The 54,604-nt window shown below is 63.3% G+C and carries 60 protein-coding genes, 2 tRNA genes, 1 pseudogene and 2 riboswitches (2 of these 65 cut by a window edge); of the genes and pseudogenes, 36 read left to right on the top strand and 27 right to left on the bottom strand.

Annotated features, from left to right (window positions below):
• The 5 genes from dnaG to X907_RS05670 form a co-directional block, all read left to right on the top strand.
• Positions 1–687: the 3' portion of a DNA primase gene (dnaG, locus tag X907_RS05650; RefSeq protein WP_127566081.1), read on the top strand. Its footprint begins 1,137 nt before the window's first position; 687 of the gene's 1,824 nt are visible here — the last part of the coding sequence; its start codon lies beyond the left edge, outside the window; the stop codon is at positions 685–687.
• Positions 688–753: 66 nt separating this feature from the next.
• Positions 754–2,790, top strand: coding sequence for an RNA polymerase sigma factor RpoD (gene rpoD / locus X907_RS05655; RefSeq protein ID WP_127566083.1), 2,037 nt, complete (start codon positions 754–756; stop codon positions 2,788–2,790).
• Positions 2,791–2,852: 62 nt separating this feature from the next.
• Positions 2,853–3,044, top strand: a complete 192-nt coding sequence (locus X907_RS05660; protein ID WP_127566085.1) for a hypothetical protein — start codon at positions 2,853–2,855, stop codon at positions 3,042–3,044.
• Positions 3,045–3,055: 11 nt separating this feature from the next.
• Complete coding sequence (locus X907_RS05665) at positions 3,056–3,625, top strand: Fic/DOC family protein (protein ID WP_127566087.1); 570 nt, start codon at positions 3,056–3,058, stop codon at positions 3,623–3,625.
• Between the two features lie 221 nt (positions 3,626–3,846).
• On the top strand, positions 3,847–4,326 hold the full coding sequence (locus X907_RS05670; protein ID WP_127566089.1) for a hypothetical protein: 480 nt from the start codon (positions 3,847–3,849) through the stop codon (positions 4,324–4,326).
• Positions 4,327–4,422: 96 nt separating this feature from the next.
• Here X907_RS05670 and purL read toward each other — a convergent pair whose 3' ends face one another.
• From purL to X907_RS05700, 6 genes are all read right to left on the bottom strand, one after another.
• The gene (purL, locus tag X907_RS05675) at positions 4,423–6,657 is read right to left on the bottom strand and encodes a phosphoribosylformylglycinamidine synthase subunit PurL (RefSeq protein WP_127566091.1); all 2,235 of its coding nucleotides are present in this window, start codon (positions 6,655–6,657) and stop codon (positions 4,423–4,425) included.
• Entirely contained in the window at positions 6,654–6,962 is a 309-nt protein-coding gene (locus X907_RS05680) for a type II toxin-antitoxin system HicB family antitoxin (protein WP_127566093.1), read from the bottom strand. Before X907_RS05680 ends, purL begins: the two co-directional genes overlap by 4 nt.
• A 5-nt stretch (positions 6,963–6,967) precedes the next feature.
• Positions 6,968–7,165, bottom strand: a complete 198-nt coding sequence (locus tag X907_RS05685) for a type II toxin-antitoxin system HicA family toxin (protein ID WP_127566095.1) — start codon at positions 7,163–7,165, stop codon at positions 6,968–6,970.
• Complete coding sequence (gene purQ / locus X907_RS05690) at positions 7,165–7,827, bottom strand: phosphoribosylformylglycinamidine synthase subunit PurQ (RefSeq protein WP_127566097.1); 663 nt, start codon at positions 7,825–7,827, stop codon at positions 7,165–7,167. The genes X907_RS05685 and purQ overlap by 1 nt, the downstream gene beginning before the upstream one ends.
• A gap of 91 nt (positions 7,828–7,918) precedes the next feature.
• Positions 7,919–8,209: a type II toxin-antitoxin system RelE/ParE family toxin gene (locus X907_RS05695; RefSeq protein ID WP_170175475.1), complete on the bottom strand. Its 291-nt coding sequence runs from the start codon at positions 8,207–8,209 to the stop codon at positions 7,919–7,921.
• Positions 8,199–8,453 (bottom strand): type II toxin-antitoxin system ParD family antitoxin, encoded by a 255-nt coding sequence (locus X907_RS05700; protein WP_127566101.1) that lies wholly within the window; start codon positions 8,451–8,453, stop codon positions 8,199–8,201. Before X907_RS05700 ends, X907_RS05695 begins: the two co-directional genes overlap by 11 nt.
• A 160-nt stretch (positions 8,454–8,613) precedes the next feature.
• On the opposite strand from X907_RS05700, the gene X907_RS05705 reads away from it, so the two are divergent.
• On the top strand, positions 8,614–8,967 hold the full coding sequence (locus X907_RS05705; protein WP_127566103.1) for a VOC family protein: 354 nt from the start codon (positions 8,614–8,616) through the stop codon (positions 8,965–8,967).
• A gap of 165 nt (positions 8,968–9,132) precedes the next feature.
• Here X907_RS05705 and purS read toward each other — a convergent pair whose 3' ends face one another.
• Both purS and purC read right to left on the bottom strand, forming a co-directional pair.
• A complete protein-coding gene (gene purS / locus X907_RS05710; RefSeq protein WP_127566105.1) occupies positions 9,133–9,375 on the bottom strand; it encodes a phosphoribosylformylglycinamidine synthase subunit PurS in 243 nt (80 codons plus the stop codon).
• A gap of 13 nt (positions 9,376–9,388) precedes the next feature.
• Positions 9,389–10,162 carry a phosphoribosylaminoimidazolesuccinocarboxamide synthase gene (purC, locus tag X907_RS05715; protein ID WP_233352542.1) on the bottom strand — a complete coding sequence of 258 codons (774 nt, stop codon included), beginning with the start codon at positions 10,160–10,162 and terminating at the stop codon, positions 9,389–9,391.
• A 271-nt stretch (positions 10,163–10,433) separates the two neighbouring features.
• Here purC and X907_RS05720 point away from each other — a divergent pair, with 271 nt between their 5' ends.
• Positions 10,434–10,754 (top strand): DUF1476 domain-containing protein, encoded by a 321-nt coding sequence (locus X907_RS05720; protein ID WP_127566109.1) that lies wholly within the window; start codon positions 10,434–10,436, stop codon positions 10,752–10,754.
• Between the two features lie 2 nt (positions 10,755–10,756).
• On the opposite strand, the gene purB is transcribed toward X907_RS05720, so the two are convergent.
• The 4 genes from purB to ispH form a co-directional block, all read right to left on the bottom strand.
• On the bottom strand, positions 10,757–12,055 hold the full coding sequence (purB, locus tag X907_RS05725; RefSeq protein WP_127566111.1) for an adenylosuccinate lyase: 1,299 nt from the start codon (positions 12,053–12,055) through the stop codon (positions 10,757–10,759).
• Between the two features lie 62 nt (positions 12,056–12,117).
• Positions 12,118–12,579, bottom strand: coding sequence for a ribonuclease HI (gene rnhA / locus X907_RS05730; protein WP_127566113.1), 462 nt, complete (start codon positions 12,577–12,579; stop codon positions 12,118–12,120).
• Positions 12,576–13,004, bottom strand: coding sequence for a DUF1801 domain-containing protein (locus tag X907_RS05735; RefSeq protein WP_127566115.1), 429 nt, complete (start codon positions 13,002–13,004; stop codon positions 12,576–12,578). The genes rnhA and X907_RS05735 overlap by 4 nt, the downstream gene beginning before the upstream one ends.
• Positions 13,004–13,948, bottom strand: coding sequence for a 4-hydroxy-3-methylbut-2-enyl diphosphate reductase (ispH, locus tag X907_RS05740; protein WP_127566117.1), 945 nt, complete (start codon positions 13,946–13,948; stop codon positions 13,004–13,006). The genes X907_RS05735 and ispH overlap by 1 nt, the downstream gene beginning before the upstream one ends.
• Positions 13,949–14,096: 148 nt before the next feature.
• Here ispH and X907_RS05745 point away from each other — a divergent pair, with 148 nt between their 5' ends.
• The 9 genes from X907_RS05745 to gcvPB all read left to right on the top strand — a co-directional run bounded on the left by X907_RS05745 (position 14,097) and on the right by gcvPB (position 25,836).
• Positions 14,097–14,660: a hypothetical protein gene (locus tag X907_RS05745; protein WP_127566119.1), complete on the top strand. Its 564-nt coding sequence runs from the start codon at positions 14,097–14,099 to the stop codon at positions 14,658–14,660.
• Between the two features lie 12 nt (positions 14,661–14,672).
• Positions 14,673–16,436, top strand: coding sequence for an arginine--tRNA ligase (gene argS, locus X907_RS05750; RefSeq protein ID WP_127566121.1), 1,764 nt, complete (start codon positions 14,673–14,675; stop codon positions 16,434–16,436).
• Between the two features lie 162 nt (positions 16,437–16,598).
• The gene (locus X907_RS05755) at positions 16,599–19,022 is read left to right on the top strand and encodes a TonB-dependent receptor plug domain-containing protein (RefSeq protein WP_127566123.1); all 2,424 of its coding nucleotides are present in this window, start codon (positions 16,599–16,601) and stop codon (positions 19,020–19,022) included.
• A gap of 75 nt (positions 19,023–19,097) precedes the next feature.
• Positions 19,098–20,384 (top strand): aminotransferase class V-fold PLP-dependent enzyme, encoded by a 1,287-nt coding sequence (locus X907_RS05760; RefSeq protein ID WP_127566125.1) that lies wholly within the window; start codon positions 19,098–19,100, stop codon positions 20,382–20,384.
• Between the two features lie 85 nt (positions 20,385–20,469).
• Positions 20,470–20,560, top strand: a riboswitch (glycine riboswitch).
• Positions 20,561–20,676: riboswitch (glycine riboswitch) on the top strand.
• Positions 20,677–20,741: 65 nt separating this feature from the next.
• The gene (gene gcvT, locus X907_RS05765; protein WP_127566127.1) at positions 20,742–21,851 is read left to right on the top strand and encodes a glycine cleavage system aminomethyltransferase GcvT; all 1,110 of its coding nucleotides are present in this window, start codon (positions 20,742–20,744) and stop codon (positions 21,849–21,851) included.
• A 29-nt stretch (positions 21,852–21,880) separates the two neighbouring features.
• A complete protein-coding gene (gene gcvH / locus X907_RS05770; RefSeq protein ID WP_127566129.1) occupies positions 21,881–22,246 on the top strand; it encodes a glycine cleavage system protein GcvH in 366 nt (121 codons plus the stop codon).
• Between the two features lie 16 nt (positions 22,247–22,262).
• Entirely contained in the window at positions 22,263–22,907 is a 645-nt protein-coding gene (locus tag X907_RS05775) for an FMN-binding negative transcriptional regulator (RefSeq protein WP_127566131.1), read from the top strand.
• Positions 22,907–24,253: an aminomethyl-transferring glycine dehydrogenase subunit GcvPA gene (gene gcvPA / locus X907_RS05780; RefSeq protein ID WP_127566133.1), complete on the top strand. Its 1,347-nt coding sequence runs from the start codon at positions 22,907–22,909 to the stop codon at positions 24,251–24,253. The genes X907_RS05775 and gcvPA overlap by 1 nt, the downstream gene beginning before the upstream one ends.
• Before the next feature lie 2 nt (positions 24,254–24,255).
• Positions 24,256–25,836 (top strand): aminomethyl-transferring glycine dehydrogenase subunit GcvPB, encoded by a 1,581-nt coding sequence (gene gcvPB, locus X907_RS05785; RefSeq protein ID WP_127566135.1) that lies wholly within the window; start codon positions 24,256–24,258, stop codon positions 25,834–25,836.
• Positions 25,837–25,838: 2 nt separating this feature from the next.
• Here gcvPB and X907_RS05790 read toward each other — a convergent pair whose 3' ends face one another.
• Complete coding sequence (locus tag X907_RS05790; RefSeq protein WP_170175477.1) at positions 25,839–26,969, bottom strand: acyltransferase family protein; 1,131 nt, start codon at positions 26,967–26,969, stop codon at positions 25,839–25,841.
• Between the two features lie 340 nt (positions 26,970–27,309).
• Between X907_RS05790 and X907_RS05795 the strand changes: the two genes are divergently transcribed.
• Entirely contained in the window at positions 27,310–27,585 is a 276-nt protein-coding gene (locus tag X907_RS05795; protein WP_127566139.1) for a hypothetical protein, read from the top strand.
• Positions 27,586–27,654: 69 nt separating this feature from the next.
• Here X907_RS05795 and X907_RS05800 read toward each other — a convergent pair whose 3' ends face one another.
• The 7 genes from X907_RS05800 to X907_RS05830 all read right to left on the bottom strand — a co-directional run bounded on the left by X907_RS05800 (position 27,655) and on the right by X907_RS05830 (position 34,653).
• Positions 27,655–28,149: a F0F1 ATP synthase subunit B family protein gene (locus X907_RS05800; RefSeq protein WP_127566141.1), complete on the bottom strand. Its 495-nt coding sequence runs from the start codon at positions 28,147–28,149 to the stop codon at positions 27,655–27,657.
• Positions 28,146–28,679, bottom strand: coding sequence for a F0F1 ATP synthase subunit B family protein (locus X907_RS05805; RefSeq protein WP_233352543.1), 534 nt, complete (start codon positions 28,677–28,679; stop codon positions 28,146–28,148). Before X907_RS05805 ends, X907_RS05800 begins: the two co-directional genes overlap by 4 nt.
• 139 nt (positions 28,680–28,818) lie before the next feature.
• A complete protein-coding gene (locus X907_RS05810) occupies positions 28,819–29,046 on the bottom strand; it encodes a F0F1 ATP synthase subunit C (RefSeq protein WP_127566146.1) in 228 nt (75 codons plus the stop codon).
• A gap of 62 nt (positions 29,047–29,108) precedes the next feature.
• Positions 29,109–29,885: a F0F1 ATP synthase subunit A gene (locus X907_RS05815; RefSeq protein ID WP_127566148.1), complete on the bottom strand. Its 777-nt coding sequence runs from the start codon at positions 29,883–29,885 to the stop codon at positions 29,109–29,111.
• Positions 29,886–29,980: 95 nt separating this feature from the next.
• Entirely contained in the window at positions 29,981–30,283 is a 303-nt protein-coding gene (locus X907_RS05820) for an AtpZ/AtpI family protein (protein WP_127566150.1), read from the bottom strand.
• Between the two features lie 121 nt (positions 30,284–30,404).
• Positions 30,405–33,842: a chromosome segregation protein SMC gene (smc, locus tag X907_RS05825; RefSeq protein ID WP_127566152.1), complete on the bottom strand. Its 3,438-nt coding sequence runs from the start codon at positions 33,840–33,842 to the stop codon at positions 30,405–30,407.
• Positions 33,843–33,921: 79 nt separating this feature from the next.
• The gene (locus tag X907_RS05830; RefSeq protein WP_127566154.1) at positions 33,922–34,653 is read right to left on the bottom strand and encodes a DsbA family protein; all 732 of its coding nucleotides are present in this window, start codon (positions 34,651–34,653) and stop codon (positions 33,922–33,924) included.
• Between the two features lie 158 nt (positions 34,654–34,811).
• On the opposite strand from X907_RS05830, the gene gatC reads away from it, so the two are divergent.
• The 10 genes from gatC (at position 34,812) to X907_RS05875 (ending at position 43,515) form a co-directional block, all read left to right on the top strand.
• The gene (gene gatC, locus X907_RS05835; RefSeq protein ID WP_127566156.1) at positions 34,812–35,099 is read left to right on the top strand and encodes an Asp-tRNA(Asn)/Glu-tRNA(Gln) amidotransferase subunit GatC; all 288 of its coding nucleotides are present in this window, start codon (positions 34,812–34,814) and stop codon (positions 35,097–35,099) included.
• 6 nt (positions 35,100–35,105) lie between these two features.
• Complete coding sequence (gene gatA, locus X907_RS05840) at positions 35,106–36,584, top strand: Asp-tRNA(Asn)/Glu-tRNA(Gln) amidotransferase subunit GatA (RefSeq protein WP_127566158.1); 1,479 nt, start codon at positions 35,106–35,108, stop codon at positions 36,582–36,584.
• A 2-nt stretch (positions 36,585–36,586) separates the two neighbouring features.
• Positions 36,587–36,784, top strand: a complete 198-nt coding sequence (locus X907_RS05845) for a hypothetical protein (protein ID WP_127566160.1) — start codon at positions 36,587–36,589, stop codon at positions 36,782–36,784.
• Positions 36,777–36,920: a hypothetical protein gene (locus tag X907_RS14425; RefSeq protein ID WP_170175478.1), complete on the top strand. Its 144-nt coding sequence runs from the start codon at positions 36,777–36,779 to the stop codon at positions 36,918–36,920. The genes X907_RS05845 and X907_RS14425 overlap by 8 nt, the downstream gene beginning before the upstream one ends.
• Positions 36,921–36,950: 30 nt before the next feature.
• On the top strand, positions 36,951–37,178 hold the full coding sequence (locus X907_RS05850; RefSeq protein WP_127566162.1) for a hypothetical protein: 228 nt from the start codon (positions 36,951–36,953) through the stop codon (positions 37,176–37,178).
• A complete protein-coding gene (locus tag X907_RS05855) occupies positions 37,175–38,167 on the top strand; it encodes an NADPH:quinone reductase (RefSeq protein WP_127566164.1) in 993 nt (330 codons plus the stop codon). The genes X907_RS05850 and X907_RS05855 overlap by 4 nt, the downstream gene beginning before the upstream one ends.
• A gap of 252 nt (positions 38,168–38,419) precedes the next feature.
• Entirely contained in the window at positions 38,420–39,925 is a 1,506-nt protein-coding gene (gatB, locus tag X907_RS05860) for an Asp-tRNA(Asn)/Glu-tRNA(Gln) amidotransferase subunit GatB (protein ID WP_127566166.1), read from the top strand.
• A gap of 166 nt (positions 39,926–40,091) precedes the next feature.
• Positions 40,092–41,054, top strand: a complete 963-nt coding sequence (locus tag X907_RS05865; protein ID WP_127566168.1) for a LysM peptidoglycan-binding domain-containing protein — start codon at positions 40,092–40,094, stop codon at positions 41,052–41,054.
• Between the two features lie 61 nt (positions 41,055–41,115).
• Positions 41,116–42,987, top strand: coding sequence for an ABCB family ABC transporter ATP-binding protein/permease (locus tag X907_RS05870; protein ID WP_127566170.1), 1,872 nt, complete (start codon positions 41,116–41,118; stop codon positions 42,985–42,987).
• Positions 42,988–43,077: 90 nt separating this feature from the next.
• Positions 43,078–43,515: a hypothetical protein gene (locus X907_RS05875; protein ID WP_127566172.1), complete on the top strand. Its 438-nt coding sequence runs from the start codon at positions 43,078–43,080 to the stop codon at positions 43,513–43,515.
• A 3-nt stretch (positions 43,516–43,518) separates the two neighbouring features.
• On the opposite strand, the gene X907_RS14560 is transcribed toward X907_RS05875, so the two are convergent.
• From X907_RS14560 to X907_RS05890, 3 genes and pseudogenes are all read right to left on the bottom strand, one after another.
• A complete protein-coding gene (locus X907_RS14560) occupies positions 43,519–43,998 on the bottom strand; it encodes a metallophosphoesterase family protein (RefSeq protein WP_233352544.1) in 480 nt (159 codons plus the stop codon).
• A gap of 104 nt (positions 43,999–44,102) precedes the next feature.
• A pseudogene (locus tag X907_RS14735) lies at positions 44,103–44,309 on the bottom strand (metallophosphoesterase family protein); the annotation flags it as partial.
• On the bottom strand, positions 44,306–45,199 hold the full coding sequence (locus tag X907_RS05890; protein ID WP_170175479.1) for a diacylglycerol/lipid kinase family protein: 894 nt from the start codon (positions 45,197–45,199) through the stop codon (positions 44,306–44,308). The pseudogene X907_RS14735 and the gene X907_RS05890, both read right to left, overlap by 4 nt.
• A 98-nt stretch (positions 45,200–45,297) precedes the next feature.
• On the opposite strand from X907_RS05890, the gene X907_RS05895 reads away from it, so the two are divergent.
• Entirely contained in the window at positions 45,298–46,395 is a 1,098-nt protein-coding gene (locus X907_RS05895; RefSeq protein ID WP_127566180.1) for a hypothetical protein, read from the top strand.
• A gap of 22 nt (positions 46,396–46,417) precedes the next feature.
• On the opposite strand, the gene X907_RS05900 is transcribed toward X907_RS05895, so the two are convergent.
• A tRNA-Asn gene (locus X907_RS05900) sits at positions 46,418–46,493 on the bottom strand.
• A gap of 337 nt (positions 46,494–46,830) precedes the next feature.
• On the opposite strand from X907_RS05900, the gene X907_RS05905 reads away from it, so the two are divergent.
• Positions 46,831–47,217, top strand: a complete 387-nt coding sequence (locus X907_RS05905; protein WP_233352546.1) for an Mpo1-like protein — start codon at positions 46,831–46,833, stop codon at positions 47,215–47,217.
• 26 nt (positions 47,218–47,243) lie between these two features.
• Here X907_RS05905 and X907_RS05910 read toward each other — a convergent pair.
• Positions 47,244–47,317 (bottom strand) — tRNA-Cys (locus tag X907_RS05910).
• Positions 47,318–47,482: 165 nt separating this feature from the next.
• Between X907_RS05910 and X907_RS05915 the strand changes: the two genes are divergently transcribed.
• From X907_RS05915 to X907_RS05945, 7 genes are all read left to right on the top strand, one after another.
• Positions 47,483–48,136 carry a protein-L-isoaspartate O-methyltransferase family protein gene (locus X907_RS05915; RefSeq protein WP_127566182.1) on the top strand — a complete coding sequence of 218 codons (654 nt, stop codon included), beginning with the start codon at positions 47,483–47,485 and terminating at the stop codon, positions 48,134–48,136.
• A gap of 112 nt (positions 48,137–48,248) precedes the next feature.
• Positions 48,249–49,601, top strand: a complete 1,353-nt coding sequence (locus X907_RS05920) for a TolC family outer membrane protein (RefSeq protein WP_127566184.1) — start codon at positions 48,249–48,251, stop codon at positions 49,599–49,601.
• Between the two features lie 103 nt (positions 49,602–49,704).
• Positions 49,705–50,343 carry a DUF2497 domain-containing protein gene (locus X907_RS05925; protein ID WP_127566186.1) on the top strand — a complete coding sequence of 213 codons (639 nt, stop codon included), beginning with the start codon at positions 49,705–49,707 and terminating at the stop codon, positions 50,341–50,343.
• A 91-nt stretch (positions 50,344–50,434) separates the two neighbouring features.
• Complete coding sequence (locus X907_RS05930; protein ID WP_127566188.1) at positions 50,435–51,400, top strand: DUF3137 domain-containing protein; 966 nt, start codon at positions 50,435–50,437, stop codon at positions 51,398–51,400.
• 153 nt (positions 51,401–51,553) lie between these two features.
• On the top strand, positions 51,554–52,438 hold the full coding sequence (locus X907_RS05935) for an alpha/beta fold hydrolase (protein ID WP_127566190.1): 885 nt from the start codon (positions 51,554–51,556) through the stop codon (positions 52,436–52,438).
• A 19-nt stretch (positions 52,439–52,457) separates the two neighbouring features.
• Positions 52,458–52,862 carry a hypothetical protein gene (locus X907_RS05940; protein ID WP_127566192.1) on the top strand — a complete coding sequence of 135 codons (405 nt, stop codon included), beginning with the start codon at positions 52,458–52,460 and terminating at the stop codon, positions 52,860–52,862.
• Between the two features lie 13 nt (positions 52,863–52,875).
• Positions 52,876–53,070, top strand: a complete 195-nt coding sequence (locus X907_RS05945) for a helix-turn-helix transcriptional regulator (RefSeq protein WP_127566194.1) — start codon at positions 52,876–52,878, stop codon at positions 53,068–53,070.
• A 6-nt stretch (positions 53,071–53,076) separates the two neighbouring features.
• Here the strand turns inward: X907_RS05945 and phhA are convergent, their stop codons facing one another.
• Entirely contained in the window at positions 53,077–53,961 is an 885-nt protein-coding gene (gene phhA / locus X907_RS05950; RefSeq protein ID WP_127566196.1) for a phenylalanine 4-monooxygenase, read from the bottom strand.
• 96 nt (positions 53,962–54,057) lie between these two features.
• Positions 54,058–54,604: the 3' portion of a beta/gamma crystallin-related protein gene (locus X907_RS05955; protein ID WP_127566198.1), read on the bottom strand. It continues 404 nt past the right edge of the window; the window shows 547 of its 951 coding nt (coding positions 405–951); the start codon falls outside the window, past its right edge; it ends in the stop codon at positions 54,058–54,060.

Below are 54,604 nucleotides of genomic sequence, written 5' to 3' on the forward strand. Positions count from 1 at the left end.
GCCGCAGAGCCGCTGGCCGACCCGGACCGCCGGGCAGGTTTCCGCCGGCGCCTGCGCGCGCTGACTTCAAAGATCGCCGATCCGGATGTGCGCGAGGAATACAAGGCCGAGTTTGACAGGCGCCTTGCCTCGGCGTTTGGCCGCAAGCCGGCGCGCGCGCCCTGGCGCGGGCGTCAGGATGCGAGTGGCATATCCGATGGTCCGCCGGTGGCCGAAACGCGCAAGCTCGCGCAAGCACGCCGGGCGCCGCCTGCAGTCCGCCATCTTCTGCTGGCTGCCATTGAGTGGCCCGAACTGGCCGTCAGCGAAGCCGAAACGCTTGCCGAGCTGGACTGCGGTCCGCTTGACAGCCTGCGTGACGCTATTCTAGACGCATGCTCCACTGGTCAGATTGCGGATCATGAGATGCTCAGAAACTCTCTGGTCCGGCAGGGGCATCATCCGGTCCTTCGCAAGCTGGAAGCTGAACGGGCACCGATGCGGGCATCCATGGGGGGAGAGGACGCGGACCCTTCCAGCAGGTTGAACGCTTGGCGAAAAGCGGCGGCTTCCTATATGGAAAGGGTTGAAGAGGAACGCATCCGGGGTGAAGCGCGTCTTCTTGAAAGCGAGGCGCTGGCGCGCGGCGATGCCGCTGAAGTGCACCAGCTTATCGCAGGGTATAAGGCCAGCCGCCGTCGCAGATAGCGCGCGGGCGGTCGATTTTGTTTGTGGCAGCTGGTATTCCGGCGGCCAAGGGAGTTCAAGTCAGGCATGACCAAAGCAGCGACCGAGACGGCTGAAGCAGCCCCGGAAAATCAGGACGGCCCGCTTCTCGATCTCAATGACCTGTCGGTCAAGGCGATGGTGAAAACCGCCAAGAAGCGCGGTTATGTCACCCATGACGAGCTCAACAAGGTTCTCCCGTCAGAAGAATTTTCATCCGAGCAGATTGAAGACGTGCTCTCCCAGCTGTCGGAGATGGGTATTACCGTCGTTGATTCCGAGGACGAGGTGGAAGAGAACGACGCGGCTGCAGGCGATGATGAGGAAGAAGATGATGGCCGCTCCCGCGCGGTAGCCGCCAAGTCGAAAACCGCTGTCGCCGGGCAGAACACCACCTCCGCGCAGGACCGTACCGACGACCCCGTGCGCATGTATCTGCGCGAGATGGGCTCTGTGGAGCTGCTTTCGCGCGAAGGCGAAATCGCCATCGCCAAGCGGATCGAGGCCGGACGCAACGCCATGATCCGCGGGCTTTGCGAAAGCCCGCTGACGTTTGAAGCCATCATGGTCTGGCGCGAAGAGCTGCAGTCCGGCCAGGTGCTGCTGCGCGATATTATCGATCTGGACGCCACTTATGGCGGCGTACGTGAGGATCACTCCGAAACCGGCGCGCCCGACGCCGGACGCGGCCCTGCCGCCAATATCCGCGCCCAGGTGCGTTCGCGCGCCGAGGAGAGCGAGGAAAAGACCGGCGAAGAGGGCGAGGAAGGCGAAAACGCAGCCTCGACCGATGACGAGGAAGATGACGAGGATGGTGCAAACCTGTCCCTCGCGGCCATGGAAGCCGAGCTGCGCGAAGGCGTCATGGAGACGCTGGACGCGGTAGCGGGTGATTTCAACACCTTCCGCAAGCTTCAGGACAAGCTGGTCGGCCTGCGCATGGAGGGCAAGGACCTCTCCAAAAAGGATCGCGAGACCTATGAGGGCGTGCGCGAATCCATCGTCGCCAATCTCAACTCGCTGAACCTCAACAATGCGCGTATCGAGGCGCTGGTCGAACAGCTGGACGCCATCAACAAGCGTCTTGTGGTGCTGGAGGGCAAGCTCTTGCGCTCTGCCGAGGCACACGGCGTGCCGCGTCATGAGTTCATGCAGGCCTATCAGGGCCATGAGCTGGACCCGAACTGGCTGGACGACTGGAAGGCCAAATCGGCTGCGTGGAAGAAGTTCGCCGAGCGCGAGGAAAAGGAAGCCGCCCAGATTCGCGAGCACATCGCCGAGCTGGCGCAGGAATCCGGCGTGCCGATCGACGATTTCCGCCGCATCGTCGCGACCGTCCAGAAGGGCGCGCGGGAAGCTCGCATTGCCAAGAAGGAAATGGTCGAAGCCAATCTGCGCCTCGTCATCTCCATCGCCAAGAAATACACCAATCGCGGCCTGCAATTCCTGGATCTGATCCAGGAAGGCAATATCGGCCTGATGAAGGCGGTCGATAAGTTCGAATACCGCCGCGGCTACAAATTCTCCACCTACGCGACCTGGTGGATCCGTCAGGCCATTACCCGCTCCATCGCGGACCAGGCCCGCACGATCCGCATCCCGGTTCACATGATCGAGACGATCAACAAGATCGTGCGCACCAGCCGCCAGATGCTCCACGAGATCGGCCGTGAGCCGACGCCTGAGGAGCTCGCTGAAAAGCTCTCCATGCCGCTGGAAAAAGTGCGCAAGGTGATGAAGATCGCCAAGGAGCCGATCTCCCTTGAAACGCCGATTGGCGATGAGGAAGATTCACATCTCGGCGATTTCATCGAGGACAAGAATGCGGTCCTGCCCATCGATGCGGCGATCCATTCCAACCTGCGCGAGACCACGACGCTGGTGCTCGCCAGCCTCACCCCGCGTGAGGAGCGCGTGCTGCGCATGCGCTTCGGGATCGGCATGAACACCGATCACACGCTGGAGGAAGTCGGCCAGCAATTCTCGGTGACGCGTGAGCGTATCCGCCAGATCGAGGCGAAGGCCCTGCGCAAGCTGAAACACCCCAGCCGCAGCCGCAAACTGCGCAGCTTCCTGGATAGCTAGGGGCGGAAGCTGTTCAGGCGAAAATGCCTGCACAGCCGCGCGAGCTGTGCTATACTGGAAGCATGAGCAATCGTGTGAAATCCACGCCCAAACCGGCAGGCTTTGTCCTCGGGCGGCAGGCATTTGCCCGTATCAGCGCGGTGGAGGGGCTTGCCCTGACGGCCGGCATGCAGGCGGATTTCGCCGAGCTGGACAAAGCGCAGGCGAAGCCCGCGACGCGCCGCCAGCAACTGCGCAAGCGGTATGCAGGATAGTATCAACGGGCATGTATGCCGTTGAACCCGACCCGTATTGCTATCCAGACAGTGAAGTTCTGATCAATCTGCCTGGGTTACGCTCGGCTGAGCGGCTAGCGGCCTTTGAACTGGTGGCAACTACCCAGAGAGCTGACGAGCCTTTGCCAGCTGGCCGTCTTGGCGCGCGCCACTATTGCCGTGTCCATCATCACCTGTTTCAGGACGTCTATTCATGGGCGGGCGAGTTTCGCACGGTGCGTCTTGCCAAGGCTGGCAGCATGTTTTGCTACCCGGAACATATCCCGGACCAGATGGCGCGCCTGTTCGGGTTCTTGCGTGGGGAGCACTTTCTGGCCGGACTTGAGCGCGATTTGTTCATACAGGGCCTTACTCGATTCCTATCAGAACTGAACGCCATCCATCCGTTCCGGGAAGGCAATGGGCGCTCACAACTGACATTTGCGGCGCTGCTGGCCTACCGTGCGGGATGGGAGATGGACCTCGCCCGGCTTAATCCGGACGCGATTCTTCTCGCCATGATCGAAAGCTTCCACGGAAACGAAATGCCGTTACGTAATGAGCTGGCACGATTGGTCTGACGACGCTCACGCACTCGCAGCACGCGACGTATCTGATTAAAAGCAATCACATGGATTGATATGCAGTCGCGAGCTGGACAGGCGCGCTGTTGCATTGCAACATCTTTTTCTCAAAAAAATGAACAATGTTCACTTTTCAAACGCTCGTCATAGCCCTATCTTTCCGGTGCGAGTTCAACGCAACGCCCGGTCAACAGGGCGCCCATCTTTCGGAGACTGACATGCCCTTCAAATTCTCCTCCCCGATCCTGATGACCGCTGCTGCTGCCATGATGGCTGCAGGCCTGTCTGTCGCCAGCGTATCCTCCGCCGAAGCGCAGGTGTGCGAGCCGGCTTTCGTCGCTCAGAGCACCGCGCACCGCTCGGTGCGTGCCTCGGTCCAGCGCTTCGAGCGTGGCCAGTGGCGCGAAGCGGCCCACTTCGCCAATGAGGCCCTGTCGCGCCGCAATGCGGCCCCGACCATGGCCGCCGCCCGCACCAATCTGTGCGGCGCGCTCGCCAATCTCGGTGATGCCGGTGCAGCCGAAGCCTGTGATGCGGCCGTAGAGGCCAATGAAGGCGGCTGGGAAGCACTTAACAATCGCGGTGCAGCCTATGCGCTGGCGGGCAATACGGCTGCCGCCTCGGCGGACTTTGCCGCTGCTGCCGCCATTGAAGGCGCTGGCCCGGAAGCTGCTGCCAACGCTGCAGCCTGCCGCTAGAGCGATAAGGAATTCCGCTGGCCGGGCAAATCCCCCGCCCGGTCAGCGATGTTGAGCCGGACACCCCTTCAGATGGAGTCCGGCTCTTTTTTTTGCCTATTCGGCTGCGCGTACGGTCTCTGCGGTCATGAGGGACGGCAACCAGGTCTCATGAGCCTGTTTCAGGCGAATCAGGTCCAGCGCATGGCCGCCATTGATCGAGATGGCCCGTCCACCCGCGATTCCGGCCACGCTGACCGGAACATCGGCGGCGATGGCGTTCTGGCGGATGGTTTCTGCCGTCGCTGCGTCAGCGGCGATCAGATAACGGGCCTGATCCTCGCCGAACATCCAGGCATAGGCGGGCAGGGGGCCGTTATAGGCGAGCTTCACGCCTATGCCTGAGGCCATCGCCATGTCGGCAACCGCGCTCGCTAGCCCGCCATCGGAAATGTCATGAACCACGCGGGCGCGCCCGGCGCGGATTTCGGCGCGGACAAAGTCGCCATTGCGCTTCTCGGCAGCCAGATCAACATGGGGCGGCGCGCCGTCTTCTTTCTCCTCGACATGGCGCATATAGAGCGAGGCACCCAGCTCTCCGCGTGTCTCGCCGATGAGGAGTACGACATCGCCCTCTTTCATGCCGCCAAACCCGGCGCGCTTGGAAAGATCGGGCAGAAGGCCGACACCGCCGACCGCGGGCGTGGGGGGGATCGCCTTGCCATCGGTCTCGTTATAGAGCGAGACATTGCCCGACACGACGGGGAAGGAAAGCTGGCGGCAGGCTTCGGCCATGCCTTCCACGCAGCCGACGAACTGGCCCATGATTTCCGGGCGCTCGGGGTTGCCGAAATTGAGGCAATCAGTGATGGCGATGGGGTCTGCGCCCACGGCAGTCAGATTGCGCCAGGTCTCGGCCACGGCCTGCTTGCCGCCCTCGAACGGGTCGGCATAGCAATAGCGCGGCGTGCAGTCGGTCGTGATGGCGAGTGCCTTGTTCGTGCCGTGTACGCGCACGATGGCGGCGTCCGCCGGGTCCTCGGAGCTTGCCATGGTGTCGGCCATGACGTGGCGGTCATACTGTCCCCAGATCCAGCGCTTGGAGGCCATGTCGGGGCTGGCCATGATGGTCAGCAGCGCTTCGCTCAAGTGCTCCGGACCCTTCATGGAGCGCGGATCAATGCTGGCGCGCGCTTCGGGCTCGAACCAGGGGCGGGTATAGGCCGGAGCCTCCTCGCCGATGGGATCAAGCGGCAGGTCGCAGACCACTTCGCCCTTGTGTTTGAGGACCATGCGGCCGGTATCGGTTGTCTTGCCGATGGTGGCGACGTCGAGGTCCCATTTCCTGAAAATGCGCTCGGCGATGGGCTCTGCGCCGGGCTTCAGGATCATCAGCATACGTTCCTGGGATTCTGACAGCATCATCTCATAGGCCGTCATGCCGGTTTCGCGCTGGGGCACGTTATCGAGCTCCAGCTCGATGCCAAGCCCGCCGCGCGAGGCCATCTCCACGGAAGAGGAGGTGAGGCCGGCTGCGCCCATGTCCTGGATGGAGCTGATCGCGTCCTCTGCCATCAGCTCAAGGCACGCTTCGATCAGCTTTTTCTCGGTGAAGGGATCGCCGACCTGCACGGTCGGGCGCTTCTCTTCCGAGCCCTCGCCAAACTCGGCTGAGGCCATGGTCGCGCCGTGAATGCCGTCCCGGCCGGTCTTTGCGCCTACGTAAAGAACCGGGAAGCCGGCTTCCTTGGCAGCAGCGGTGAAGATGCCCTCGCGCTTGGCAAGGCCAACCGCCATCGCGTTGACGAGGATATTGCCGTTATAGCCCTTGTCGAAATTGGTCTCGCCGCCAACGGTCGGCACGCCGACGCAATTACCATAGCCGCCAATGCCCGCGACAACGCCGGAGACAAGCTGGCGGGTCTTGGGGTGGTCGGGCGCACCAAAGCGCAGCGCATTCATCAACGCCACGGGCCGCGCGCCCATGGTGAAGACGTCCCGCAAAATGCCACCCACGCCCGTGGCCGCGCCCTGATAGGGCTCGATATAGGAGGGGTGGTTGTGGCTCTCCATCTTGAAGACGGCGACATCGCCATCGCCAATATCGACCACGCCCGCATTCTCGCCGGGGCCGTAAACGACACGCTCGCCGGTCACCGGGAATTTCTTCAGATGCACCCGGCTCGACTTGTAGGAGCAGTGCTCGGACCACATGACCGAGAAAATGCCGAGCTCGACCATGTTCGGCGCACGGCCCAGCACGCGCAGGATTGTCTCGTACTCGTCTGCCGTGACGTGCTCAAGCGCGATCTGTTCGGTAATGCCGGGGGCGTATTTGGGTTCAACACTCATTCGGCATGCGTCCGTTGCGGCTGGTGGAGCGGGGAGGGATCAGGCAGATAGGCAGTGACCAGAAGCCGGGCGGCCTCCGGCGCGCCGGGTTCAGGCCGGATCGCGGAAAGGTCAGACGGGGCAGGAACGGGCAGGCCTTCGCCCATCAGCCCTTCGAGATGCAAGGCGAGGGCTTCCTGCGCGTTGAGCGCAGCTTCGCTGGCGCTGTCGCCAGCTGACACGCAGCCGTTGAGATCGGGGAAGTAGACGCTGAACCCGGATTCAGCATCGCCTTCGAGAATGGCGGGATAGACATGCAGTGTCATCGCACTCAGTCCTTGATCAGTTGCACGCCGCTCGCGCGCTCGATGGAGCGCAGTGTACCACGCTTCAGGTCCTTTTTAGGATGGGGCACCGTTACGATTGCTGCCACCCCGTCTTTCTTCATCTGCACATGGCTGCCGCGTTGACGGATCTTGCGCCAGCCGGCTTTTTCCAGCCTGGCTATGACCTCCCGGCTGGTGAGCATCACCCCCGCCCCAGAAGGCTTTCAAACACGCCAAGTCCGTCCGTACCGCCATGCACCGGATCAACCGCGCGTTCGGGGTGGGGCATCATGCCGAGCACATTGCCCGCCGCATTGGTGATACCGGCGATGTCGCGGATCGAGCCATTGGGATTGTTGAGATAGCGGAAGGCCACCTGGCCTTCGCCCTCCAGCCGGTCCAGCGTCTCGGTGTCAGCGAAATAATTGCCGTCATGGTGCGCGACGGGGATGGTCACCTCGCGCGTCTCGCCATAGGCGCGGGTGAAGCGCGAATTGGTGTTCTCGATCTGCAGCGGGGTGCGCTCGCAGACAAACAGCAGGCCGGCATTGCGCATCAGCGCACCGGGCAGAAGCCCCGTCTCGATGAGGATCTGGAAGCCATTGCACACGCCCAGTACCGGCAGGCCGTCCTCAGCGCGCTTTACCAGGTCCTGCGTGATCGGCGAGCGGGCGGCAATCGCGCCGGAGCGCAGATAGTCGCCATAGGAGAACCCGCCAGGCACCATGACGAGATCAAGCCCGTCCGGCAGGCTGGTTTCCTGATGCCAGATCATCGCGGGGGCAGCCCCCGTGACAAGGCGCAAAGCCTCGGCCGCATCGCGGTCGCAATTGGAGCCGGGGAATACAATGACAGCGGTCTTCATGGCGCAGCGTTTAGCAGGGGATTCACGCCAAGGCGAGAGGCCGGTGCGGCTGCGGCAATCGCGTTGCATCTTTGCCGCATTTTGCTGAGCGTTACGCCAGCTCGGGCGGAAGCTGGCGGGCGTGGAGGATGCGGATTATGAGCGGCACACTGCCGTCGCGGATCCGGTATAGGATGCGGTGTGATTTCACGCTGTAAGCCCGAAGAGTTGGATCAGTGGAATTGCCTGCGGTTCCAGCATAGGGAAACTCTCCGATCAGCCTAAGTGAATCTTCCAGCGTTGCCAGATAGTTTTCCGCTTGGAGGATGCCGAAATCTTCTGCGCCTTGCAGGTATAGATTGCGCAGATCGGCGGCAGCTCTCGTGCTGAGTTCAATCCGCATAGCCGCGCCGTTTGGCTTCGGCGCGGGCATCCGCCATCACCTCGTCGAATGATTTTTCGCTGACGCCGCTATCGATGCCTTCCTGGATGAGCCGCTCGAACTCGGCGCGCTTGCGGCGGTTCTCTTCATCACGCCGGATCAGGTCGCGTACATAGTCGCTGGCGCTGGCGTACTGGCCGGACCCTACCTGAGAATCGACCACCGATTTCAGGGCGTCGGGCAGGGAGATATTCATCGTGGCCATGGCGGGGTGCTCCTTCGTGAGACCAGCAGAGTTGCCAATTATTGCCAAATTTTGCGCAAAAAAGCAAAAGTCTCGCCCTTCGGCTGCGCCGCTGATAGCCTGCTTTACGGTTCAGCCGGGGAGGCAGGCATGAGCGTTCTGGGCCGTAGGCGGGGTATTCGTGAAGTCGAAGGACCCCGAGGCCAGCAAGGCCTGGTATCGCGACGTGCTGGGCATGGAGTTGGACGAGCATGGCGGCTTCACCTTCCGCCATGGTGATGCAGCAGCGCGCTATGGCGATGGCGCACGTACGATCTTCGCGCGCTTCAAGGCCGATACAGAATATTTCCAGCCCTCTGCCCAGCCCTTCATGATCAACCTGCTGGTGGATGATCTCGATGGCCTGCTGGAGCGCATCAAGGCGCACGGCGTGGCACTGATCGGCGAGCCGGAGTCTTACGATTATGGGCGCTTCGCCTGGATCATGGACCCGGACGGGGTGAAGATCGAACTGTGGGAGTCGGTGGAGCTTTAGGCCCAGTCCGCAGGGGCAATCCACGATCAGGGCCGGTTGATGGTGTCTCCCCCGTAAACGGGGGAGGACAGGCATCAGCCTCCGCGGGCATGACGAGACGAAAGAGCTTTTATTGTCAGAGGCATGGATCACCCGCATGCGCGGGTGATGACAGTGCAACGAGGCTTACGCACTCAGCTCAATGTCGTAGTTTTCGATCACCGGATTGGTCAGCAGCTTGTCGCACATGGCCTTCACGCGTTCGCTGGCCTCTTCGGCGTCAACGCTGGAGAGATCGAGCTCGATCAGCTTGCCCTGGCGCGCGCCGGTCACTTCCTCAAAGCCGAGCGTACGAAGCGAATTGGCGACGGCGGTCCCTTGCGGGTCCAGCACGCCGGGTTTCAGATAGACGTGGATTTTCGCTTTCATCGTCTCTTTGATCCTATTCGCTCTCTTCAGACTCAGGGGCCGCGCCATTGGCGCTGTCCATCTCGCGCATGATGCCGAGGCGGCGTGCCACTTCGGCATAGGCCTCGGTGACATTGCCCAGATCGCGGCGGAAGCGGTCCTTGTCCATCTTCTCGTTGGTCGTCATGTCCCACAGGCGGCAGCAATCGGGGCTGATCTCGTCAGCCAGCACCACGCGCGGCATGTCGTTCTGGTCGTACAGGCGTCCAAATTCCAGCTTGAAGTCGACCAGACGGATACCCGCACCGGCAAACAGGCCGGAGACGAAATCGTTCACGCGCAGTGCCAGAGCGATGATTTCGTCCAGCTCCTGCGGGCTGGCCCAGTTGAACGCCGTCACATGCTCTTCGGAGACGAGCGGATCGCCCAGCGCATCGTCCTTGAAGTAAAACTCCACGATGGCGCGCGGCAGTGGCTCGCCCTCAGGGATATTGAAGCGCGTGGAGATGGAGCCGGCGGCGACATTGCGCACCACGACTTCCAGCGGAATGATCTCCACCTCGCGTACCAGCTGCTCGCGCATGTTCAGGCGGCGGATGAAGTGCGTCGGCACGCCAATCCGGTTCAGGTGTTCCATGATGAACTCGCTGATCCGGTTATTGAGCACGCCCTTGCCCTCCAGCGTCGCGCGCTTCTGGGCGTTGAAGGCGGTCGCATCATCCTTGAAGTGCTGGATGATCGTACCCGGCTCCGGGCCCTCATAGAGGATCTTGGCTTTACCTTCGTAGAGTTTCTTGCGGCGTGACATGGGGGTCATCGCTCTCCGCTGGGCGTTGGAAAATCGTATCGCTGCGCCATGAGGCCCTTCATGCGCGCGAGTCTTGGGTGCGGGTCAATCGGTGTCGTGTCAAACGCGAAGCGGCCCGTCAATACGGGCCGCCTTTGATCATCAGGATACGCGCTTGGCCGGGCGCCCGCAATACCGGCCTGCAATGCGCTTCAGACGATTGATAAAGCGGCTCTGGCGCGATACCCATGGATCAAACACTCCCCGTTCCATCTATTACAGGAAACACCTCATGTCCGGCTTTGATGATCGCGAAAAGGCTCACGAAAACCGTTATGCGCGCGAGCAGGAGCTGGAGTTCAAGGCCGGTGCGCGCCGCAACAAGCTGCTGGGCCTGTGGGCGGCAGAGAAGCTCGGCCTGTCCGGTGATGAGGCCGATGCCTATGCCAAAGAGGTGATCGCGGCCGACTTTGAGGAAGTGGGCGACGAAGATGTGTTCCGCAAGGTGCGCAAGGATTTCGATGCCAAGGGCGTGGCGGTCTCCGACATCGAACTGCGCCACGAGATGACGCGTCTCCTCGATATTGCCCGCGCGCAGGTGCAGGCGGGATAAACCTACCCGAAAACCCGCGCGAAGATCGTGTCGACATGCTTGAGGTGATAGGCCTCGTCAAAGCAGCCATCGATCTGGGCCGGTGAGAGCAGGGCGGTGACTTCCGCGTCGGCTTTGAGATGATCGGCGAGCCTGCCGCCCTCATCCCAGGTTTTCATGCCATTGCGCTGGACGAGGCGGTAGGAGTCCTCGCGGCTCGCCCCGGCCTGGGTCAGCGCCAGCAGCACGCGCTGGGAATTATGGATGCCGCCATGGGCTTCCAGATTCTCCCGGCAGCGGTCGGCATGCACGATCAGGCCCTCAATCATTGAGGCGGTGCGGTGCAGGGCGAAATCCAGATGCACTGTGGCATCAGGCCCGATGCCACGCTCGACTGAGGAGTGTGAAATATCGCGCTCATGCCACAGGGCGACGTTCTCCATCGCAGGGGTCACGGCGGAGCGGACAAGGCGCGCAAGGCCGGTCAGGTTTTCAGTCAGGATCGGATTGCGCTTGTGCGGCATGGCCGAGGAGCCTTTCTGCCCCGGCGAGAAATATTCCTGCGCCTCGCGCACTTCGGAGCGCTGCAGATGGCGCACCTCAACCGCGATGTTCTCGATAGCCGACGCGATCAGGCCCAGCACGGCAAAGAAATTGGCGTGCCGGTCGCGCGGGATCACCTGCGTGGAGATGGGTTCGACGGTAAGCCTGAGCTTTTCGGCGACATGGGCTTCCACCGCCGGGTCGACATTGGCAAACGTGCCGATAGCGCCTGAGATGGCGCAGGTGGCCACTTCCTCGCGCGCCCGCACCAGCCGCTCCCGGTTACGGGCGAACTCGGCATAAAAGCGCGCAAATTTCAGCCCCATCGTGGTCGGCTCTGCATGGATGCCGTGGCTGCGCCCGATGCACACCGTCATCTTGTGCTCCAGCGCGCGCTTTTTCAGCGCGGCCAGCACCCGGTCCATGCCCTCCAGCAGGAGATCACTGGCGCGGGTCAGCTGCACGGCAAGGCAGGTATCCAGCACGTCAGAGCTGGTCAGCCCCTGATGGACGAAGCGGGCTTCTTCGCCGACAAGTTCGGAGAGATGCGTCAGGAAAGCGATGACATCGTGCTTCACCTCACGCTCGATCTCGTCGATCCGCGCGACGTCAAACTCCATGTCCTTTGCTTTCCACACCGCCTTGGCGGCAGAGGCGGGGACGACGCCCAGCTCTGCCAGCTTGTCGGTGGCGTGCGCCTCGATCTCGAACCAGATGCGGTAGCGGGTCTGCGGGCTCCAGATCGCTTCCATTTCAGGCCGGGTATAGCGGGGGATCATGGGCGCGCCTCTTCATCCGTATGGGGGAGTAGCGCGCTCTCTCGCCCCTGAGGGCGTGAAGGTCAAGAGGCGGGGGTGTCCGCCTCGCCTTTCAGGGCTGCGATTCCCGCCCGCGCCAGCGCGTCGGCGCGCTCATTGCCGGGATCGCCATTATGGCCCTTCACCCACACCCATTCGATCGTGTGGCGCTTGGTGGCCTCGTCGAGAGCCTGCCACAGCTCGGCATTCTTCACCGGCTTCTTGCCGGCTGTTTTCCAGCCATTGCGCTTCCAGCCGTGAATCCATTTGGTCACGCCGTCGCGCACATAGACACTGTCCGTAACGAGGCGGACTTTTGAAGGGCGTTTGAGCGCATTCAGCGCCTCGATGGCCGCGCGCAGCTCCATGCGGTTATTGGTGGTGTCGGGCTCGCCGCCAAAGAGCTCTTTTTCATGGCCCTTCCATTCCAGAAGCGCGCCCCAGCCGCCGGGGCCGGGATTGCCCGAACACGCCCCGTCGGTGTGAATGGTGATAAGCGTGCTCACGCCGGATGCACCGTCCACTGCGCATCAAGGTCTTTGAGGCCAGCTGCGATCAGCTCGCCCAGCACGTCCATATCGATGTCGGCGAGGCGCTTCACATTCAGGCAGGCCTGCCCCTTCTTGTGCTTGCCGAGGCGGTCCAGGATATCGCCGAATTCGGCATAGCCGGGCATGATGTAGATTGAATGCTGCGCCTTTCGCGGTGAAAAGCCCGTCGCAAGGGAGCTGCCCTCACGTCCGCTTTCATAGCGGTAGTGATAGCGTCCATAGCCCACCATGGAGGAGCCCCACATTACCGGCTCAAAGCCGGTCACCTTGCGGAACAGCGCGTCCAGCTGGCGGGCTTCCTCGCGCTTTGCTTCCGGTTCGATGGCAGCAAGGAACGCCTCCACAGGGGTATTCCCGGCCTTGGTCTGGTTTTCACTCATCACGCTACCTCGCGCGGCAATTTGAACACCACATCTTCGCTGGCGACACGTACCTCTTCGATGCTCAGCTTGCGGAAACCCGCGATCTGGGTGAGCACGTCCTCTACCAGTTCTTCAGGGGCGGACGCACCGGCGCTCACGCCCAGCGTCTGCACGGAGCCAAACCAGCTGCGGTCAAGGTCTGCAGCGCTCTGTACCAGGCGTGCATCGGGCGCGCCCGCCCGCTTGGCGACCTCTACCAGCCGCACCGAATTGGACGAGTTCGGCGCGCCTACCACCAGCACCAGATCGCAGCGCGGGGCGAGGGCCTTTACCGCTTCCTGCCGGTTGGTGGTGGCGTAGCAAATATCTTCCTTGTGCGGTGCGGCCATGGCGGGAAAGCGCGTCTGCAGCACGCCCACAATGGCCGCCGTGTCATCAACCGACAGCGTGGTCTGCGTCACATAGGCGAGCTTTTGCGGGTCGCGCGGCGTGAAGCTCTGCGCGTCCTCTACCGTCTCGATCAGATGGATCGCGTCTTCGGGAAGCTGGCCCATCGTGCCGATCACTTCGGGATGCCCCGCATGGCCGATCAGCACGATTTCAAGGCCATTCCTGTGATGGCGGCTTGCCTCGACATGCACTTTCGAGACGAGAGGGCAGGTGGCGTCCACATAGAGCATGTTGCGCCGCGCAGCCGCTTCGGGAACCCGCTTGGGCACGCCATGGGCGGAGAACACCACGGGGCGGTCATCCGGGCATTCGTCCAGCTCCTTGACGAACACCGCGCCCATGGCTTTCAGCCGGTTCACCACGTGCTTGTTGTGGACGATCTCGTGGCGCACATAGACCGGCGCTCCATAGCGCTCCAGCGCCTTCTCCACGATCTGGATGGCACGGTCCACGCCGGCGCAGAAGCCGCGTGGCGCGGCAAGCAGAATGTGGAGAGGGGGCAACGCGCTCACGGTTTTCCTCAGTGGCAGGGGCGCGACAGCGTTGCTCTCGCGCGGTGCAGGGCTTAGACACATTGGGTGTAGCAGAGTCCGGCGCGCCCGTAACCCGTACTGCCCCGTGTCTGCAACATAGTGACGAACTGGTTCTTCGGGAGACCCCATGCGCTCAATCGCCGCTGTATTTGCCGCCGCCCTTGTCCTGTCCGGGTGCCAGAGTGTGCGCGACCGCTTCGACGGACCGCAGCCCAATCCGGGTCCGTGCCCCAATGCGTTGTCCCTGTATGACGCGCACCGTCTGGTGGAGTTCAGGGGCGAGGAACGTGTTCTGCGCAATGTCGGCTTTACCGGCGAAATCCTGAATGTGAGGGGTGCCTGCACCTACACCGATACGCGGGTCTCGCCCATCGACATGCAGATGGCTGTCCGCTTTGCCTTTGGCCGCGGCGCAGCTGCCGAGAGCAGCGAGAAAACCTATTATTACTTCGTGGCCGTCACACGCACGGACAGCGTTGTTATCGCCCGCGAGGTATTCCCGATCACTGTCCGCTTCCAGCCGGGTGAAGACCGGGTCGAGCTGACCGAGGAAATCGGCTCGATCGTGATTCCGCGTGCCGAGGCGACAACCTCCGGCGCCAATTTCGAGGTGATTGTCGGCTTTGAGATGACGCCGGAACAGGTTGAGTTCAACCGCTCCGGCCTGCGTTTCCGCGTCCCTGTCGAGTAAATCTGGACCGTCATGACCCGTCTTGCCGATCAGCTCAGCGCCCTGCTGGGCGATGCCTTTGCCGCTATGGAACTCGACCCGGCGCTTGGACGTGTTTCCGAAAGCGACCGCCCCGATCTGGCGCCCTATCAGTGCAATGGTGCGCTGGCGGCTGCCAAGCAGGCGGGCAAACCGCCACGCGCGATTGCCGATGGCGTCAAGGCGCATCTGGCTGCCACCGCGCCCGATCTCGACATTGAGATTGCCGGGCCGGGCTTTTTGAACATCACACCGTCGCAACAGCTTTATTCCGCACGGGCACGCGTCATTAGCGCCGATGAGCGCACGGGCGCTGGCCAGGTGGAGACACCGCTCAAGGTGATGATCGATTTTGGCGGTCCGAACGTCGCCAAGCCCATGCATGTCGGACATTTGCGCTCCTCGGTCATTGGCGACAGCCTGCAGCGCCTGATGCGCTTCCTTGGCCATGAGGTGACGAGCGACATCCATCTGGGTGACTGGGGGCTGCAGATGGGCCAGCTCATCACAGAGCTGGAAGACGAGCAGCCAGACTTGCCCTATTTCGACGAGGCCTTCACCGGGCCGTACCCGGCTGATGCGCCCGTCACGATCGAAGACCTTGCCCGGCTCTACCCGCAGGCCAGCGCCAAGGGCAAGGAAGACCCCGCCCGTCAGGAGCGCTCGCGCAAGGCGACGGCTGAACTGCAGGCGGGACGTGCAGGCTATCGCGCTCTGCTGAAGCACTTCATCAATGTCTCGATTGCGGCGCTGAAGGAGGATTTCTCGGCACTGGGCGTGCATTTCGACCTCTGGAAGGGCGAAAGCGACGTCAACGATCTGATCCCCGGCCTCGTCGAGGATTTCAAGGCGCGCGGCGTGGCGGAACTTTCTGACGGCGCGTGGATTGTCCGGGTGGCGCGCGAGGACGACAAGAAGGAGCTAGCGCCCCTCATCCTCGTCAGCTCGCAAGGCTCCGCCCTCTACGCGACGACGGATCTCGCGACCATTCAGGACCGGCGTGACACGATCAATCCCGGCCTGATCCTCTATGTGGTCGATCTGGGTCAGTCAGACCATTTCGAGCAGGTCTTCCGCGCCGCCGTGAAGGCGGGCCTCGCGAGCGAAGGCGGGCTGGAGCATGTGAAGTTCGGCACGGTCAACGGCCCGGACGGCAAGCGCCTGCGCACGCGGTCCGGCGGCACGTTCCGGCTGGCCGATCTGATCGAGGAAGCACGTGAGCGCGCCCGTGCGCGTCTGGCTGAAGCCGGTCTTGGCGAGACGCTCGACGCTGATGCGCTCGAAGATGTGGCCCGCAAGGTCGCCAATGCCGCGATAAAGTTCGCTGACCTGCAGAATTACCGCACCACGAATTACATTTTCGAGATGGACCGGTTTGTGTCCTTCGAGGGCAAGACCGGGCCTTACCTGCTCTATCAGGCCGTGCGTATCAAATCGCTGCTGCGCAAAGCCGCTGGCGAGGGGCTGGAGCCGGGCGAGATCAGCGTCTCTGCGCCGGAGGAGGCTGCTCTGGTGCGCCGTCTCGACGGCTTCCACGGGGCGCTGATGCGCGCCCATGATGACCGCGCGCCGAACCATATCTGCGAGCACGTCTACGGTCTCTCGCAGGCCTTTTCCAGCTTCTACGCGGCCTGTCCGATCCTGCCGGAGAAAGACGAGGCCGTACGCCGCTCACGCCTGGCGCTGGCCGCGCTGACGCTCAAACAGCTTGAGCTGGGCCTCTCCCTGATCGGTGTTGAAGCGCCCGAGCAGATGTAGGCCTCGCGCAGCGTTTTTCCCCGGCGTTGATCGAGGCGGTCTCCTAACTGTCGCTTCTTATTTGCCAAACCGACATCATCCGGTTGTCGGGATGTCATGGAGACCCCCTATTCGTCCGGCTTTGGCAGCGCGCGGGGCGCGCCGATCCGAAGGGGACATACCATGAAACACCTGCTCACCACGGCGTCGCTGGCCGTGCTGGCGTCCAGTCTTACAGGCTTTGACGCAAGCGCCCATGCCCAGAGCGATGGCGCACAAGCCCAGACAGACCGCGATACGATCATTGTAACCGGTACGCGTGCCGCCAACCGCACTGCGTTCGATACGCTGGCACCGGTTGATGTGCTGACCGGAGAAGCCATCGGTCAGACCGTATCGCCTGAGCTGATCGATTCGCTGGCCCAGCTCGTTCCGTCTTTCAATGTGCAGCGTCTGCCTCTCGGCGATGGCCAGATATTCGTGCGCCCTGCCCGGCTGCGGTCGCTGTCGCCTGATCAGACCCTGGTGCTGATCAACGGCAAGCGCCGTCACCGCTCGGCCTTCCTGGGCAATCGCGGCGCCCAGGCCGTCGACATGGCCCAGATTCCCAGCTCCGCCATTTCACGTATCGAAGTCCTGCGCGACGGCGCCTCGGCTCAATACGGGTCTGACGCGATCGCGGGCGTGATCAACATCATCCTCGACAGCCAGCCCGGCTTTTCCAGCTTTGGACAGTACTCTCAGTACTATGAGGGTGATGGCGAGCTCTACCAGCTTGGTGCTCAGGCCGGGTTCGATCTGGACGGGCGCGGCTTTCTGGTCTTGTCGGCAGAGTATTCGGACGCCAGCGCCACCTCGCGCTCGCGCCAGCGGCCCGACGCCATCGAGTTCCAGGCGGCGAACCCGCAACTCAACGTCCCCGATCCCGTGCAACGCTGGGGCAAGCCGGACCGGGAAGCCTTCCGGCTGGCGCTCAACTCGGCCTTTGCTTTCAACACCGCCGTTGAAGGCTATGTGTTCGGCACACTTGGCTGGGGCAGCGGCGTCAATGATTTCAACTGGCGTAACCCGGCGAGCACCAGCGCCTACAACACCACCCCGCTCGACCCGAACTATAATCTGGCTGCCATCTTCCCGGCCGGTTTCACACCGCGCTTCGGTCAGGATGACACCGACCGCGCGCTGACCGCCGGTATCCGCGGCGAGCTGAACCCCGCTTTCAGCTGGGATCTCTCGGCCAGCTATGGGCGCAATGAGATCGACTATTTCATCAATGAGACGATCAACGCCTCGCTCGGTTCGGCCAGCCCGACCGAGTTTCGTGCTGGCATATTGCGTCAGCGCGATTTCAACCTGAATGCCGACTTTGTCTACCTGCTCGACACCGGGCTGGCCGAACCGGTCAATATCGCGTTCGGGCTCGAGCGGCGCGACGAACGTTTCGAGATCGAGGCGGGCGACCTGGCCTCCTATCAGGTCGGGCCGCTGGCCGCCGTTGGGCTCCCGTCCGGCTCCAACGGCTTTCCGGGCTATAGCGATCTCCAGGCCGGCACCTTCGATCAGGAAAGCTATGCGGGCTATCTCGATGTCGAGGCGGCACTTACCGAGCAGCTGACCGTCGGCGGCGCCATCCGCTATGAAGACTATTCCGATTTCGGCTCTACTACCGATTACAAGCTGTCAGGCCGCTTTGCGTTTACCGGCAATCTGGCGGTGCGGGGCACATGGTCGACGGGCTTTCGTGCGCCCACGCCGGGCCAGCTGGAGTCTGAACGGACCAGCCAGGGCCTGAACTCGGTGACCCTCAACCTCGTCACCAATGGGCGTTTCAACCCGACCGGTCCGGTGGCCGACATCATCAATGCACGCCCCGGCGGCCAGGTTATCCTGCCGCTCACGCCGGAAACCTCGGAAAACCGCTCGGTGGGCGTCGTCTTCCGCAACGATCTGGGGTTCACCGCGACGCTTGATCTCTACCAGATCGACGTGGAGGACCGCTTCTCGACGCGCGGCGGCTTCCAGCTGACCGACGCAGAGCGCGCCCAGCTGGTCGCACTCGGCATTCCGGGCGGCGAAAGCGTCAGCAACGCCTCCTTCTTCCAGAACGTGTTTGATACCCGCACGCGCGGCGTCGATTTCGTCCTGAACTGGGCCGGTCAGGCGCTGGCGGGCGATCTCAACCTGACGCTGGCCTATAACTGGAACGAAACCACGGTGACGCGCGAAGCGATTGCCGGCGTGTTCAACGATGTATCCCGCCGCCTGTTCGAGGAAGGCCTGCCCCAGCACAATGCCGTGTTCACGGCAGACTATACCCGCGGACGCTGGGGCGTGGTGGCGCGGGCACGTCACTACGGACAATGGACCGACATTGATGACAGCGCGGACGTTCTGTTCCAGGACTTCAGCCCGATAACGCTGGTCGATGTCGCGGCATCATTCCAGCTGACCGACAATGTGCGCATCCGCGCGGGTGCCGAAAACGTGTTCGACACCTACCCGGACGAATCGCGCAATCAGGCCAATCGCGGTCTGATATACTCGCGCAATGCGCCCTACGACACCGATGGCGGGAAGTGGTATTTCCGTGTTTCTGCGGCCTTCTAGGCCATTTCAGACGGATGTATGCGCGGGGGCGGCACATGCGTGCCGCCCTTCGCTGTCCTCAAAGGAGCCCGTGTCATGGACGTTTTTACCCGCCGGTCCATTCTTGGCGCCATCCCCATGCTGAGCGCAGCCCCTTCCCTCGCACGCTCGCTGAACGACCTGCCCGCCACCGCGCCAGATCCGGCAGAGGCTGCCCGCGATGAGAGCTTCTGGCAGGCAGTGCGCGGGCTTTATGACGTCACCAGCGAGATGATTCATCTCGAACACGGCAATTGGGGCATGATGGCCCGGCCCGTTCTGGACGCCCACAAGGCGGCGCTGGAAGAGGTCAATGCGCGCACGGCCATCTATGCGCGCACCCGGTTTGGCGCGGACGCACGGGCCGTCCTGCAGCAGACGGCGGCGGCGCTGGGCGCTGGCGAGGACGAAATCGTTTTCACCCGCAACGCCACCGAGGCCATGCAGGCACTGATCTCGGGATATAACCGCCTGCGCGATGGCGACGGTGTATTGTTTGCCGATCTGGACTATCCCTCCATGCAGACCGCCATGGGCTGGCTGTCGCGGCGGCGCGGCGCGCGGGTGCATACGATCACGCTGCCCGAACCGGCCAGCCGCCAATCCGTTCTGGATGCCTATGCTGCGGCTCTGGAAGCGAACCCGCATATCCGGCTGGTGCTTGTCACCCATGTCAGCCACCGGACCGGGCTTCTCCTGCCGGTGCGTGAGCTGGTTGAACTGGCACGCGATCATGGCGCGGATGTGCTCGTGGATTCCGCCCATGCCTTCGGTCAGGTGGATTTCGATGTGAACACGCTGGGTGCCGATTTCATCGGTCTCAACCTGCACAAATGGATCGGCGCCCCGCTGGGTGTCGGTGCCATCTATATCCGCCGGGAGCGCATTGGCGATATCGATCCCTATATGAATGCCGCCGACCCGGCACCGCAGGGTATACGCGCGCGTGTCCATACCGGCACGGTCAATCTCGCCGCCCTGCTTGCCGTACCCCATGCACTGGCCATCCATGACCGGCTGGGGCCGGCGCGCAAGGCAGCCCGCCTGCGCCATCTGCGCAGTGCCTGGGCCGAAGCGCTGCGCGATCATCCCGCAATTGATGTGCTCACGCCGGCTGACCCCGCCCTCCACGCAGGGATCACCTCTTTCCGGCTGCGCGGACAAACGAGCGTCGAAGACAATGCGGCGCTGGCCGCGCGTCTGGCCGAAGAGTTCGGCATCTTCACCGTCATGCGCGACGGCCTTGCCAGCGGCGCCTGCGTGCGGGTGACACCGGCTGTCTTCACGCAAGACCATGAAATCGGCGCGCTGGTAGCGGCGCTGCGCAGGATCGTACATTCGTGACCCGTTGGCCTGACGTTTCTCCCGATTGACTCACGCGCGCGCCGGACTAGTTTGCGCGTCGAGCGGGGAGACCTGTTCGACATAAGGCACCCAAGCGGGAGAGACCGGCCGAAGATGCCGGCGCCGAAGGCGCAACCGCCCCGGAAACGCTCAGGCCGCAGGACCGCTGGGACCGCCGACGCTGGAAAGAGGATTTTGCCTTCGGGCAGGATCCCACCGAAGGAGCAAGCGGCACGTGGGGTCAGCCCCGTTGCCGCGGGAATCTCTCAGGTCACGAGACAGCGGGGGCAGGGCTGCCACGCGAGGCAATTCGCGTACGGCAGTGATTGCAAACCCGCGTTCAGGATTTCGTGACCCATGGCCGACACAGCAGACCTCTTGAAAACCCCGCTTTACGATTTGCATGTCGAGCTTGGCGCTCGCATGGTCGAGTTCGCTGGCTACGCCATGCCGGTGCAATACCCGGCAGGCATCATGGCCGAGCATCTGCACACGCGCGAACTGGCTGGCCTGTTTGACGTCTCCCACATGGGTCAGGCGCACATCACCGGCGACGAAGCCGCGCTGGAAGCGCTGATTACGGCAGACCTCTCGGTGCTCGGCGCTGGCGAGCAGAAATACACCCTCCTCCTGAACGCCGAGGGCGGGATCATGGACGACCTTATGGTCTCGCGGCCCTTCGGCGCGGATGGCGGCATTTTCGCTGTCGTCAATGCTGGCACAAAGGGCAAGGATTTCGCCCATATGCGCGCTGGCTTTGCCGGGCGGGCGACCCTTGCCGAACTGTCGGATCGCGCTCTGCTGGCCCTTCAGGGCCCCGCAGCGGCGGCTGTGTTCACCGGCCTGGTGCCGGAGGCGGCAAAGCTTGTCTTCATGCAATGCGGCGTGTTCACGCTGGACGGGGTGGAGATCTACGCCTCGCGCTCTGGCTATACCGGCGAGGACGGGTTTGAAATCTCCATTCCGGCAGACAAGGCCGAGAGAATCGCGCGCCTGCTGCTGTCTGATGAGCGCGTGAAGCCCATCGGCCTTGGCGCGCGCGACAGCCTGCGCCTGGAAGCCGGGCTTTGCCTTTATGGCCACGACATGGATGAGGGCCGCACGCCGGCCGAAGCAGCGCTCACCTGGGCCATCGCCAAAGTGCGCCGCGAGCGCGCGGACTTTCCGGGCGCGGCCAAAATCCTCAAGCAGATCGCGGACGGACCGGCGCAAAAGCGCGTTGGTATCAAGCCGCATGACAAATCACCCGCGCGCGAAGGCGCCGAGATTGTCCATAATGGCGAAGTCGTCGGCATCGTCACCTCTGGCGGATTCGGTCCCAGCTTTGGCGCGCCGGTCGCCATGGGCTATGTCCGCGCAGACCTTGCCAAGCCCGGCACGGCGCTGGAGCTGATGGTGCGCGGCAAGGCGCGCGCTGCCGAGGTCGCCAGCCTGCCCTTCACGCCGCACCGCTTCTACCGGGGCTGATTTTTCATTTTTTACGGGGAGTTATCACCATGACCACACGCTTCACCACAGACCATGAATGGGTCCGCCTTGAGGGCGATGTCGCCTTTATCGGCATCACCCAGTACGCAACCGAACAGCTGGGCGATGTCATCAGCGTGGAGCTGCCTGATGTGGGCAAGAGCTTCAAGAAGGGTGACGAGATCGCCGTGGTGGACTCGGTGAAAACCGCTGCCGAGGTGTACGCGCCGGTTTCTGGCGAGGTCATCGAGATCAATGACGGCATCGAAGACGCGCCCCAGATCGTCAATGACGAGCCGCAAGGCGGTGGCTGGTTCGTGAAGCTGAAAATCGCCGACAAGGGCGAGCTGGATGGCCTGATGGACGAAGCCGCCTACGCCAAGCACATCGGCTAGGGACGTTTCTGCGCTGATGGTCTATCCGCCTCGCCACTTTGCCGTAACGGACCGGGCCGAGGCCGAGGCGGTGATGGCGGCCTATCCGTTTGCCACGTTCGTGGTGAGCGGAGCGGACGGGCTGGTGACGGCACGCACGCCGGTCGTGCTGGAGCGGGATCGCGAGGGGCGTGTAACCGCGCTGCTCGGCCATGTGTCCCGCGCCAATCCGGTCTGGCAGGCGGTGGGCGAGGGGGCGGAGGCTGTCGCGCTTTTTGCCGGGCCGCATGCCTATGTCAGCGCGTCGGCCTATCCGTCCAAGGCCGACCATGGCCGGGCGGTGCCGACCTGGAACTATGTGGCCGCCGAGGCCCATGGACGCCTGACGGCCTTTGATGGCGCGGCCGAGCTGCGGGCGCTGCTGGAGGCGCTGACGGGCCGGTTCGAGGATGGACGGGCCGAGCCGTGGGCGGTGTCGGACGTGCCGCAGGACTATGTCGATGCGCTGCTGCGCGGGATTACCGGCCTTCGGCTGGCGGTGAGCAGCGTGACGGCGGTGAAGAAGCTCAGCCAGAACAAGGCTGGGACGGATTTTGACGGGGTTCTGGCGTTTCTGGACGCCGAACCTGAACCCGATGCCCGTCAGACGGCGGGCCTGATGAGAGAGTTGGAGCGAGGTTGATGCGCTATCTGCCGCTTACCCCTGAAGACCGCACCGAAATGCTTGGCGTCATTGGCGTCAGCTCGGTCGATGCGCTGTTTGCCGATGTGCCGCAGGCCGCGCGTCTCGATGGCCCGGTAGACCTGCCCCGCCGGGCGACCGAGCTGGAGGTGGAGCGCGCCTTTGCGGCCATGGCGAAGAAGAATATCGCCGCCAGCGACACGGCCTTCTTCGTCGGGGCAGGGGCCTACAAGCACCACATCCCGGCCAGCGTGGATCATCTGATCCAGCGTTCGGAATTCCTCACCGCCTACACGCCTTACCAGCCGGAAATCAGCCAGGGCACGCTGCAGACCCTGTTCGAGTTCCAGACGCAAGTGGCGCGCCTGACCGGCATGGATATCGCCAATGCCTCCATGTATGACGGCTCGACGGCGTGCGCGGAGGCGGTGCTGATGGCGGCCCGGGTGACCAAGCGCTCGCGCGCGGTGCTCTCCGGCAATCTGCATCCGCACTATGCCGAGGCGACGCGCACGCTCGCGCGCTACATGAATATCGACGTCGCCGCAGAAGCGCCGGTGCCGGGCGGCCTCGATGATGTCATTAGCCAGATCGACGAGGAAACCGCCTGCGTCGTGGTGCAGAACCCGGACGTGTTTGGCGGCATCCATGATCTGCGTCCGATTGCCGAAGCGGCCCATGCCAAGGGCGCGCTGCTGATCGCTGTATTTACCGAGATTGTATCGCTTGGCCTGATCGAAAGCCCCGGCGCGATGGGCGCGGACATTGTGGTCGGCGAGGGCCAGTCCATCGGTGTCGGCCTGCAGTTTGGCGGACCTTATGTGGGGCTTTTCGCCTGCCGCAATGACAAGAGCTTCATCCGCAACATGCCGGGCCGTCTGGCGGGTGAAACCATCGATGCCGACGGACGGCGCGGCTATGTGCTCACCCTCTCCACGCGCGAGCAGCATATCCGCCGCGACCGGGCCACCTCCAACATCTGTACCAATTCCGGGCTGATGGCGCTCGCCTTTACCATCCACATGACGCTGCTGGGGGAGAAGGGTCTCAAACACCTTGCCGCCCTCAATCACGAGCGGGCGGTGGAGCTGGCTGATGCGCTCTCTGCCGTGCCGGGCGTGACGGTCGAGACCGGCGCCTTCTTCAACGAGTTTACGGTGAAGCTGCCGAAAAATGCCGCTGAAGTCACCGAAAGCCTGATCGCCAAGGGCGTGCTGGCAGGCGTTCCGGCCAGCCGCCTCTGGCCCGATGGCGGGCTGGATGACCGGCTCATCATCGCCGCGACCGAAACCAACACCGATGCCGACATTGCGCTCTTCGCGTCCGCCCTCAAAGAGGTGCTCTAACCATGGCCATGAACCAGCAGGGACGTCCCACCCGTCCGAACGAAAATGCCGCCACGGGCGGTTATGCCGACACCATCTCTGGCAGCCGCGGCCTCGACCAAGCCGAACCGCTGATCTTCGAGCGCGGGCGCACGGATCTGACCGGCGTCGATTTTCCGGAGCTTAAAGGCACGAAAACGCGCCTTGGCGGGCTGGAGCGCAAAAGCGAGATCGGCCTTCCCGGCCTCTCCGAGCCGGAGGCGATGCGCCATTATGTGCGCCTCAGCCGCAAGAATTACGCGATCGATCTGGGCATTTATCCGCTCGGTTCCTGCACGATGAAGCATAATCCGCGCCTGAACGAGAAGATGGCGCGCCTGCCGGGCTTTGGCGATGTCCACCCGCTGCAGCCGCAATCGACGGTGCAGGGCGCGCTGGAGCTGATTGGCGAGCTGGCCCACTGGCTGATGACGCTGACCAATACGCCGTGCGTGGCGATGAGCCCGAAAGCCGGTGCCCATGGCGAGCTGTGCGGCATGATGGCTATCCGCGCCGCGCTGGATGCGCGCGGCGAGACCGGCCGCCGCCGCGTGCTGGTGCCTGAAAGCGCGCACGGCACCAACCCGGCAACGGCGGTGCAATGCGGCTTCTATTGTGATGAAATCCCGGCCAATGCCGATGGCCGCGTCGACATGGAAGCGTTCAAGGCGAAGCTGGGCGATGATGTTGCCGGCATCATGCTCACCAACCCCAATACGTGCGGGCTGTTTGAGCGTGACATCAAGGAAATCGCCGACCTGATCCACGAGGCGGGCGGGTATTTCTACTGCGACGGTGCGAACTTCAACGCCATTGTCGGACGCGTGCGCCCCGGCGATCTCGGCATCGACGCCATGCACATCAATCTGCACAAGACCTTCTCCACGCCCCATGGCGGCGGTGGTCCCGGCTCTGGCCCGACCGTGTTCTCCGAGGCGCTCGCGCCGTTTGCGCCGGTGCCTTACGTGGTGAAGAAGGGCGAGACCTGGCATATGGTCGAGCATGAGGCGGAGGCCCGCGCCGACGGTGCCGAGCCCTTCGGCCGCATGGTCGCCTTCCACGGCCAGATGGGCATGTTCACCCGCGCGCTCTCCTACATGATGAGCCACGGCTCTGACGGGCTGCGCCAGGTGGCCGAGGACTCCGTGCTCAACGCCAACTACGTGCTGGCGCGCCTTAAGCACGTGATGACGCCCGCCTTTGAGGGCACCTGCATGCACGAAGCGCTGTTTGACGACCGCTTCCTGAAAGACACCGGCGTCACCACGCTCGACTTTGCGAAAGCCATGATCGATGAGGGCTATCACCCGATGACCATGTACTTCCCGCTGGTGGTGCATGGCGCGATGCTGATCGAGCCGACCGAGACGGAGAGCAAGTCCGGCCTCGACCGGTTCTGCGACGTGCTGGAGGGCCTCGCAGAGGCGGCCAAATCCGGCGATACGGCGCGGTTTGTCTCCGCCCCGGTGCATGCGCCCGTAAAGCGCCTCGACGAGACACGCGCGGCCCGCAATCCGGTGCTGGTGTGGCAGGAGAGCGAAGACCAGCCGCAAGCGGCCGAATAGGCTCAGCCATCCCTGGATCCGGTCTGTCCTGCCTGGACAGCCGGATCCTCGTGGGCCGCGGGCGCACGCCTTGGCCTGTGCGGCCCCTCAAACAGGCGGTCGCCCAGCCTGCGTGTGGCTTTCAGGACCGGGAATTCCAGCAGACGGAACGCCGCGCCCGCCACGCCAATCGATAGCGCCATTGCCACGATCAGGAAGGCAAGGCTCGCCATCGGCCCGAAATCGGGCAGGGCACTCACCCAGACCCGCACCAGTCCTGACAGGACCAGCAGGTGGCAGAGATAGAGCGCGTAGGACCAGTCCCCGAGGATCACCAGCCAGCCCGGCGGCTTCAGGCTGCCCTGCATTTCCAGACTTATCGCGCCATAGACAATCAGCATTGAGGGCACACCGAAGGCGGCGACACGCGCCCAGCCGGCCGGGAAGGCCTCGGCATTTTCGGGCCATATCAGCCACGCAGTGGCGGTTAGCCAAAGTGCGGCGAGCGCGAGGGCAGCGCGGGCCAGCCGCCGCTCACCCGAACAGATCAGCATGCCAGCCGCGGCGCCCAGAATGAATTCGATCGTCAACGGGTTGACGATGAGTGCGCCTATGGCAGGCAGGCCCTGCAGCCATACCGACCCGGCAATCACCAGTCCGCCCCAGAGGGCGAGCAGGGCGGGTAGCCAGCGCTCCGGCAAGGCAAGAAACAGGGTGAACGCCAGGTAGAAATATATCTCGTGCGTCAGCGTCCAGCCGACGTGCAGGACGGGCAGGTCGCCCTCTATCGGCCACAGGGTGAAGGATTGCCATATCTGCAGGTCAGCCAGATCGCGGTTGAGCGCGCCGGGTATCGCGATATAGGCGGCGAGCGCGAGCGCCGTGAAAAACCAGTAGACGGGGTAGATCCGGGTGAAACGCGCATAGGCAAACCGGCCGATAAAGTGGGCATCTCCGCGCGGCTTGTTGTGGGTGATATAGACCATCACAAAGCCGGAAATCACGAAGAACAGGTCCACGCCGGCAAAACCCAGTATCCACTGCCCGCTACTGACAGGCGCGCTGAAAAACCGCGAGTCGATCTGCGATGCATGAGCGGCCAGGACCAGCAGCGCTGCCACAGCCCGCAGGGACTGCAGGGAATGAAGTGGCATGATGGCAGAGTGCATTCCGGCCCCGTGTCTGGCCCCGTGTCTGGCGTTGTGTGGACGCTATACAAGCCGCCATGGGCAGGCAATCGGCGAGCCATGTGAGCAGCCGCGCCGGGGGACTGTTCCACACCCGTTTGGGAACCGGCATTCATGCGGGCGGGTTATTTCGGGGTATGCGTTGAACCAGCTGGCCCGTCCGCAATTGCGCCATAATTGGCATGCGGATGATCGCCATAATACAACACCTGCCGGGAATCGGCTGCGCGCGCCCTTGCAGCTTCAATCCGGCGGCTCACATAAGCCGCGTTATCCGTTTCGCGCCCCCGGGGAGACAGCCTTGGTCATGAATGATGCAGTCAACGAGTTCAGCAAATCCCGCATTGGCGGGGTAATCGTACTCGTGCTGCGTGCGATCGGGGTAGCGCTCGGCCTGTTCCTGATGGCGGTGGCTATTCCGCTTTTCTTCCTGCCGATCCCGCTGGGTATCCCGCTATTCATTCTCGCGGCCCTGTTGCTGGCGGCCTCGTCGCGGACAGCTCATGGCGTGGTCACGGGCATTCTGAGACGCTTTCCGTGGGTGTGGAACCGGGTAAAGCGGATGTTCGGCGAGAAGGATTAAAAAGCTTCAAGCGCAAAAAAAAACGGGGCCTGAGGGCCCCGTTTTCGTAACCTGCATGGCGCATCAAAATCAGTTGATGCGCTCGGCCAGCTCGCCAGCAGCGTCCTTCACAAGCGCATTGCGCTGGGTCTTGGTGAGCTTCTCCGACAGAAGCTTCGCGGCCGCTTCCACAGCGATGTCAGCGGCGAGCGCTTTCACGTCCTTGGCGGCTTGGGCCTCGGCCTGTGCGATGCGCTGCTCGGCCAGAGCGGTGCGGCGTTCAATGCGCTGTGCCAGTTCCTTGCGAGCCGTTTCGCGGATGAACTCGGCATCCAGCTTGGCCTTTTTCACGATCTCTTCGGCTTCGCTGGCTGCATCGCGTTGCTGGCGCTCATACTTTGCCAGCATTTCCTGGGCTTCCTCGCGCAGGCGGCGCGCCTCGTCCAGCTCGTTGCGAATGGCATCGGCACGGGCATCAAGGCTCTTGGCCAATACCTTGTGTACGCCAAAGCGCCACAGAATGGCAAAGAAACCCAGAAGGCCGATGAATGCCCAGAAAGACGTGTCCTGAAGAAGATAGCTCATCGGGCCGCCTCCTGGCTGCGCACGGCATCGACAGCCGTTTCCGCTTCGTCGCGCTTGACGGTGAGACCAGCCAGATGCTCCGTCACCGCGCCGGCCACGTCAGCAGCCACATTGCGGACTTCGGAGAGCGCTGCATTGCGGGCCGACGCAATGCGCGCTTCGGCTTCGGCCTGACGGCCCTCCAGTTCGGCTTCCATGCGCGCGATCTCGTCGGCGCTCTGGCGTTCCGCCTCGGCCCGGGCCTCGGCCCCGACCGCCTGTGCCTTTGCACGCGCATCGGCCAGAGACTTCTCGTAAGCCTTCACGGCCTCGTCGGCTTGAAGCTTCAGCCCGGCGGCTGCATCCAGATCGTCCGCGATGCGGTCTTTACGTTCCTCAATCGCCGATCCGATGCGCGGCAGCAGCCAGCGCGACAGAAGGAAATAGAGAACAGCAAAGCTGATCGCGAGCCAGAAGAGCTGCGAGGCAAAATAGGTCGGATCGAAAGGCGGGAAGGCCGCTTCCGCAGCGTATCCGGCGCCTTCTGTCATGTCCGTCTGGGACTCTTGCAAGCGCAAGGCGTCCTCCCTTCAATCAAGTCGTCGAAACCGAAGGCTTCAGGCGCCCCGCGCCGGACCGATGCGCAAGGGCAGGTCCGGGCGGAACGCGGTACTCAGTCCGGCGTCTGTTTTAGACGACGAACAGCAGCAGCAGGGCGATGAGCAGCGAGAAGATGCCCAGCGCTTCGGTCACGGCGAAGCCGAAGATCAGGTTGCCGAACTGGGCCGGCGCAGCCGACGGATTGCGCAGGGCGCCCGTCAGGAAGCTGGAGAAGATGTTGCCCACGCCGAGCGCAGCGCCCAGCATGCCGAAGGTGGCCAGTCCAGCGCCGATGTATTTTGCGGCTTCCGCTTCCATGTCGATACTCCTCGAGGATGAACGGTTTCAGTTGATGCGGGTTGAAGTCGGGTCCGTCGCGCCTAGTGGTGACCCGGATGCAGCGCGTCGGACAGATAGATGCAGGTCAGCACGGCGAACACGTAGGCCTGGAGGAAGGCCACCAGGAATTCCAGCGCGGTCAGTGCAACGACCATGATGAGCGGGGCAACGGCGCCGACAGCGCCAAGGGCGCCAACCGAGCCGAGCATGATGATGAAGCCGGCGAACACCTTCAGCAGGATGTGCCCGGCCAGCATGTTGGCGAACAGACGAACGCCAAGCGTGACCGGGCGCGAAATGAAGGAGATGATCTCGATCACGATCACGAAGGGCAATATGGCGATAGGTACGCCCGACGGCACGAAAATCTTGAAGAATTTCAGGCCGTTCTTGAAAATTCCGAAGCCTACCAGAACGGACATCACGGCGAGCGCGAGCGCAAACGTCACGATGATGTGGCTGGTGAAGGTGAAGCCGTGGAAATCCGGCGCCGGGAAGTAGGGCATCATCCCGAGCATGTTGCCCATCAGGATGAAGATGAAGAGCGTGAACACGAAGGGGAAGAAGCGCAGGCCGTCATTGCCGGCCGTGGAGCGGATCATGCCTGCCACGAACTCGTAGAGCAGCTCGGCAACCGATTGCGCCCGGCCCGGCACCAGGGTGGCGCGCGAAGTTGCCAGCGCCAGAAGGCCCACGGTCAGCGCCACAGCGGCGACCATGAAATAGCTGGAGTTCGTGAAAGACAGGTCCAGCCCGCCCACGCTGAGCTCAGCGATGGGATGGATTTCGAACTGCTTGATCGGGTTGGTGTCAGCCACGCCCGGCCCCTCGATTGTGTTGCGGCGCTCCGGTTGCCCGGCGTGCCTGGAAAACGTGACGTGCGCCTATCGCGCCGGAGCGCGAAGCGCAAGAGCTAGTTCTGCATCGACTTCACGGCACGCACGATATTGAGCGAGCCAGCAGCGAAGCCGAGCACTACTCCGATCAGCAGCCCGATGGGCGACCAGCCGAAGAAATGATCTGCCATCAGACCCACAAATACTCCGGCAATGACGCCGCCGAAGAATTCCGATCCGTAGCGCAGTCCGAGTGCCCAACCCGATGGAGCCGCATTTTCCTTAGCTCTCTGAGCTTCCCTTGCCTCAAGCTTGCGGGCAAGACGGTGCTCGAAATCATCCGGGTCTGGAGGGCTCGTATGGTCGCTTGGATAGGACATGAGGGCCTGTTTGCTCCCGCAGGACACCCCCCGGAAAGCGGGCGCACACTATAAGCGCGGTATAGGCAAGTCAAGTGACCGGGCTTGCGCTCCAAGCATCAGAAAAATTTGATGTTTTTGGCTATTCGGCGGCAAGGAGCGCTTCTGCCGCACGCAGGTTCACCGAGACAAGCTGCGAGACGCCCTGTTCGCCCATTGTCACGCCGAACAGGCGGTCCATCCGGCTCATCGTCACCGGATTGTGGGTGATGATGAGGAAGCGCGTGTCGGTCAGCTCGCGCATTTCCTCCAGCATCCGGCAGAAGCGGTCGACATTGGCGTCGTCCAGCGGCGCGTCCACCTCATCGAGCACGCAGACCGGGGCCGGGTTCGACAGAAACACCGCAAAAATCAGTGCAGTAGCGGTCAGCGCCTGCTCGCCGCCAGACATTAGCGACATCGTTTCCATCTTCTTGCCGGGCGGGCAGGCCATGATTTCCAGCCCGGCTTCGAGCGGATCGTCATGCTCGGTCAGGCGCAGCTCGGCTTCGCCCCCGCCAAAGAGCGTGGAGAAGAGCTGGCGGAAATGCCCGTCCACCACCTCGAATGCGGCCAGAAGCCGCGCCCGGCCTTCGCGCGAGAGTGTATCGACCGCCTTGCGCAGGCGCGCCACCGCCTCAACCAGATCATCCCGCTCGGAGGTGAGCCGGTCACGCTCGGACGTAAGTTCTTCGGCTTCCTCGTCCGCGCGCAGGTTGACCGCGCCAAGGCGCTCGCGCGACAGGCGGGCCTCGTCCAGACGGCGCTCCAGTTCAGCAGAGGACAGGTTCACATATTCGCTCTGGCTGGACCGGGTCTGCAATGCTTCGGGCGTTTCCCCGGTAGCATCGGCAAGGCGCTGGGCGGTCTCGGCGATGCGCGTCTGCGCCCCCTCCAGCGTGGCGGCGGCAGCGGCCCTTGCCTCGCGCGCGCTGCTGGCCTCGCGCTCGGCAGCGCGCAGGGTTGAATCGGTCTCGCGCAGCGCCGTTTCGGCCGCTTCGACCTCGGAACGCGTCAGGCGCGCACGCGATTCGGCTTCGCCCAGCTGGTCGAAAATGACGCTGCGGCGCTCTTCCAGCTGAGCTGGCGCGGACTCGGCCTCGGCAAGGGCGCCGCGCGCATCAGTTTGCGCTGTATTGATCTCTGTCAGGCGTTCGGCGGCGCTCTGCGCGCGGCGGGACCATTCGGCTTCCTCGCGCTCCAGCCCGGCAATCCGGTGGCGGCGGCTCTGGGCGTCCCGGCGGACCGATTCCACGGCAGCGCGGGCATCTGCCGCGTCGGCCCTGGCGCGCTCCGCCCCGGTGCGGGCAGTCTCCAGGGCCACACTGCCATCATCGGCGTCCATGGCGGCTTTAAGGGCGGTTTCGGCGCGTTCCAGCGCGTCTTTCGCCGTGCCGGCTTCGCTGTCGAGCCGGCGTGCCGTATCCACCAGATTGGCGCGGCGCGCCTCCGCGCGTACTGCCGCTTCCCGGCCGTCGCTCAACGCCCGCTCAGCCTCACGCACGCTCCGTTGTGATCCGTCCCGCGCCTCGCGGGCGGCACGCACGGCATTTGCCGATTCGGCGCTGCGCTGCGCGGCTTTCTCGTGTACGCCGCGTGCAAGCGATTCCCGCTCGCGGGCGGCGTCCAGCTCCGCAAGGATGGTCTCCAGCCGGTTGCGCGTCTCCAGACGTATGGCCGCGCTAGACGGCGCACCGGCATTGGCAGCGAACCCGTCCCAGCGCCGCAGTGCGCCTTCCAGAGTGACCAGCCGCTGGCCGGGTTTCAGGAAGCCGGCAAGCCGGTCAAGATCCGCCTCGTCAACAAGGCCAATGGATTCCAGCCGGGCTTTCAGCTCAGATGGCGCCTCGATGACATCGCTCAGCGCGGTCACACCGGACGGCAGGGCCGGGGGCAGGGCGCTGGTTCCCGTCCAGCGCCGCGCAGCCTCGGCAGACAGGCCGGCCTCCAGATCATCGCCCAGCGCGGCGGCCAATGCCTTTTCGGTGCCGGGCTTTGCGCGCACCTGTTCAACCAGCCCGTCATCATCGCCGCCCGAGGCGACGAGGCGGCGCAGGCTGTCGGCCTCGCGTGAGAGGGATTGCGTTTCAGCCTCCGCAGCGCGTAAGGAATCGCGCGCCGTGTTGGCGGTCTCGGCAAGCGCTTGCGCGGCCTCTTCAGCTTTCGCCAGCGCCTCGGCGGCTTTATCAGCCTCCACGCCAGCCTGGGTGACGGCGCTTTCCAGATCTTCGACGCTGGGGCCGTGATGGTCTGGCAGTTCGGCGGCGCGGGCTGCGGCTTCGTCGGCCTCGCGGCGCAGGGTTTCGTGGCGGCGGCGGGCATTGTCAGCATCGCGCCGGGCGGTGTCGCGCGCGGCCTTCACCTCGGCGAGGCGCGCACTGGCAGCGTCAAGTTTCTGCTCTGCTTCGCTGCGCCTTGCTTCAGCCTCCGCCATCGCGGCTTCGGCCTTGGCTTGCGCTTCAGCGTCACCTGCCAGCTCGTCGTGCAGCGTTTTGAGCGAGCTGCGAACCCGCTCCAGCGACAGGGCAGCTTCCTGGGACAGCTCGGTCTCGCGCGCCTTGCTGACGGCAAGCTCCTCAAGGCGCATGGTCAGGCGCGCAATACTGGCTTTCGCCTGATCTATATCGCGTTCCAGCGTGTCGCGCTCGCGTTCCAGCAGGCGCAGCGCGGCGGAGGCTTCCGCCTCCCGCTCGCGCAATGGCGCAACCGCATTGGCAGCAGCTTCAGCGGCACTGGTGGCGGAGGCAGCAATCCGCGCGGCGTCCGCGACGAGGGCTTCGCAAGCGGCCAGGTGATCGCGCGCGCCGGACGCGGCCTCGCTCGCCTCCTGCCAGCGGCGCAGCCAGAGCACGGCTTCCAGCTCGCGTATATCGGCAGACAGCTTGCGGTAGCGCCCTGCCTGCCTTGCCTGCTTCTGCAGGCCCTCATAGCGGCTCTGCAGCGTGTCGACGACGTCCTGCAGCCGATCCAGATTGGCCTCTGCCGCGTTCAGGCGTAATTGCGCTTCGTGGCGGCGGGCGCGCAAGCCCGCCACGCCGGCGGCCTCTTCGAGCACGCGGCGGCGGTTTTCCGGCTTGGCATTGATCAGCTCGCTGATCTGGCCCTGACGCACGAGGGCGGGCGAGTTCGCGCCCGTGCCTGCATCGGCAAAGAGCAGCTGCACGTCCTTTGCGCGCACTTCCTCGCCATTGATCTTGTAGTCAGAGCCCTTGCCCCGCGTGATACGACGCGTGACCTCGAGAATGTCGGCATCGTTGAAGCGGGCGGGCGCGCGCCGGTCGGAATTGTCGATAGTCAGGATGGCTTCGGCGCGGTCGCGGGCCGGGCGCGTGGCAGTGCCGGAGAAGATGACATCTTCCATGCCGCCGCCGCGCAGCGATTTGGCAGAAGTCGCGCCCATCACCCAGCGCAGGGCTTCCAGCACGTTGGACTTGCCGCAGCCATTCGGGCCGATAACCCCGGTCAGCCCCGCATCAATGCGCAGCTCCGCCGGGTCGACGAAGGACTTGAAGCCCGTAACGCGCAGACGGGTGAACTTCACCAGACGCCTCCTGAAGCCCGCGCCGCTGCTTTGCAGTCATCCGCTGTGGGCTTCACCATGCCACCAAAACGCGCCTTGGCTATTCCTCTGCGCGTGACCGGAAATACTCGATGATTCGCGCGAAGGTGTCGCCGGTGAATTGTGCAGGTACGAAGCCCTGCTCGTCCTCGATGGGCATGTTGCCGGCAAAATAGACCACACCGGACCCGTCCGGGGCACGGTTCGGCTCTACACGTTCGCCATTGATGAAGAAGCTGGGCGTGGCGTTGATGCCATCACGCGCGGCGCGCTGATTGGACTCGTTGATGGCGTCCACCGCGCTCTCATCGGACATGCAGGCGCGAAATTCCTGGTCCGACAGGCCGGCAGAGCGGGCAATGGTCTGGAATTGCTGGCGGGCCTGACCGCGCTGTGCCGCCATGAAGATGGCCTGTTGCTGCTCGAAGAGGACGTCTAGCACGTCGAAATAGCGCTCCTCGCCCGCGCAGCGCGCCAGCATGAAGCCGGCGAGCGCCAGCTCGGCCGAGCCGGTCAGCATTTCGCGGAACACCAGGCGCACCGTGCCGTCTTCGACATAGCGGTTCAGCGTGGGGTAGACGCCCTGATGGAAGGCGGCGCAGCCGCCACAGGCCGTCGAGCCGTACTCGATGAACACGACCGGCGCATCGACCGAGCCACGGGCGAAGTCGCCTTCGCGTTCGAACTCGGTGCGGCCATCGGCGGCCCCTGAATTGCCGCCGCAGGCAGCCAGCGCCAGCGCGGTGGCGGCTGCAAAGGCGGGAATGAAGGAACGGGCGAAGTTGAAAGCCATGGCGAATGCTCCATCCGGTGCGCGCGGTGTTCAGGTTGGCGGCACTCTACTCATAGGGCGCGCCTCAGCGCCAGACTTGAGGGCAGGGCGCTTGCGCGCGGGCATGCGCATTGTTACTCAGGCCGCTCGTTTTCCTGACCATGTGGAGTACGCGTCTCATGTCCGTTACCGAGGACGATGTCCGCCGGATCGCCCGGCTCGCCCGTATCGCCGAACCTACAGACCGTGTGGCCAAGCTCACTGGCGAGCTGAATGGCATCCTCGACTGGGTTGAGATGCTGAACGAGGTGGATGTGGACGGCGTAGAGCCCATGACGACGCCGGTCTCCACTCCGCTGCCCATGCGCGAGGACAAGGTGACCGACGGGGAAATCCCCGAAAAAGTCCTCAAGAATGCGCCGAAGGCCGAAGAAGGCTTTTTCGTCGTCCCGAAGAGCGTGGAGTAGGCGGGTATGTCTGACGTGTTTTCGATGAGCCTGCTTGAAGCCCGCGACGCGCTTAGCCGTGGCGATGTCTCCAGCGCGGAGCTGACCGCAGCCCATGTGAAGGCCGCTGAAGCCGCGCAAGGCGCGCTCAACTGCTTCACCGTGATCGATCCTGAGCATGCGCTTGGTATGGCCAAAGCCTCCGATGCGCGCCGGGCCAAGGGCGAGGCGGGCGCGCTGGAAGGCGTGCCGCTGGTCATCAAGGATCTGTTTGCGACGCAGGGCGTGGATACCACCGCCTCCTCCAACATCCTCAAAGGCTTCAAGCCGGAATACGAATCCAGCGTCACGCAGAATTTGTGGGATGCGGGCGCGGTGATGGTGGCCAAATCCTCCATGGACGAGTTCGCCATGGGCTCGTCCAACGAGACCGCCGCGACCGGCCCTGTGGTCAATCCGTGGCGGGCGAAGGGGTCTGACGAAAAGCTGGTGCCGGGCGGCTCGTCCGGCGGGTCTGTGTCCGCGCTGGCTGCCGATATCGGCTATGGCGCGACGGGGACGGACACGGGCGGCTCCATCCGCCAGCCTGCGGCCTTCACCGGTCTTGTCGGCGTAAAGCCGACCTATGGCCGCTGCTCGCGCTGGGGCGTGGTGGCGTTCGCCTCCTCGCTCGACCACCCCGGCGCATTCGGCAAGACGGTGCGTGACAGCGCGCTGCTCACCCAGACCATGGCGGGCCATGACCCGAAGGATTCCACCAGCTATCCGGGCGCCGTGCCGGACATGCTGGGTGCGTGTGACAAGCCGGTCAAAGGCCTGCGCATCGGCGTGCCGAAGGAATACCGGGTGGATGGCATGCCGGGCGAGATCGACGCGCTCTGGGAAAAGGGCGTGGAGTGGCTCAAAAGCCAAGGCTGCGAGATCGTCGACATCTCCCTGCCGATGACGAAATACGCGCTGCCCGCCTATTACATCATCGCGCCGGCGGAAGCCTCCTCCAACCTCGCGCGCTATGATGGCATGCGCTATGGCCTGCGCGTCGAGGGCGAGGATCTGATCGACACCTATGAGAAGACGCGCGCGGCCGGTTTCGGCAAGGAAGTCCAGCGCCGTATCCTGATCGGCACCTATGTGCTCTCTGCGGGTTATTACGACGCGTACTACGTGAAGGCGCTGAAAGTCCGCCGCCGCATCTATGAGGATTTCCAGGCCGCGTTTGAGAAGGTGGACGCCATCCTCACCCCCACCACGCCCAGCGCGGCGTTTGGTATCGGCTCCAAATCCAAGGCCGACCCGATCGAGATGTATCTGAACGACATTTTCACGGTGACGGCCAATATCGCAGGCATCCCCGCGATGAGCGTGCCCGCAGGCCTCGATGCGCAAGGCCTGCCGCTGGGCCTGCAGGTCATCACCCGCGCGCTGGACGAGGAAACCATGTTTTCCGTTGCCGCCGCGATTGAAGATGCGGCGGGGTTCACAGCCAAGCCGGAGAGATGGTGGTAGGGATGGGCGCACACGCCCAGCTTTTCCGTGATGCGCTGCACGCCCTGTCGCTCGGCGCTGCGGCGTTTGCCTTGTTCGGCGATGGTGCATTGGGCACCAACATCGCCTATATTGTGGGGGCGGCGGTGTTGCATTTTCTGGCGCACGTCGTGATCGAAGTGGACCGCACGATACAGCAGGAGCGAGCCGGACATGGATGACCTGACCGCCTGGATCGTACTGGGCTTCATGCTGGCCTTCGGTATTGGCGTGGCCGTCTTCTATGGCGAGCAGGCCCGTCAACTCAAAAACGAGTTGCGCCGTCAGCGCGAAGAGCGTGAGGGCAAGGCGGGCTAGTCCCGGCCGCTTGTTGCAGCCCTGATTTTCATGAACCCCACAGTCCTGCTCATCCCGCTTTGCGGCATCACCATTCTCGGCGCGGCCATGCTGGCCGGGCGGTTTGGTGATGAGACCGCGCCCAAAGCCATCGGTGCGGCACTTTTCCTCTTGGGTGCGGCGAGCATTGGCACCATCCTGTTTGCGCGGCGCATGAAGGTCTGGGTGGACCGGCTGGCCGATGAACAGCGCCGTGCGGAGAGGGACGAGGACCAGTGAGAGCCATCTGGTATGAACGCCAGGGCGCAGCCAGCGAGGTGCTGACGCTGGGCGAGCGCGCGGAACCTTTGCCAGGTCCCGGCGAAGTGGCCGTCACGGTGCAGGCTTCGGGCGTGAACCCGTCGGACGTGAAGATCCGCTCCGGCGCGCGCGGGGCCATGGCTGTGCCGCTGCAAATCCCCCATTCCGATGGCGCAGGGATCATCAAGGCCGTGGGCGAGGGGGTGGACCCTGCGCGCCTTGGCGAGCGGGTCTGGCTGTTCAGCGCGGCCTATAAGCGCGTTGGCGGCACCTGCGCGGAAGTGTGTGTGCTGCCTGCCGAGCATGCGGTGCCTCTGCCTGACCAGATATCGGTGAAGGCCGGGGCGGCGCTGGGCATTCCGGCCATGACGGCTCATCGCGCCCTGTTCTGCAATGGCGGGGTGGCGGATAAGACCGTGCTGGTCACCGGCGGGGCTGGCGCGGTCGGCCACAGCGCGATCCAGATCGCCAAATGGGCGGGTGCGGAGAAAATCATCACGACGGTCTCCAGCGCCGCCAAGGCCGCCATCGCCATGGCCGCCGGCGCGGACCATGTGATCAATTACCGCCAGCAGGACGTGGTGGAAGCGGTTCTCGCCGATACGCAAGGCGCGGGCGTGGACCATATCGTCGAGGTGGAGCTGGGCGGCAATCTGGCACAGTCAGCGCAAATGATCGCCGAGCATGGCACTATTGCCTGGTATGGCTCGGAAAGCGCGCGCGAGCCGGTGTTCGCCGCTTATCCGCTCATGTTCAGAAATGTCACCTTGCAGGGCATCTTCCTCTACGCGATCACGCCCGAACAGCGCGCCAGTGCCGTAGCCGACATTACCAGTGCGCTGGAAGCGGGGCTTTTGCGTCCGCTCATCGATTCCGTCTGGCCTCTGGAAGACACCGTGAAGGCCCATGAACGCGTGGAAAGCGGGGAGCGCTCTGGCGCGGTCATCGTCCAGCCAAGCGGTGGGTGAGAGGGCATTTAGCGGGCCGCCTGGGATGTCTCCCCCCGTTCACGGGGGAGTGCCGCGAAGCGGCGAGGGGGGATTATTGAGAAAGATTTCCCCCCTCCGCTCCTTCGGACCACCTCCCCCGCAGGCGGGGGAGGAAAAAAGAAGCCTGCTAACGCTTACCCCTCCCGCTTCTGAGCAAAAACCCTAGCCAAACGCGCGCCGTCGCGACATTACATGCGTTGAAAACCATTCCTTCACCCGATGAGACTTGCTATGCCGCTTGATGATGCCACCCACCGCTACACCCTTCCTGGCGCGACCGGGGAGTGGGAGATCGTGATCGGTCTGGAAGTCCACGCGCAGGTGCAATCGGACGCCAAGCTGTTTTCTGGCGCGTCCACCGAGTTCGGGGCGGCGCCGAACACCCATGTCAGCCTCGTTGATGCGGCCATGCCGGGCATGCTGCCGGTGATCAACAAGCACTGCGTGGAGCAGGCGGTAAAAACCGGGCTGGGCCTTAACGCGCAGATCAACCGTTTCTCGCGCTTTGACCGGAAGAATTACTTCTACCCCGACCTGCCGCAGGGCTATCAGATCAGCCAGTTCCAGTTTCCCATCGTCGGCGAGGGCGAGATCGTGTGCGAGCGCGATGATGGCTCGCGCTTCACCGTGGGTATCGAGCGGCTGCATCTGGAACAGGATGCGGGCAAGTCGATCCACGATCTTGATCCGAACGCAACCTATGTGGACCTGAACCGCTCCGGCGTGGCGCTGATGGAGATCGTCTCCAAGCCGCATGTGCGCTCGCCCATCGAGGCAGCCGCCTATGTGCGCACGCTGCGCACCATTGTGCGCTATCTCGATACGTGTGGCGGGGACATGGAAAAGGGCCAGATGCGCGCGGACGTGAACGTGTCGGTCTGCAAGCCCGGCCAGTACGAGAAATTCCGCGAGACCGGCGATTTCAAGCACCTGGGCACGCGCTGCGAGATCAAGAACGTGAACTCGCTACGCTTCATCATGCAGGCCATCGAGTATGAGGCCCGCCGCCAGATCGACATCATCGAGGAGGGCGGCCGAATCGAGCAGCAAACCCGCCTGTTTGACGCCAATACCGGCGTCACGCGGGCCATGCGCTCCAAGGAAGAAGCCCACGATTACCGCTACTTCCCCGATCCCGACCTTTTGCCGCTGGAGCTGGAAGAAAGCTTTATCGAAAACATCCGCGTCAACCTGCCGGAACTGCCCGAAGCCAAGCGCAAGCGCTTTGTCGAAGTGCTTGGCCTGTCGGAATACGATGCCTCCGTGCTGACGGCAGACAAGGACCGCGCGGACTATTTCGAGGCCGTGATTGCGGGCGCGGACGCCAAGCTGTCGGCCAACTGGGTCAATAACGAGCTCTTCGGCCGGCTGAACAAGGAAGGCCTTGGCATCACCGAAAGCCCGGTCAGCCCGGCGCAACTGGCAAAGCTCGTCAGCCTCATCACCTCCAACGTCATTTCCGGAAAGATCGCCAAGGACGTGTTCGAGATCGTCTGGGCCGAGGGCGGGGACCCCAAACAGATCGTCGAATCGCGCGGCATGAAACAGGTCACCGATACCGGCGCGATCGAGAAGGTGGTGGATGAGCTGATCGCCGCCAATCCTGAGCAGGCTGAGAAGGTGAAGGTCAAACCGCAGACGCTCGGCTGGTTTGTCGGCCAGGTGATGAAGGCGACGGGCGGCAAGGCCAACCCGCAGGCGGTCAACGAGATCCTGAAGTCAAAGCTGGGAGTTTAGCGCCGGTAGCGGCTTTCTGCAGCCTCTCCCTATTTTTGCCACGCATGGTGTGCATGAATGTCCGGGCAGGGGATGCATTAAGCGGCCCGCGCCTTGCAAGGTGCGGGCGACGATACTCACCGAAGTCCCCGCCACCCCGCAGGGACGCGCGTTTGTGGAGACATCCATGGCTGCCACGCGGTCTTTCATCATAGCGGCTGTCCTGCTGGTCGCGGCAATTGCGGCAGCGGGCGTCTATATCGCCACGCGGCCTTCCGCAGACCCGGCCCCGGCCGCGCCTGAGGCTTCCGAGCAGACCGAACGTGAGGCGCCGCGTCAGCCCGCCTCCAGCCTGACCCCGCCCAGTTTTGACGTGGTGCGTGTGGATGCACGCGGCAATGCGGTAATCGCAGGGCGCGGCGCGCCGGGCGCCGAAGTGGCGTTGCTGGCCAACCAGAACGAACTGACCCGCACCGCCATCACGTCAGCTGGTGAGTGGGTCATCATCCTGCAGAACCCGCTGCCCACCGGCACGGTGGAGCTGAGCCTTCTCATGCGCACGCCGGATGGTCAAGAAGTGCGCTCTGATCAGGTTGTCGTGGTGTCCGTGCCGGCGTCCCGCGATGAGACGCCTCTGGTGGTGCTCGGCCGTCCGGGCGAGGCCAGCCGCGTGCTGCAAGGTCCCCAAGACGGCGTCGGCGTGGGGCCGCTGGTTCTGGAGACCGTTGATTACGACGAGAACGGTGCCGTCATTTTTTCAGGGCGCGCCGAGCCGAATGCCGGGGTGCGAATCCTCGCCAATGGCGAGCTGATTGCCGAAACGCAGGCCGACAATTCCGGCCGCTGGAGCGTCGCGGCGAGTTCCGGTCTGGAGCCGGGCGTGTATGACCTTCAGCTCGACCAGCTTGATGATGAAGGCCGGGTGACGGCGGTCATCGCCCTGCCGTTCGAGCGGGCGACCCGCGAAGCGCTTGCCATGGGCGGCGAGCGCGTTGTTGTGCAGCCGGGCAATTCGCTTTGGCGCATCGCCCGCCGGCTGTATGGTGACGGCTTCCAGTACACGGTTATCTACCAGGCAAATCGCGAGCAGATCCGCGATCCTGACCTGATTTATCCAGGTCAGGTCCTCGCGGCTCCCGGAGAAAACTGAATTCCGCCGCGACTAGTCAAAAGACATTGTTGTCATTGACTAATCAGCCTATGCATTAAGCATGGCATCACCCAGCGACGTCGTTAAAACGCCCGATGGACAGCTCCCTCAAGGGCGGCTGGGCGAAGCTATTGTACGTGTGGTGGGCATACTCGCTTCGCCGGACATGGACCGCTGGCGTCTGCGCATGGTTGTGGCCTTCCTCCTCACCGTCGTGGCCAAAATGTTTGCGGTCCTTGCACCGCTCCTGTTCGGTGACGGTCTCAATGCGCTCATTGAAGGCGTAGAAGCCGGAGCCGAGCTTGCATTCTGGGCGTTTGGCGGTGCGTTCGTCGCCTATGCGCTGGCACGGTTCGCGTCAAACTCTGCACCGCAACTGCGTGACATGATGTTTGCCCGCGTTTCCCAGGATGCCCAGCGTATCGTCGCGCTGAAAGGCTTCCTGCACGTGCAGTCCCTGTCACTGCGCTACCATCAGACGCGCCGGGCGGGAGCCGTAAACCGGATCATTGACCGGGGCGCGGGTGCGGTCGATTTCCTGCTGCGCTATCTGGTCTTCAACATCGTGCCTGCGGTGATCGAGCTGGTTCTGGCGTCGGTCATCGTAGCGCTGCGCTATGGGTGGATATTCTCAGTCATCATTATCGGTGCGGTGGCGGCCTATGCGCTGGTGACCTGGTTCCTGACCGAGTGGCGCGTAAAGCTGCGCAGGCAGATGAACGAGGCCGATAGTGAGGTCAACGCGCGCGCGGTCGACATTCTTGGAAATTTTGAGACTGTGAAGGCATTCGCCGCCGAGAAGCGCGAGTCGGACCGCTTTGACGAGGCGCGTGGCCGGTACGCCGTGGCGGCAACCAAGGCTGATCAGAGCCTGCAGACCCTCAATATCGTGCAGGCAGCCATCATGAATGGGGGGCTTCTGGCTGTCATACTGGTCGGGGCCGTGCTCGCGCTGGAAGGCCGGTTGCAGCCGGGCGATGTTGCTGCCCTTACGCTCCTGCTGATGAGCGTCTATCAACCGCTCAATATTCTGGGTTTTGCCTACCGGCAGATACGTCAGGCCGCGATTGATCTGGAACGCCTTTTCGAGACGCTGACACTCGTACCCGATGTTCAGGACCGCCCCGGCGCCGCTGAGCTTGTGGTCACTGATGGCGGCATGGTGTTCGAGAACGTGTCGTTCGCCCATGAGGGGCGCTCCCGCTCGGTCGCCAATCTGAGTTTCGAGGTGAAGGGCGGTACGTTCGTCGGCATTGCCGGCCCATCGGGTTCGGGCAAATCCACCACGCTGCGCCTGCTCTTGCGCTTTTTTGATCCCGATAAGGGCCGCGTGCTGATTGACGGGCAGGACATCGCGCATGTGACGCAGGAGAGCCTGCGCAATGCGATGGGGCTCGTGCCTCAGGATGTCGTGCTGTTCAATGACACGCTGCGCCAGAACCTGCTCTACGGCCGCCCCAATGCCACTGAAGAGCAGTTATGGGATGCGATTGACCGGGCGCGGCTGCGCCAGTTCGTCGAAGATCTCGAAGAGGGCCTGGAGACACGTGTCGGCGAACGCGGACTGAAGCTCTCCGGCGGCGAAAAGCAGCGTGTCGGTGTGGCGCGGGCCATTCTGAAAGACCCGCCCATTCTGATCCTCGACGAGGCCACATCTGCGCTGGATTCCGAGACCGAAGGCGACGTGCAGGAAGCCCTCAATGAAGTGATGAAGGGGCGCACGGTCATCTCTGTTGCGCACCGGCTCTCCACAATCGCCCGGGCAGACAAGATTTATGTCCTGCATGAGGGCGGTATCGCCGAGCAGGGTTCACATGACGAGCTGGTCGCTCTGGGCGGCAAGTACGCAACGATGTGGGACCGCCAGATCAAGGCCGTCGACGCAGCCCGCAAGGTACGTGACGCTACTGCCGCTCGCGAGCGCGCACTGTAGTTTCCTGCCCGCCACGCCCGGCAGGTTCAGGTCCTGTAAACGCCTTTTTCCTATGGTCGCCGCGATTTAGCGAGGTGAGAGGGATCGCGCGTGGGACGCTCTGTGGAGACCCGGAACTGGCGCATTACATCCGAGCGGGTGGGGAGTGTCGACTGGCAGGACGCCATGGAATCGTTCGCGCTCTACGCGGCTCTGGTCGAGGATGAGGGCGCGCGCGAAGTCCTGATGAATATGAGCAGGGCCGAGATACTCATCTCGCATTCTGAAGCCCCTGAGCTTGCCCGCATGCTCGCCCGCGAGACGCCGCCTACTCTCGCAATAGCCATTGTCCGGCCCAGCCATAGCAATGATGCGCGCTTCATCGAAGTGTTCACCGAGGAGCTTCAGCGCGCAGGCCGCAGTGTCGGCTTGTTTGAAACGCTCGCCGAAGCCGATGCCTTTTTGCTGGCTGAACGCCAGGAAGGGCCGGCCGGTGAGCCGGGGGCTTCCGGCCCGCTGGCCTGGCTGAAAAAGCTGATAGCTGGCTAAGCCTCAACCCGCCGTAACGATCCTGCCATCTGGCCCGGTTTCAAACCGGCCAAGCGTGTGAGCGCGAAACTGCTTGCCGTCAAAGCGGTGGGCGATAACGTCGATTTCATCACCAGACAGGATGATTTCGCTGAATGAGGGCTGGCCCTCACGCAGCCGCGTGGACAGCGTCCCGGCTGTTAGCGACAGGTAAGAGCCGTGCGAATAGCTGTGCAGGTCGGCTGATGCGCCGTGTACATGACCTGACAGGACCAGGCGAACCGGGCTTGGCGCCACCATGGCGCTTGCCTTGATCCCGCGCGCGGTGCGCGTGTGCAAGGGCGCGGTGGCCGGAGGTTTGAACGGGTGATGGCACACCAGTATGCCCGGCTGCTCGCCAATCTCGTCGAGGGCAATACGCAACTGGGTGGGGCTGATCGAGCCTTCAGCCCAGTTGGAACGCGCCTGCCACCCCGCGCCGAATTCAGTCCGGCTGCCCGCCATGGGCCAATGTCGAGAGAAGCGCTGCGATCGGAGAAGTAGCGGGCAAACCGCGAAAATGGCTGCGACACGCGTGAGACCGCATTCAAGAGGGGCGTGTCATGATTGCCGGGCACGACGAGCTGGGGCACATCGAACTGGTCCAGCCAGTTGCGTGCGGCCTCAAACTCGGAGCGCTTGCCGCGCTGGGTGAGGTCGCCGCAAATCATCAGGGCGGCTGGCGCACTGTCCGCAATAACCCCTGCAGCAGCATGCATGGCGCCGGGGTCCTCGGTGCCGAAGTGAAGGTCGGCCAGTTGAAATAAACGTATCATGCCTTGCGAGCTGTCAGCACCCTTGCCGCTTTTCTGATCAGCACAAAACGCGCGTTTCGCGGCAGGGTCACGGGTTCCCCGTCCAGTGTGGCTTCAATTCCCGTGGATTCAAGGGCCTCGACGTCCACCCGGGATGCGAAGTCGCGCTCGACCCCCCACGCATTCCGCCAGTCGGCCAGCAGGCCGGTAAGGCCGGTATAGGCAAGATCAAGCAACCCCTCGGGCGCCGTTGCAAGAACATCAAAGCCAGGCCGGCCGGGGTCCTCTGACAGGAATATTCCAAGGGCCTGCGCGTCATGCTGGTTGCCCGTGTCGGCGATGCAGCGCATGGGGGTGTCGAGGCCAAAGGCATTAGCCTCGCCAAACTCGGTGACGGCCTGGAAAATGTCGGCCTTGCGCAGCGCCTCGCGGGGGGCGGCAAGGCGCGTCAGCCCGCCCATCAGCGCACCAACATAGAAACGGTGCTCCAGCACTTCGCCAGCGGCAATATCCATCTCGACCGGATTTTCCAGCACGGCCCGCAGGCATTCTGCGGGGTCCAGATCACCACCGTGAACGAGCTTGTGCAGCATGTTCATGGTGCCGCCGGGCAGAGGCAGTATGGGCGGATCATCCGGACCAAGCGTATTGAGCGCGCACGCTGCTGTGCCGTCCCCGCCCCAGACGATTATCGTGTCCGCTTCCTGTTCCAGAGCGCGCTGGCACGCTGCTTCGCAATCATGATCAATGACTTCAAAGCGGGCCGATACGCCAAGGTCTGCCAGCAGCGCCTCCAGCATCTGGCGGCCGTCGGCAGGAACGCTTCCGCCATTGGGGTTCAGCACCACGGACGCGCGCGTGATCTGTCTGGCGTTTGCCGGCCGGTTGGCAGTCTCTGTGTTCGGGGTCATGCCGGTTCTTAACGCTGTGCGCCGGGTGGGGTTCCTCCTCATCTGTAAACCATTTTTCATTCAACGCCGTTATTTGATCTGCGTGAAGGGGGCAGGCGATGACAACGGCAGAAGCAATCAGAGAGGTCAGGCAGGATGACCTTCCCGCCATTGTCCGGCTGGTGAACTCATGTGGTTTTCCGGCCCGCTCGGCAGAAGGGTGGCGCTGGGTACTGTTTGGCAATCCGCAGCAGGGCGAGATCCCGCCCGGCTGGGTTTTCGAGCGAGCAGGCGGCGTTTCCGGATTTCTCGGCAATTTCATCAACACCTACCGCCGTGGCGGCTCGAGTATCAGGATCGCCACGGGTCACACCGTGATTACCGATCAGGTCAGAGGGCGCCAGTCCGGCCTGAAGCTTATTCGTCACGGCATCGCTCAGCCCGGCGTCGATGCCTTTCTCACGCTGAACAACAACGCTCTTTCTGCGCCTTTGCTTCCGCGGGTCGGAGCATTGCCCTGGCTGGGGCCGTCAGGGCGCGAATGGGTAGAGTGGATATTGCGCCCCTCGCGCGCTGTACGCGCCCTGCTGCCGCCTGCCGGACCTGCTGAGCGCTTTGATTGCCACCCCGGCTTTGCCTTCAATGTTGAGGGAAGGCGAGGCGGCATCGTGTTCGTCTCGCTGGACGATGTGGGCGATGACGAACTCGCGGCGATCACGGCGGACGATGTTCTGGCCCGGCAGATTGATTCTGTATCGCTGCGCTATCGCCTGTCTGACCCGGACCGGCGCGGCGGCATGAGCTATGTCATAGCCAGGTCGGGCGGGCGGGCGTTGGCGCTGGCGGCCCTGCTGCTCACCAAACCGTCGCCAGAGCGGCTGGACCATGCCGAGATCGTCGACTGGGCGGGTTCTGGCAGTGAGGCCGGGATCAGGGCGCAACGAGCCTTGCTGTGCCATCTGGTCGAGATTGCCCGGCGGGCCGGAGCCTCGAAATTGCGCCTCCACTTTCCCTCAAGTGTTTCCGCCGCCGTTCTGCGCGCAGCGGGGCCTTATCTGCGGCGCTCGCACGGACATGATCCCTGTCATGGGCACATCCGCAACGGCGCGCTTGCCGGATGGCAGCCCGGCCCCGGCGATGCAGACTATTTCTTCGCGTACAGGATACCGCCCGCGCTGTTCGCAGCGGGGGAACAGTCAGATGACATCATGCGCTGATCTGTGGGGAAACTCGCTGCGATGGCTCCCCGGGCCGGGCTCGAACCAGCGACAGGCGGATTAACAGTCCGCTGCTCTACCAACTGAGCTACCGGGGAACACTCTCGCAAGCGAGGTGGGGTCTTTAGCAATACGGATTGGGTCCCGCAAGGCGCTTTTGCCGTTAATTCCGCTAGAAGTTTCAGTCCCTGAAACCGGAACAAAAAAAATCGGGAGCCGCTAGGCTCCCGAAAAGGCATGGGTGGATGGTGGGGTGTCTTCAAGAAGAAGACGAGATCACATTAACGATTCGATGGTTAATATCTCGCTAACGCCATCGGCCGGACGATATAAATGACTCATCGCTCTGACCGGGAACTTAACGGGCGGCTCGCGGTTCGCGCTGTTCTGGGCTAGGCTCGTCATTCAATGCGACGTCACACGGGAGACAGCGCCATGAGCGACACGCACGACAACCCGGATATGGTCGATGGCCGCTATACGAGCTTTTCGGCCTTCTTTCCCTTTTACCTGCGCGAACACGCCATTCCGGCCACGCGCTACTGGCACTTTGTCGGCACGGTGCTGGCTCCGGTTGTGCTGGTATGGGCGCTGGCCACACAAACCTGGTGGGCGCTGCTGCTGGTGCCGGTCACAGGATATTTCTTCGCCTGGGTCAGCCACGCCTTTATCGAGCGCAACAAGCCGGCGACATTCACCTATCCGCTCTGGTCGCTGATTGGCGACTACAAGATGTTCTGGCTGTGGGTCTCGGGCCGTCTGGACGCCGAGCTGGAAAAGGCCGGTGTGACGGACCACCCGCATGCGCGTCAGGGCGCATAGCCCCGTTCAGGGAGCAGGGGGGCAGTTGGAGGCGCCACCCGGAATCGAACCGGGGTACAAGGATTTGCAGTCCTCTGCGTCACCACTCCGCCATGGCGCCTCTTGTGGTGGGCGTAGAGCTATAGCGAGGCGGCCCGCCGGCTGCAACGCGCTTTGCAGAAAGATGCGCACCCGTGGCGCATATGAGGCTCAGCGGCGGCGTTGCACATTGTTGGCGGGCCACGATATAAGCGCGCGTCTTTGATTTATAGCGGACGGTCATCCCATGAGTGAGCTCGCCGAAGCCAGACGGCAAATGGTTGCCTCCCAGATTCGCCCTGCCGACGTCACTGACCGGCGCTTGCAGGATGCGATGCTCGCCATTCCGCGTGAACGATTCCTGCCCCGTTCAATGGCCGGATCGGCTTATGCCGATATGGAGATCGATCTGGGCGAGGGGCGCCGCTTCATGCGGCCGCGAGATTTTGCCAAGCTGGTGCAGGCACTTGGCGTCAAGCCGGGCGAGCTGGTACTCGACCTGGCGTGCGCCCGTGGCTACTCCACGGCCATTCTGTCCCGGCTTTGCGAAACCGTCATCGGTATCGAGGCCAATGAGTCCTTTGCCTCCAAGGCTGAGGGGGCGCTCAGCGACATCGGCGCGGACAATGCTGTGATTGTGACTGCTGATATCAAAAAAGGTGCGCCGGAACAGGGGCCGTTCGACGTTATACTGGTGAACGGTGCTGTTGAGCTTGTGCCAGATGCCTGGTTGTCGCAGCTCGCAGAAAATGGCCGTCTGGGCGTGATCGTGAAAGAAAACGGTGTCGGCCGGGCAAGAGTATATACGCGCAGGAACGGTGTGGTGGGCAGCCGTGTGGTCTTCGATTCGATGACCTCGCTCCTTCCCGGCTTCGAGCGCGAACCCGAGTTTTTGCTTTAAAAAGTGAACACTGTTCACTTTTTTCTTGGTAATTTGCGTTTGGGGATGGAATTTCAGGGCATAGCGCCCATTTAGACGGGGCCGGGGTGGTCGTGAACCGTGAGAGGGACGCATGAAATTTCCGATAAGCTTTATGCTGGCCGCCGGGCTGGGTCTGAGCGGTCTGGCAGCCGGTGCGAACGCCCAGACACTCAATGAAACTTTAGAAGCGGCTTACCGCACCAGCCCCGTGCTGGCTGCAGAGCGCGCCCGTTTGCGTCAGACAAGTGAAGGTGTGGTGCAGGCGCGCGCTGCGCGGCTGCCTACCCTGTCTGCCAGCGCCGGCATCTCCGACGGGGAGAGCTGGGGGCCGGGAAGCGGCTCGGGCGGAAGTGGCGGTGATGTGAACTATTCACTCAGTGCCAGCCAGAGCCTCTATTCCGGCGGAAGCATTGATGCCTCTGTCGATCAGGCCCTGAACCGTATCGAGGCCAGCCGCTGGAACGTGGTCAGCACTGAGCAGGATGTCATCCTGTCGGCGATCGCCGTTCACCTGGATGTCGTACGCGATACTGCCATTGTGGACATCCGCCGCAACAATGTGGACGTACTCGCCGAGCAGCTGCGTGCCGCGCGTGACCGTTTCGAGGTGGGTGAAATCACCCGCACGGACGTTGCACAGGCCGAGGCGCGCGTATCAGGTGCCCAGGCGCAACTGTCTGCGGCGCAGGCCACGCTTGCCGCCTCAAGGGCCGGGTATGAACGGGTAACGGGGCTTACGCCTCTGGATGTCGAGCAGCCTGAAGGCCAGCCCGATGTGCCTGAAACGCTGGCCATCGCCGCTGATGTGGCTCTGGAAAGCAATCCGCTTTTGCTCTCGGCCCTGTTCAATGAGCAGGCAAGCCAGGCGGGTATCCGCCTTGCTCGGTCGGCCCTGCGCCCGGATGTGGCTCTGTCCGCTTCAGCGTCAGAATCGCGCGAGTCCGATTTCACGGGCCGTGGACGCGGATCCGTCACCGTTGGTGCGCGCGTCTCCATGCCCATCTTCACGGGCGGACTGAACGAATCGCGGGTCCGTCAGGCGGTCGCTGCGGCGGATGAATCCCGCCTTCAGGTGCTCAATGTGCGGCGCTCGGTGGCTGAAGGCATATCCAATGCCTGGAACAGCTATCTGGCGGCAGAAGCGGTGATTATCTCCAGCCGTGAGGCGGTGCGCGCCAACGAGATTGCGTTCGAGGGTGTGCGCCAGGAGGCTTTTGTCGGCCTGCGCACCACGCTCGACGTGCTCAATGCCGAGCAGGAATTGCTCAATTCACGCCTTGAGCTGGTACGGGCAGAGCGGGATTATCAGGTTGCCGCCTACGCCCTGTTGCAGGCTATGGGGCGGCTGACCGCCGAGCAGGTGGGGCTTGAACCCTATGAAGAGGCCAATATTGGTGAAAACCGCCGGTTCTGGCCTAACTTCCCTTTAACGGGCGGCAATTAGGGTCTGTTCCAGCACATGCAGTGCTGGACATCCTGGCAAGGGCATTCCAAGCTTGGGCCAGCGTCAAGCTAACCCCCTCGTGACCATCCGAAGGACCTGTTTCATGGCCCAGAGCAACGCAGAACAAGAACCGACCATGGAGGAAATCCTGGCCTCCATCCGGCGTATCATCAACGAGGATGATGAGCCGCAAGCCGAGGCTGCGCCTGCCGCTCCCCAGCCTGCTGCAGAACCGGAGCCGGAAGCTGAGCCGGCGTTCGAGGCTGCGCCCGAACCTGAGCCTGAGCCCGAGCCGCAGGCTGAAGTATCGGTCTTTGATGATGATGTTCTGGAACTCACCGACCGGGTCGAGGAAGAAACCGAAGGCACCTCGCCCATGGCGATTGCCGACGATCTGATGATTGTGGACCGCGAGGACGAATTTGCGTCAGCGCCGGAGCCTGAACCCGAACCTGAACCGGAGCCCGAGCCCGAACCTGTCATGGCCGAAGCACCCAAGCCCGCCCCTGCCGACGATGATGACAGCCTGCTTGCCGAGCCGGCCGCCAGCGCGGCCGCCGGGGCGTTTGCGGCCCTGACCGAAAATCTGCGTGTCAGCAGTGACAATGGCCAGACGCTGGAAGGTATTGTGCGCGAGCTGATGCGCCCGATGCTCAAGCAATGGCTTGACGAAAACCTGCCCTCCATCGTTGAGGCGAAGGTGCAAGAAGAGATCGAGCGCGTGGCGCGCCGCCGCCGCTAGTCTGCATTGGTTGATCCGCCCCCGATTGGGGCTGGCACCTGTCACAGACGCCCCCTAAAAAGGGCGTCTGTTTCGTTACGGGGTAGGTGTTTTGCGTGATTTTGACACTGTCTGGGCTGAGCTGGAGCCTTGGCTTGCGGGGCTGGAAAGCCGGCGCGAGGCGGTGGTGCGCCGGCTGATTACCGGGCTGTCGATAGCCATTCCCGGCGGCATTGCGGTGGCACTGATCCTGCTGGCTGCCGGTGCGCCGGGCGGCTTGGCGATGTTAGGGGGCGTTGTTCCCGCAGGGGCCTTTGCGGCTTTCATGTCGTCGCCGTTCAACGCGCTTCACGCCGAGGTCAAGCACGGGCTCAATAACCGCCTCGCCGAAACGTTTTCGCTGCGCTATGCGCCCAAGCCGAACAGCCCTGCGCACTTTGAGAGCTTCCGCAGCCATGGCCTGATCCCTCACTCGCACAAGCGCGAGTTTGAGGACCATTTCTCTGGCGAGGCGCATGGCGCTGGGTTCGAGCTCTACGAAGCCGAGCTGAAGCAGCGCCGGCGCAGCCGCAAGCGCACCTATTACGTCACCGTGTTTCGCGGCGTGCTGATCCGCATCGCCTTTCCGCGCACCATAGAGGGCGTCACCCTGATCACTCGCGATCAGGGCATATTCAATGCGCTGGACGGGCTGATGCGGTCAGCCAATGGCCGCAGGCTGGAGCGGATCGGCCTCGTGGATCCGAATTTCGAGCGTATTTTTCAGGTCTACGGCACCGATCAGGTCATGGCGCGCTATCTGATGACGCCAACCTTCATGGAACGGGTGCTGGCGCTGGAGACGGCGTTGAAGGGCAAGAATGTACGCGGCGTCTTTGACGAGGCGCTGGCTGACGGGTTCGGCAGAGGCGAGCTTCTGCTGGCCGCCGAGACGGGCAATCTTTTCGAGCCCGGCTCGCTGTTCAAACCCCTCAATGTCCGCAGCCGGGTCGAGACGCTCTATCGCGATTTCGAGCTGATCGAAGAGATTATCGCTCTGGTACTGGCGCCGGACGAAAAGCCCGAATGGATGGCCTGAGCCCGGCCGCGCCTGTCTGTCAGCCCGCCTGCAAATCCCCATAAAAATCAGCTACACACGACATTGTGTCAGGTGTAATTGACATCTCTGCGCGTTGATGTCAGCTTTGCCTTACAAATAGGGTGCTAAACCTGACACAAAGGATGTTGGATTATGAAGAGAGCAATGTTGAAATCGCTGGCCGCCGCGCTGACTGTTGCCGTCACGGCTGTTGCAGCCAGTGCGGAGGACCGTTTCGTCGTGGAGCGCCATGGCGATGCCGGCGCGCAGACCGTGCTGTTCGTGCCGGGCCTGGCATCCTCCGGTCAGACGTGGGACGGCGCTGTGGGCGAGCTGGGCGAAACCGCGGACATTCACGTTTTCACGCTGGCGGGTTTCGCGGGCGTGCCGGCGGTTGAAACGGGCAGTGACGGTTTTATCGCCGGTGCTGCCGGGGCCATCTCGGACTATATTGCCCAGGGCGGATACTCCGATGTCGTCCTGGTCGGGCACTCGCTTGGCGGGCAGGTGGCGCTGCAGGTCGCGGCGCGCTCCTCAGATGCTGTGAGCGCCGTGATGGTGGTCGATTCGGTGCCTTTCTATGCGCGCCTGTTCAACCCGGCCGCCACGCCGGAGCAGGCAGCGGCGAGCGGCGAAATGTTTGCTGCGCAGATGAGCAGCCTGCCTCGTGAGCAGTTTCTTGCGATGATGGGGCAGGGGCTTCCCGTGCAGAGTCTCGATACCGCCTTTCACGCTACGCTGACCGAATGGTTCGCCGCTTCCGATCAGGCCGTTATCGCTGCAGCGTTCGCTGAAGTGTCGGGGCGCGATTTTTCATCCGTACTGGAAGAGATTGATGTGCCCGTGCTGATACTCGCGCCGTGGGCGCCGGGCGCGCCTGTGGATGCTGAAACCCTGCAGACGATGTATGCAGCCCAGTATGCGCCACTGGAGAACGGCAGTGTCGAGATCGTCGAGGGCGCACGCCATTTCCTGATGATCGACCAGCCTGCCGCGTTCAGTGCGCGCCTTGCGCGCTTCCTTGCTGACAACCGCTAGAGACAGGGAGAAAGCTCCGATGACTGGTACACCCAATCCCCACGCCCGCCGGTACATGCTGCATATGTTGCTCGCCATGATGGGCTATACGGCGGTGCTGTTCGCTTCCATCACGGTCTTGCGCGGAGACATGATCGGCGCCGACTGGCTGCGCATCCTTGTTGCCATATCGCCCGTGTTTCCCGCGCTCTACGGCTTGCATGCCATGATCGTCTTCATCCGCTCCATGGATGAATTCAACCGGGCGGTGATCGCCGAGGCCACGATGATCTCTGCCGGGGCGGTGGCGTTCATCAGCTTCGCCTACGCCTTCGCCCAGCAGGCAACGGACCTGTTGCCGGAGATCACCCTGATCTGGGTTCTTCCCGCCATTATCGGCGGGCAGGGGATTGCGGCCTGCTTTGTGCGCGGGCGCTATCGCTAGGAGGCTCAGGCAGATGAAAAACCGCCTCAAGGTGCTGCGCGCGGAGCGCAACTGGAGCCAGGCTGATCTCGCGGATCGGGCAGGTGTATCGCGCCAGGCGATCAATGCGGTGGAGACGGGCAAGTTTGACCCGTCCCTGCCGCTCGCCTTCACGCTCGCCGAGGTGTTTGGCCTCAGGATCGAGGATATTTTCGATCCAAACGGGTGAGGCGGGTCAGACCCACTTTGCCCCTTTGGCCAGACCGCCTGCCTTTGCGTATTCCTGCGTGCCCCTGGTGTAGACCTTCTCACCATCAATGATGTCACTGGCCTTGAAGTCCGGCTGGCCTTTCAGGCGGGCATAGATCGGATCGAAGTCCTGCCCCGCGGTCGCCTCCATCAATTCCTCGTAGGAATCGATGACGAAATAGGTCTGCTGGAAGTCGTCATAGCGGTAGTCGGTGCACATCACGCGCTCGAGATCGAAATGGACCCGGTTGGGCGAGCGCCCTTCCAGCGAAAACACCGACTCAGACTGGCTCGAAACGATGCCCGCGCCGTAAATGCGCTGGCCTTCGGGCGTGTTGATGAGGCCGAACTCGACCGTGTACCAGTACAGCCGGGTCAGGTTCTCGATCATGTCGTGCTTGGCAGCCTTCGCGCCGCCCTTGCCATAGGCCTGCATATAGTCGGCAAAGACTGGCTGGGTCAGCAGCGGCACATGGCCGAACACGTCATGGAAAATGTCCGGCTCGGGCAGGTAGTCCAGCTTGTCGGCGTCGCGGATGAAGCGCCCCGCGACAAACCGCCGGTTGGCCAGATGATTGAAGAAGACATCGTTGGGGATCAGCCCGTGAACGGCGATGACGGTCCAGCCGGTGAGCTTTTCCAGCTTTTCATTCATGCGGCGGAAATCGGGAATACCGCCCTCATTGAGGTTGAGCAGTTCCAGCCCCTTGAAATGTTCCGGCGCGGCGCGGCCCTGCAGCACCTTCATCTGGCGCTTGTAGAGCGTGTCCCACACGCCGTGTTCCTCAGGCGTATAGCGGTCCCAGCACTGGTCAATCGAATGATCTGCGGCGGGGGTCTGTTCGGCGACGACGGGATCCTGGACAGGCATGGTTCGCTCCGGATTCGATAAACTTCTCCGGCAAGATAAAGCACGGCCCCCCGCTTGCGCGAGAGGCCGCACTGCATGGCGCATGCTTTTTATCCGCTAGCGGACGCAGAGCACGTCGGCGAGGGCGCCGTTGGACTGCGCGGTGCGGGCATCACCCATGAAGTAGTGATTGCCGCGTCCCTGGTCAGTGATGGTGTAGTAGGCCGCACCGCGGAAGCCTTCACCCCGGCAGAGCGCGTCCGCCGCCACCTGATCGCAGGCCGAGTTGTTGAAATTGCTCATGCAGCGCGCGACCGGAGCCCCGCTGATGCGCGGATTGGCAAAATAGGTGCTCTGCGCGCCACGCGTGCCGCCAAAAACTGACCCCGGACGCAGATTGGAACCAGGGCCGGGGTTGAAGCCCGGATTGGGAGCGGGCGTAGGCGGGTTGTATTGCGAGGTCGGGGAGGCCGAGCTGATCTCGCGGTCAAGGCCCATGCGGCGCAGGTCGGACGCTTCATTGCGAAGCGTTTCGCAGCGGCCGCCGAAATTGGCGTGCTGGCAGACGATCCACTCTCCGCTGAGCACGCGCAAGGAGCGCGGACGGTCGTTGAACTGGATCGAATTGAAGTTCGACACATTGTCCATGATGAGGCGCGCCTCG

The organism is Glycocaulis alkaliphilus (genome assembly GCF_004000605.1).
Lineage (GTDB): Bacteria > Pseudomonadota > Alphaproteobacteria > Caulobacterales > Maricaulaceae > Glycocaulis > Glycocaulis alkaliphilus.

Bases quoted from the DNA above. Each gene is read 5' to 3' on its own strand.
- X907_RS05890 (WP_170175479.1), bottom strand. From the start codon at position 45,199: ATGACCCCGAACACAGAGACTGCCAACCGGCCGGCAAACGCCAGACAG.
- X907_RS05805 (WP_233352543.1), bottom strand. From the start codon at position 28,679: ATGACAGAAGGCGCCGGATACGCTGCGGAAGCGGCCTTCCCGCCTTTC.
- X907_RS05720 (WP_127566109.1), top strand. From the start codon at position 10,434: ATGTCCGGCTTTGATGATCGCGAAAAGGCTCACGAAAACCGTTATGCG.
- X907_RS05920 (WP_127566184.1), top strand. From the start codon at position 48,249: ATGAAATTTCCGATAAGCTTTATGCTGGCCGCCGGGCTGGGTCTGAGC.
- X907_RS05905 (WP_233352546.1), top strand. From the start codon at position 46,831: ATGAGCGACACGCACGACAACCCGGATATGGTCGATGGCCGCTATACG.
- gcvH (WP_127566129.1), top strand. From the start codon at position 21,881: ATGACCACACGCTTCACCACAGACCATGAATGGGTCCGCCTTGAGGGC.
- X907_RS05845 (WP_127566160.1), top strand. From the start codon at position 36,587: ATGGGCGCACACGCCCAGCTTTTCCGTGATGCGCTGCACGCCCTGTCG.
- X907_RS05755 (WP_127566123.1), top strand. From the start codon at position 16,599: ATGAAACACCTGCTCACCACGGCGTCGCTGGCCGTGCTGGCGTCCAGT.
- gcvPB (WP_127566135.1), top strand. From the start codon at position 24,256: ATGGCCATGAACCAGCAGGGACGTCCCACCCGTCCGAACGAAAATGCC.
- X907_RS05660 (WP_127566085.1), top strand. From the start codon at position 2,853: ATGAGCAATCGTGTGAAATCCACGCCCAAACCGGCAGGCTTTGTCCTC.
- X907_RS05795 (WP_127566139.1), top strand. From the start codon at position 27,310: ATGAATGATGCAGTCAACGAGTTCAGCAAATCCCGCATTGGCGGGGTA.
- X907_RS14560 (WP_233352544.1), bottom strand. From the start codon at position 43,998: ATGGCGGGCAGCCGGACTGAATTCGGCGCGGGGTGGCAGGCGCGTTCC.
- X907_RS05940 (WP_127566192.1), top strand. From the start codon at position 52,458: ATGACTGGTACACCCAATCCCCACGCCCGCCGGTACATGCTGCATATG.
- argS (WP_127566121.1), top strand. From the start codon at position 14,673: ATGACCCGTCTTGCCGATCAGCTCAGCGCCCTGCTGGGCGATGCCTTT.
- X907_RS05870 (WP_127566170.1), top strand. From the start codon at position 41,116: ATGGCATCACCCAGCGACGTCGTTAAAACGCCCGATGGACAGCTCCCT.
- X907_RS05915 (WP_127566182.1), top strand. From the start codon at position 47,483: ATGAGTGAGCTCGCCGAAGCCAGACGGCAAATGGTTGCCTCCCAGATT.
- rpoD (WP_127566083.1), top strand. From the start codon at position 754: ATGACCAAAGCAGCGACCGAGACGGCTGAAGCAGCCCCGGAAAATCAG.
- X907_RS05895 (WP_127566180.1), top strand. From the start codon at position 45,298: ATGACAACGGCAGAAGCAATCAGAGAGGTCAGGCAGGATGACCTTCCC.
- X907_RS05830 (WP_127566154.1), bottom strand. From the start codon at position 34,653: ATGGCTTTCAACTTCGCCCGTTCCTTCATTCCCGCCTTTGCAGCCGCC.
- gatC (WP_127566156.1), top strand. From the start codon at position 34,812: ATGTCCGTTACCGAGGACGATGTCCGCCGGATCGCCCGGCTCGCCCGT.
- X907_RS05745 (WP_127566119.1), top strand. From the start codon at position 14,097: ATGCGCTCAATCGCCGCTGTATTTGCCGCCGCCCTTGTCCTGTCCGGG.
- X907_RS05695 (WP_170175475.1), bottom strand. From the start codon at position 8,209: ATGCGGATTGAACTCAGCACGAGAGCTGCCGCCGATCTGCGCAATCTA.
- X907_RS05945 (WP_127566194.1), top strand. From the start codon at position 52,876: ATGAAAAACCGCCTCAAGGTGCTGCGCGCGGAGCGCAACTGGAGCCAG.
- phhA (WP_127566196.1), bottom strand. From the start codon at position 53,961: ATGCCTGTCCAGGATCCCGTCGTCGCCGAACAGACCCCCGCCGCAGAT.
- purS (WP_127566105.1), bottom strand. From the start codon at position 9,375: ATGAAAGCGAAAATCCACGTCTATCTGAAACCCGGCGTGCTGGACCCG.
- purC (WP_233352542.1), bottom strand. From the start codon at position 10,162: ATGTCACGCCGCAAGAAACTCTACGAAGGTAAAGCCAAGATCCTCTAT.
- gcvPA (WP_127566133.1), top strand. From the start codon at position 22,907: ATGCGCTATCTGCCGCTTACCCCTGAAGACCGCACCGAAATGCTTGGC.
- X907_RS05865 (WP_127566168.1), top strand. From the start codon at position 40,092: ATGGCTGCCACGCGGTCTTTCATCATAGCGGCTGTCCTGCTGGTCGCG.
- X907_RS05810 (WP_127566146.1), bottom strand. From the start codon at position 29,046: ATGGAAGCGGAAGCCGCAAAATACATCGGCGCTGGACTGGCCACCTTC.
- X907_RS05670 (WP_127566089.1), top strand. From the start codon at position 3,847: ATGCCCTTCAAATTCTCCTCCCCGATCCTGATGACCGCTGCTGCTGCC.
- X907_RS05775 (WP_127566131.1), top strand. From the start codon at position 22,263: ATGGTCTATCCGCCTCGCCACTTTGCCGTAACGGACCGGGCCGAGGCC.
- X907_RS05685 (WP_127566095.1), bottom strand. From the start codon at position 7,165: ATGCTCACCAGCCGGGAGGTCATAGCCAGGCTGGAAAAAGCCGGCTGG.
- X907_RS05935 (WP_127566190.1), top strand. From the start codon at position 51,554: ATGAAGAGAGCAATGTTGAAATCGCTGGCCGCCGCGCTGACTGTTGCC.
- gatA (WP_127566158.1), top strand. From the start codon at position 35,106: ATGTCTGACGTGTTTTCGATGAGCCTGCTTGAAGCCCGCGACGCGCTT.
- X907_RS05800 (WP_127566141.1), bottom strand. From the start codon at position 28,149: ATGAGCTATCTTCTTCAGGACACGTCTTTCTGGGCATTCATCGGCCTT.
- X907_RS05850 (WP_127566162.1), top strand. From the start codon at position 36,951: ATGAACCCCACAGTCCTGCTCATCCCGCTTTGCGGCATCACCATTCTC.
- X907_RS14425 (WP_170175478.1), top strand. From the start codon at position 36,777: ATGGATGACCTGACCGCCTGGATCGTACTGGGCTTCATGCTGGCCTTC.
- X907_RS05760 (WP_127566125.1), top strand. From the start codon at position 19,098: ATGGACGTTTTTACCCGCCGGTCCATTCTTGGCGCCATCCCCATGCTG.
- X907_RS05665 (WP_127566087.1), top strand. From the start codon at position 3,056: ATGTATGCCGTTGAACCCGACCCGTATTGCTATCCAGACAGTGAAGTT.
- purL (WP_127566091.1), bottom strand. From the start codon at position 6,657: ATGAGTGTTGAACCCAAATACGCCCCCGGCATTACCGAACAGATCGCG.
- gcvT (WP_127566127.1), top strand. From the start codon at position 20,742: ATGGCCGACACAGCAGACCTCTTGAAAACCCCGCTTTACGATTTGCAT.
- X907_RS05925 (WP_127566186.1), top strand. From the start codon at position 49,705: ATGGCCCAGAGCAACGCAGAACAAGAACCGACCATGGAGGAAATCCTG.
- X907_RS05790 (WP_170175477.1), bottom strand. From the start codon at position 26,969: ATGCCACTTCATTCCCTGCAGTCCCTGCGGGCTGTGGCAGCGCTGCTG.
- X907_RS05820 (WP_127566150.1), bottom strand. From the start codon at position 30,283: ATGTCCTATCCAAGCGACCATACGAGCCCTCCAGACCCGGATGATTTC.
- X907_RS05735 (WP_127566115.1), bottom strand. From the start codon at position 13,004: ATGAGTGAAAACCAGACCAAGGCCGGGAATACCCCTGTGGAGGCGTTC.
- purB (WP_127566111.1), bottom strand. From the start codon at position 12,055: ATGATCCCCCGCTATACCCGGCCTGAAATGGAAGCGATCTGGAGCCCG.
- gatB (WP_127566166.1), top strand. From the start codon at position 38,420: ATGCCGCTTGATGATGCCACCCACCGCTACACCCTTCCTGGCGCGACC.
- purQ (WP_127566097.1), bottom strand. From the start codon at position 7,827: ATGAAGACCGCTGTCATTGTATTCCCCGGCTCCAATTGCGACCGCGAT.
- X907_RS05700 (WP_127566101.1), bottom strand. From the start codon at position 8,453: ATGGCCACGATGAATATCTCCCTGCCCGACGCCCTGAAATCGGTGGTC.
- X907_RS05680 (WP_127566093.1), bottom strand. From the start codon at position 6,962: ATGACACTGCATGTCTATCCCGCCATTCTCGAAGGCGATGCTGAATCC.